This window comes from Enterococcus sp. AMC1086 (genome assembly GCF_058216575.1).
The window spans coordinates 1-57,671 of the sequence record NZ_CM177100.1 but is presented as its reverse complement, the minus strand read 5'-3'; the positions used below and the strand labels follow the sequence as shown (position 1 = coordinate 57,671).

General features: G+C 36.3%; 49 protein-coding genes and 2 pseudogenes (1 of these 51 running past the window's edge). 9 read left to right on the top strand and 42 right to left on the bottom strand.

Going from position 1 to position 57,671, the window contains the following annotated elements:
* The 3 genes from AC4BC4_RS00255 to AC4BC4_RS00245 form a co-directional block, all read right to left on the bottom strand.
* Nucleotides 1–1,094, bottom strand: partial view of an IS1182 family transposase gene (locus AC4BC4_RS00255; protein ID WP_490477345.1) — the 5' portion only. It extends 565 nt beyond the left edge of the window; only the first 1,094 of its 1,659 coding nucleotides appear in the window; the start codon lies at nucleotides 1,092–1,094; its stop codon lies off the left edge, out of view.
* A gap of 182 nt (nucleotides 1,095–1,276) precedes the next feature.
* Complete coding sequence (locus AC4BC4_RS00250) at nucleotides 1,277–3,874, bottom strand: Ig-like domain-containing protein (protein WP_490476364.1); 2,598 nt, start codon at nucleotides 3,872–3,874, stop codon at nucleotides 1,277–1,279.
* 1,093 nt (nucleotides 3,875–4,967) lie between these two features.
* Complete coding sequence (locus AC4BC4_RS00245; RefSeq protein ID WP_490476363.1) at nucleotides 4,968–5,246, bottom strand: hypothetical protein; 279 nt, start codon at nucleotides 5,244–5,246, stop codon at nucleotides 4,968–4,970.
* 251 nt (nucleotides 5,247–5,497) lie between these two features.
* On the opposite strand from AC4BC4_RS00245, the pseudogene AC4BC4_RS00240 reads away from it, so the two are divergent.
* A pseudogene (locus AC4BC4_RS00240) lies at nucleotides 5,498–6,113 on the top strand (transposase).
* 202 nt (nucleotides 6,114–6,315) lie between these two features.
* Here the strand turns inward: AC4BC4_RS00240 and AC4BC4_RS00235 are convergent.
* From AC4BC4_RS00235 to AC4BC4_RS00195, 9 genes and pseudogenes are all read right to left on the bottom strand, one after another.
* Nucleotides 6,316–7,800: pseudogene (locus AC4BC4_RS00235) on the bottom strand (IS1182 family transposase); the annotation flags it as partial.
* 241 nt (nucleotides 7,801–8,041) lie between these two features.
* Entirely contained in the window at nucleotides 8,042–8,443 is a 402-nt protein-coding gene (locus AC4BC4_RS00230) for a hypothetical protein (protein WP_438757742.1), read from the bottom strand.
* A gap of 20 nt (nucleotides 8,444–8,463) precedes the next feature.
* On the bottom strand, nucleotides 8,464–8,991 hold the full coding sequence (locus tag AC4BC4_RS00225; protein WP_490476362.1) for an HdeD family acid-resistance protein: 528 nt from the start codon (nucleotides 8,989–8,991) through the stop codon (nucleotides 8,464–8,466).
* A 262-nt stretch (nucleotides 8,992–9,253) separates the two neighbouring features.
* Nucleotides 9,254–9,631, bottom strand: coding sequence for a DUF956 family protein (locus tag AC4BC4_RS00220; RefSeq protein ID WP_438757744.1), 378 nt, complete (start codon nucleotides 9,629–9,631; stop codon nucleotides 9,254–9,256).
* Between the two features lie 128 nt (nucleotides 9,632–9,759).
* Nucleotides 9,760–10,671: a PTS system mannose/fructose/sorbose family transporter subunit IID gene (locus AC4BC4_RS00215; RefSeq protein ID WP_490476361.1), complete on the bottom strand. Its 912-nt coding sequence runs from the start codon at nucleotides 10,669–10,671 to the stop codon at nucleotides 9,760–9,762.
* A gap of 23 nt (nucleotides 10,672–10,694) precedes the next feature.
* Nucleotides 10,695–11,501, bottom strand: a complete 807-nt coding sequence (locus AC4BC4_RS00210; RefSeq protein WP_438757746.1) for a PTS mannose/fructose/sorbose transporter subunit IIC — start codon at nucleotides 11,499–11,501, stop codon at nucleotides 10,695–10,697.
* A 33-nt stretch (nucleotides 11,502–11,534) separates the two neighbouring features.
* Entirely contained in the window at nucleotides 11,535–12,533 is a 999-nt protein-coding gene (locus tag AC4BC4_RS00205) for a mannose/fructose/sorbose PTS transporter subunit IIA (protein ID WP_438757747.1), read from the bottom strand.
* A 287-nt stretch (nucleotides 12,534–12,820) separates the two neighbouring features.
* Entirely contained in the window at nucleotides 12,821–13,315 is a 495-nt protein-coding gene (locus AC4BC4_RS00200; RefSeq protein WP_490476360.1) for a mannose/fructose/sorbose PTS transporter subunit IIB, read from the bottom strand.
* A 253-nt stretch (nucleotides 13,316–13,568) separates the two neighbouring features.
* Entirely contained in the window at nucleotides 13,569–16,466 is a 2,898-nt protein-coding gene (locus AC4BC4_RS00195) for a sigma-54-dependent transcriptional regulator (protein WP_490476359.1), read from the bottom strand.
* Between the two features lie 260 nt (nucleotides 16,467–16,726).
* Here AC4BC4_RS00195 and AC4BC4_RS00190 point away from each other — a divergent pair, with 260 nt between their 5' ends.
* Complete coding sequence (locus tag AC4BC4_RS00190) at nucleotides 16,727–18,358, top strand: ABC-F family ATP-binding cassette domain-containing protein (RefSeq protein WP_207113624.1); 1,632 nt, start codon at nucleotides 16,727–16,729, stop codon at nucleotides 18,356–18,358.
* A 99-nt stretch (nucleotides 18,359–18,457) separates the two neighbouring features.
* Here AC4BC4_RS00190 and AC4BC4_RS00185 read toward each other — a convergent pair whose 3' ends face one another.
* The 7 genes from AC4BC4_RS00185 to AC4BC4_RS00155 all read right to left on the bottom strand — a co-directional run bounded on the left by AC4BC4_RS00185 (nucleotide 18,458) and on the right by AC4BC4_RS00155 (nucleotide 25,681).
* Nucleotides 18,458–19,099 (bottom strand): DUF421 domain-containing protein, encoded by a 642-nt coding sequence (locus AC4BC4_RS00185; protein ID WP_490476358.1) that lies wholly within the window; start codon nucleotides 19,097–19,099, stop codon nucleotides 18,458–18,460.
* Between the two features lie 21 nt (nucleotides 19,100–19,120).
* Nucleotides 19,121–19,564: a DUF3290 domain-containing protein gene (locus AC4BC4_RS00180; RefSeq protein WP_490476357.1), complete on the bottom strand. Its 444-nt coding sequence runs from the start codon at nucleotides 19,562–19,564 to the stop codon at nucleotides 19,121–19,123.
* A gap of 160 nt (nucleotides 19,565–19,724) precedes the next feature.
* On the bottom strand, nucleotides 19,725–20,591 hold the full coding sequence (locus tag AC4BC4_RS00175; RefSeq protein ID WP_438757752.1) for a DegV family protein: 867 nt from the start codon (nucleotides 20,589–20,591) through the stop codon (nucleotides 19,725–19,727).
* 182 nt (nucleotides 20,592–20,773) lie between these two features.
* Nucleotides 20,774–22,111: a dihydrolipoyl dehydrogenase family protein gene (locus AC4BC4_RS00170; RefSeq protein ID WP_490476356.1), complete on the bottom strand. Its 1,338-nt coding sequence runs from the start codon at nucleotides 22,109–22,111 to the stop codon at nucleotides 20,774–20,776.
* 14 nt (nucleotides 22,112–22,125) lie between these two features.
* On the bottom strand, nucleotides 22,126–22,827 hold the full coding sequence (locus tag AC4BC4_RS00165; RefSeq protein ID WP_490476355.1) for a YoaK family protein: 702 nt from the start codon (nucleotides 22,825–22,827) through the stop codon (nucleotides 22,126–22,128).
* Between the two features lie 78 nt (nucleotides 22,828–22,905).
* Nucleotides 22,906–24,069, bottom strand: coding sequence for a cupin domain-containing protein (locus tag AC4BC4_RS00160; protein ID WP_490476354.1), 1,164 nt, complete (start codon nucleotides 24,067–24,069; stop codon nucleotides 22,906–22,908).
* Between the two features lie 319 nt (nucleotides 24,070–24,388).
* A complete protein-coding gene (locus tag AC4BC4_RS00155) occupies nucleotides 24,389–25,681 on the bottom strand; it encodes an adenylosuccinate synthase (protein WP_490476353.1) in 1,293 nt (430 codons plus the stop codon).
* A gap of 248 nt (nucleotides 25,682–25,929) precedes the next feature.
* Between AC4BC4_RS00155 and AC4BC4_RS00150 the strand changes: the two genes are divergently transcribed.
* Nucleotides 25,930–26,436 (top strand): GNAT family N-acetyltransferase, encoded by a 507-nt coding sequence (locus AC4BC4_RS00150; protein ID WP_490476352.1) that lies wholly within the window; start codon nucleotides 25,930–25,932, stop codon nucleotides 26,434–26,436.
* Between the two features lie 187 nt (nucleotides 26,437–26,623).
* A complete protein-coding gene (locus AC4BC4_RS00145) occupies nucleotides 26,624–27,928 on the top strand; it encodes an ISL3 family transposase (protein ID WP_438755906.1) in 1,305 nt (434 codons plus the stop codon).
* Between the two features lie 81 nt (nucleotides 27,929–28,009).
* Here AC4BC4_RS00145 and dnaB read toward each other — a convergent pair whose 3' ends face one another.
* From dnaB to rpsF, 6 genes are all read right to left on the bottom strand, one after another.
* Nucleotides 28,010–29,380 carry a replicative DNA helicase gene (gene dnaB, locus AC4BC4_RS00140; protein WP_438757758.1) on the bottom strand — a complete coding sequence of 457 codons (1,371 nt, stop codon included), beginning with the start codon at nucleotides 29,378–29,380 and terminating at the stop codon, nucleotides 28,010–28,012.
* Nucleotides 29,381–29,622: 242 nt separating this feature from the next.
* Complete coding sequence (gene rplI, locus AC4BC4_RS00135) at nucleotides 29,623–30,075, bottom strand: 50S ribosomal protein L9 (RefSeq protein ID WP_438757759.1); 453 nt, start codon at nucleotides 30,073–30,075, stop codon at nucleotides 29,623–29,625.
* Between the two features lie 72 nt (nucleotides 30,076–30,147).
* On the bottom strand, nucleotides 30,148–32,130 hold the full coding sequence (locus AC4BC4_RS00130; RefSeq protein ID WP_490476351.1) for a DHH family phosphoesterase: 1,983 nt from the start codon (nucleotides 32,128–32,130) through the stop codon (nucleotides 30,148–30,150).
* A 222-nt stretch (nucleotides 32,131–32,352) separates the two neighbouring features.
* Nucleotides 32,353–32,592, bottom strand: coding sequence for a 30S ribosomal protein S18 (rpsR, locus tag AC4BC4_RS00125; RefSeq protein WP_010762117.1), 240 nt, complete (start codon nucleotides 32,590–32,592; stop codon nucleotides 32,353–32,355).
* A gap of 25 nt (nucleotides 32,593–32,617) precedes the next feature.
* Nucleotides 32,618–33,169, bottom strand: a complete 552-nt coding sequence (gene ssb, locus AC4BC4_RS00120) for a single-stranded DNA-binding protein (protein ID WP_438757761.1) — start codon at nucleotides 33,167–33,169, stop codon at nucleotides 32,618–32,620.
* 47 nt (nucleotides 33,170–33,216) lie between these two features.
* On the bottom strand, nucleotides 33,217–33,519 hold the full coding sequence (gene rpsF / locus AC4BC4_RS00115) for a 30S ribosomal protein S6 (protein ID WP_069663270.1): 303 nt from the start codon (nucleotides 33,517–33,519) through the stop codon (nucleotides 33,217–33,219).
* Nucleotides 33,520–33,827: 308 nt separating this feature from the next.
* On the opposite strand from rpsF, the gene AC4BC4_RS00110 reads away from it, so the two are divergent.
* Complete coding sequence (locus tag AC4BC4_RS00110; protein ID WP_490476350.1) at nucleotides 33,828–35,354, top strand: AMP-binding protein; 1,527 nt, start codon at nucleotides 33,828–33,830, stop codon at nucleotides 35,352–35,354.
* A gap of 50 nt (nucleotides 35,355–35,404) precedes the next feature.
* Here AC4BC4_RS00110 and menC read toward each other — a convergent pair whose 3' ends face one another.
* From menC to AC4BC4_RS00070, 8 genes are all read right to left on the bottom strand, one after another.
* Nucleotides 35,405–36,514, bottom strand: a complete 1,110-nt coding sequence (gene menC, locus AC4BC4_RS00105) for an o-succinylbenzoate synthase (RefSeq protein ID WP_490476349.1) — start codon at nucleotides 36,512–36,514, stop codon at nucleotides 35,405–35,407.
* Nucleotides 36,515–36,618: 104 nt separating this feature from the next.
* The gene (gene menH / locus AC4BC4_RS00100; protein ID WP_490476348.1) at nucleotides 36,619–37,446 is read right to left on the bottom strand and encodes a 2-succinyl-6-hydroxy-2,4-cyclohexadiene-1-carboxylate synthase; all 828 of its coding nucleotides are present in this window, start codon (nucleotides 37,444–37,446) and stop codon (nucleotides 36,619–36,621) included.
* A complete protein-coding gene (gene menD, locus AC4BC4_RS00095; RefSeq protein ID WP_490476347.1) occupies nucleotides 37,443–39,167 on the bottom strand; it encodes a 2-succinyl-5-enolpyruvyl-6-hydroxy-3-cyclohexene-1-carboxylic-acid synthase in 1,725 nt (574 codons plus the stop codon). The genes menH and menD overlap by 4 nt, the downstream gene beginning before the upstream one ends.
* Nucleotides 39,151–40,533 (bottom strand): isochorismate synthase, encoded by a 1,383-nt coding sequence (locus AC4BC4_RS00090; RefSeq protein ID WP_490476346.1) that lies wholly within the window; start codon nucleotides 40,531–40,533, stop codon nucleotides 39,151–39,153. Before AC4BC4_RS00090 ends, menD begins: the two co-directional genes overlap by 17 nt.
* Entirely contained in the window at nucleotides 40,530–41,999 is a 1,470-nt protein-coding gene (locus tag AC4BC4_RS00085) for an o-succinylbenzoate--CoA ligase (protein ID WP_490476345.1), read from the bottom strand. Before AC4BC4_RS00085 ends, AC4BC4_RS00090 begins: the two co-directional genes overlap by 4 nt.
* 18 nt (nucleotides 42,000–42,017) lie before the next feature.
* Entirely contained in the window at nucleotides 42,018–42,833 is an 816-nt protein-coding gene (gene menB / locus AC4BC4_RS00080; RefSeq protein WP_490476344.1) for a 1,4-dihydroxy-2-naphthoyl-CoA synthase, read from the bottom strand.
* Nucleotides 42,834–43,470: 637 nt separating this feature from the next.
* Nucleotides 43,471–44,988: a zinc ABC transporter substrate-binding protein AdcA gene (locus AC4BC4_RS00075; RefSeq protein WP_490476343.1), complete on the bottom strand. Its 1,518-nt coding sequence runs from the start codon at nucleotides 44,986–44,988 to the stop codon at nucleotides 43,471–43,473.
* A 245-nt stretch (nucleotides 44,989–45,233) separates the two neighbouring features.
* Nucleotides 45,234–45,617 carry a YccF domain-containing protein gene (locus AC4BC4_RS00070; RefSeq protein ID WP_490476342.1) on the bottom strand — a complete coding sequence of 128 codons (384 nt, stop codon included), beginning with the start codon at nucleotides 45,615–45,617 and terminating at the stop codon, nucleotides 45,234–45,236.
* A 180-nt stretch (nucleotides 45,618–45,797) separates the two neighbouring features.
* Here AC4BC4_RS00070 and AC4BC4_RS00065 point away from each other — a divergent pair, with 180 nt between their 5' ends.
* A complete protein-coding gene (locus AC4BC4_RS00065; RefSeq protein ID WP_490476341.1) occupies nucleotides 45,798–46,142 on the top strand; it encodes a hypothetical protein in 345 nt (114 codons plus the stop codon).
* Nucleotides 46,143–46,172: 30 nt separating this feature from the next.
* The gene (locus AC4BC4_RS00060; RefSeq protein ID WP_438757772.1) at nucleotides 46,173–46,544 is read left to right on the top strand and encodes a PaaI family thioesterase; all 372 of its coding nucleotides are present in this window, start codon (nucleotides 46,173–46,175) and stop codon (nucleotides 46,542–46,544) included.
* Between the two features lie 50 nt (nucleotides 46,545–46,594).
* Here the strand turns inward: AC4BC4_RS00060 and AC4BC4_RS00055 are convergent, their stop codons facing one another.
* The 7 genes from AC4BC4_RS00055 to yaaA all read right to left on the bottom strand — a co-directional run bounded on the left by AC4BC4_RS00055 (nucleotide 46,595) and on the right by yaaA (nucleotide 53,625).
* Nucleotides 46,595–47,026, bottom strand: coding sequence for a hypothetical protein (locus tag AC4BC4_RS00055; RefSeq protein WP_438757773.1), 432 nt, complete (start codon nucleotides 47,024–47,026; stop codon nucleotides 46,595–46,597).
* 263 nt (nucleotides 47,027–47,289) lie between these two features.
* A complete protein-coding gene (locus AC4BC4_RS00050; protein WP_438757775.1) occupies nucleotides 47,290–47,412 on the bottom strand; it encodes a hypothetical protein in 123 nt (40 codons plus the stop codon).
* Entirely contained in the window at nucleotides 47,396–47,509 is a 114-nt protein-coding gene (locus AC4BC4_RS00045; RefSeq protein ID WP_490477388.1) for a thiocillin family RiPP, read from the bottom strand. The genes AC4BC4_RS00050 and AC4BC4_RS00045 overlap by 17 nt, the downstream gene beginning before the upstream one ends.
* A gap of 274 nt (nucleotides 47,510–47,783) precedes the next feature.
* The gene (gene gyrA / locus AC4BC4_RS00040) at nucleotides 47,784–50,303 is read right to left on the bottom strand and encodes a DNA gyrase subunit A (protein WP_438757776.1); all 2,520 of its coding nucleotides are present in this window, start codon (nucleotides 50,301–50,303) and stop codon (nucleotides 47,784–47,786) included.
* A gap of 20 nt (nucleotides 50,304–50,323) precedes the next feature.
* Nucleotides 50,324–52,273 (bottom strand): DNA topoisomerase (ATP-hydrolyzing) subunit B, encoded by a 1,950-nt coding sequence (gene gyrB, locus AC4BC4_RS00035; RefSeq protein WP_438757777.1) that lies wholly within the window; start codon nucleotides 52,271–52,273, stop codon nucleotides 50,324–50,326.
* Nucleotide 52,274: 1 nt separating this feature from the next.
* A complete protein-coding gene (gene recF, locus AC4BC4_RS00030) occupies nucleotides 52,275–53,396 on the bottom strand; it encodes a DNA replication/repair protein RecF (protein ID WP_438757778.1) in 1,122 nt (373 codons plus the stop codon).
* Complete coding sequence (yaaA, locus tag AC4BC4_RS00025; protein WP_010766628.1) at nucleotides 53,383–53,625, bottom strand: S4 domain-containing protein YaaA; 243 nt, start codon at nucleotides 53,623–53,625, stop codon at nucleotides 53,383–53,385. The genes recF and yaaA overlap by 14 nt, the downstream gene beginning before the upstream one ends.
* A 343-nt stretch (nucleotides 53,626–53,968) precedes the next feature.
* Between yaaA and AC4BC4_RS00020 the strand changes: the two genes are divergently transcribed.
* On the top strand, nucleotides 53,969–54,277 hold the full coding sequence (locus AC4BC4_RS00020; RefSeq protein WP_490476340.1) for a PadR family transcriptional regulator: 309 nt from the start codon (nucleotides 53,969–53,971) through the stop codon (nucleotides 54,275–54,277).
* 9 nt (nucleotides 54,278–54,286) lie between these two features.
* Nucleotides 54,287–54,889 carry a DUF2812 domain-containing protein gene (locus AC4BC4_RS00015; protein ID WP_490476339.1) on the top strand — a complete coding sequence of 201 codons (603 nt, stop codon included), beginning with the start codon at nucleotides 54,287–54,289 and terminating at the stop codon, nucleotides 54,887–54,889.
* A gap of 107 nt (nucleotides 54,890–54,996) precedes the next feature.
* Here AC4BC4_RS00015 and dnaN read toward each other — a convergent pair whose 3' ends face one another.
* Nucleotides 54,997–56,127 (bottom strand): DNA polymerase III subunit beta, encoded by a 1,131-nt coding sequence (gene dnaN, locus AC4BC4_RS00010; RefSeq protein WP_438757781.1) that lies wholly within the window; start codon nucleotides 56,125–56,127, stop codon nucleotides 54,997–54,999.
* Nucleotides 56,128–56,327: 200 nt separating this feature from the next.
* Nucleotides 56,328–57,671, bottom strand: coding sequence for a chromosomal replication initiator protein DnaA (gene dnaA, locus AC4BC4_RS00005; RefSeq protein ID WP_438757782.1), 1,344 nt, complete (start codon nucleotides 57,669–57,671; stop codon nucleotides 56,328–56,330).

Genomic DNA, 57,671 nt, shown 5'->3' with positions numbered 1-57,671 from the left:
TGGTACATGGCATAAGTGATGAGTGGTGTTCGCTCGTGATCCTCTAAAACCGCTTGATAGTTTTCTTCTCCTCCATAGCCGGCATCTGCGACAATATAGTTTGGCAGATCAAAGAAACGCTCTTTTAAAGTGGTTAAAAAAGGGCGCAATGTTCGTGTATCTGTTGGATTTGAGAAAAGATCATAGCCTAAAATATACTGACTGTTCGTGGCGATTTGAAGATTATAACCTGCTTTCAACTGACCATTTTTCATATGATCGTCTTTCATGCGCATAAAAGTGGCATCTAGATCAGTTCTAGAGTAACTGTTTCGTTGCCCTAAAATCTGTCTATGTTTTTGATAAGCGAGTTTTCGCTCTTTAAAGTCCTTGAAAAGTGTCCTTAATTTTTTAGGAATTTTTCGTTTAGAACGGATTGATTTGCGCGTAATTCCATCCTCTGCTTGTTCGATTTTTTCTGTAAACTTTTCGACAACATGCGCGAGATTTTCTTCAATCTTACCTAATTCAGTGACAGATAATTCTTTTGAGGACTCTCGCTCAATTTCAGGAATAATTTGATTCTTTAACAATTCATCGTAGAGAAAATTTGATTTTTCAGTAAGCTTTTTATCAAAGTTATCAATGGATTTTCTCCAAACAAAGGTGTATTTATTGGCGTTGGCTTCAATCTTTGTACCATCGATAAAAATGGCTTCTTCATCGATTAATTGTTCCTTGACTAATTGGCTACGGAACTGGACGAAGCACTCCCGAAGGAGTGCATTCACTAAAGGATTCACTCGAAAACGATTGATGGTTCGATAACTAGGTTGATAACTTTGAGTAAGCCACATCATGCGAATACTGTCTTTCGTCAAGGCTTCAATCTTGCGACCAGAAAATACAGATTGTGTGTAGGCACATAAAATCATCTTCATCATCATTTTCGGATGATAAGAAGAAGGCCCCATTTGATGATGAAAAGGAAGAAAGCGTTCCTCCGGAATACTTTCAACTAATTGATCAATGACAAACGCAATATCGTTTTTTTCTAACTGAAAACTAAAATCTAGAGGAAGAACGACTTGATTTGTGGTATAATTTTTAAACATAAGAACACCTCGCTGACTTATTTGTTTAGTCACTTTTATTTTAGCAAAGGTGTTCTTATTTTTGTACAAAAAAACAATCCAGATGCCAATCAATTTGACTGGTATCTGGATTTTTCGTTAGGACTTATGTCCCAAGCTCTTTTGGTCTTTTTTATGGTATTATATTCATCATTAGTAAGTCATTATAGCGAATACTCATCTTGTTTTTTTCTTAGTTTTACATTCATGAAAACTAAAAAGATTACAAGTAAGCCAATTGCTTGGCTGATAAATGACTGAGCTTCATTTGTTTTAGGATAGTTTTTATTTTCTTTCGAGGAATTGTTCGAATTAGGATTTGCTGGTGCTTGATTTCCAGCTATTGGTTTACCATCCTCAATTTCTTTTACGATGGTCGTTGCAGATGTCCCCGTATTCCCATTCGGATCTGTTGGCGTTGCTGTAATTGGTTCTTTACCGACTAATGGACGTGTTGTTTCTATCGTCCACTTACCATCTTCTCCTACTACTCCACTTCCTAAAATATTTCCATCTTTATCTGTGAGTGTAATTGTATCTCCTGGTACGCCGGTCCCTGTCACTGTTTTCTCCCCGTCTTTTGCAGGATTTATCGTTACCTTGTGTAATTCTTTTACAGTTTCTGTTGCCGGTATTCCGATGTCACCATCTAAATCTGTTGGCGTTGCTGTAATTGGTTCTTTACCGACTAATGGACGTGTTGTTTCTATCGTCCACTTACCATCTTCTCCTACTACTCCACTTCCTAAAATATTTCCATCTTTATCTGTGAGTGTAATTGTATCTCCTGGTACGCCGGTCCCTGTCACTGTTTTCTCCCCGTCTTTTGCAGGATTTATCGTTACCTTGTGTAATTCTTTTACAGTTTCTGTTGCCGGTATTCCGATGTCACCATCTAAATCTGTTGGTGTTGCCGTAATTGGTTCTTTACCAACTAATGGACGTGTTGTTTCTATCGTCCACTTACCATCTTCTCCTACTACTCCACTTCCTAAAATGTTTCCATCTTTATCTGTGAATGTAATTGTATCTCCTGATACGCCGGTTCCTGTCACTGTTTTCTCCCCGTCTTTTGCAGGATCTATCGTTGCCTTGTGTAATTCTTTTACAGTTTCTGTTGCCGGTATTCCGATGTCACCATCTAAATCTGTTGGTGTTGCCGTAATTGGTTCTTTACCAACTAATGGACGTGTTGTTTCTATCGTCCACTTACCATCTTCTCCTACTACTCCACTTCCTAAAATGTTTCCATCTTTATCTGTGAGTGTAATTGTATCTCCTGGTACGCCGGTTCCTGTCACTGTTTTCTCCCCGTCTTTTGCAGGATTTATCGTTACCTTGTGTAATTCTTTTACAGTTTCTGTTGCCGGTATTCCGATGTCACCATCTAAATCTGTTGGTGTTGCCGTAATTGGTTCTTTACCAACTAATGGACGTGTTGTTTCTATCGTCCACTTACCATCTTCTCCTACTACTCCACTTCCTAAAATGTTTCCATCTTTATCTGTGAGTGTAATTGTATCTCCTGGTACGCCGGTTCCTGTCACTGTTTTCTCCCCGTCTTTTGCAGGATTTATCGTTACCTTGTGTAATTCTTTTACAGTTTCTGTTGCTGGTATCCCCGAATTTCCATTCGAATCTATTGGTGTTGCTGTAATTGGTTCTTTACCGACTAATGGACGTGTTGTTTCTATCGTCCACTTGCCGTCTTCTCCTACTACTCCACTTCCTATAGTTTTTCCATCTTTATCTGTGAGTGTAATCGTATCTCCTGGTACGCCGGTTCCTGTCACGATTTGCTCACCTTCTGTTGCAGGATCTATCGTTGGTTTATGTGTCTCTGCATCAAATTTAGTGTAGAAGAAAACCAGTCCTCTTTTATCTTGAGACATTGTATTTGTCCAGGTTGCTCCTTCACCAGTTTCTTCAGAACCATCATCAGTGAACAAGGAATAGTTGTTTGAAAATGTATAACCTGGGATTTGAACTGCTGTTGCCGTCACTTGACCATCAATAGCTTGTCCATTTCCTAAAATTTTCATAGCTGAGATTTCTTCACCAGAGTTGCTGTCAATGTATTTTACTTTCACTACTTGAGGAATAATCTTACCTTGCATAACAAACGATTTCAATGCGTAACTTGCTGGTACATTGTCTACAGTACCTGAAGTATTGGCCGTTAAACTATTAGTTCCTGCAGTATTCGTCATAACTTTTACACGACTCACAGGAGACAATTCTCCTCCATCACCGATGGTAGTATAACTTTCTAAACCAGACCAATACGGAGTAACGGGTGGCACAATGGTTACAAAATCTGGTCCATACGCCTCACTACTATTTTCCCAACTACTAGCAGCTGGATTATTTTTCCAGTTAATTTGAGGACCGCTAATTGTAAATTTAGTGTTTTTTGCCTCTAATATATTTACCCTTGGCATAGCACTACCATCTTCTGCCGTTTTTAAAAAGTGATCTCTTATACGACCAATTCGTTGTTCCCCTATTGTATCTCCAGGCGTAACTTCTACTGTATATGTCGTATCATTATAAAAAGTATTCCCAACAAACGTCGTTGCTTCTCCTGAACTCGTATATGCATTGATTATAGGATCGTTCTGCCAATTACTCCATTCAAAATAAGTAGAAGCCCTACTTCCAATCAATTCACTTGTCTGTTCTTGAGCAAATTCGTTCGAAAAAGAAAATAGATTACACATAATTAATAACGATGCAAAAGCAAATTTTATTTTTTTTCCCATATCCATCCCCCTAGTTTGCATTACTTATGACTAACATTTGTTGTATGCGTCCATCATTCTTTCAATAGATGATCTGTAAAATCAAAAATAGAACGCTCTCAATCCTATCCACGCACCTCTCTCTCAACAATTATTCGTTTCAACCCTTTCTACATTCACTTCCCAACCTTTCTAGCTTTAATGAAGAATACAAATAGTAAATATTTTTTATAATTCCATCAATATAAAAAAATTCAATTAATACTGTAAAAACACTCAAATATTTTTTATTAATTAAAAAATAATTAATAAAATATTCTGCCAAAAATTAATATTAAACAAAAAATAATTACTATTTATTTTTAATTATAGGACAAATTATCGATTTTGTCTAAAAAAAATTAATGTTTTTAATATAAAAAATAATAGAATAAAATTAAAAAAATCCCCCCCCCCCCCTTTTTTAAGGATATGGCGACAACTGAGATCGACACCTCTCTATTCTTTGGCAATGTCAGAGGGGGGGAAGAGACAGTAATATAACTAGTTTTTATTTCTTCTCAAGTACCTCAAAATACATGCTAACTGAAAATAAGTAACGTTTCGAAAATCTATTTTCTGTAAGAAACATCTTCTGCTTCAATATTTTCTAGATGAACATTCAATTCATTTGGCTCAACTAGAAACAAATTATTATCAGCCAATATCCGTTTTAATTATATATATAAATTGAACTATCATCTTCTGATAAAAAAACGTTCCTCCGTTCGAGTAAATGTGCACTCAAAAACCTCTGATACATTTATATAAGAACGCACAAGCAATCCAGTATTCCAAATCTTTTATTTCATAAAGAAAATTTGTATAGACGACATATTCAAATCTATCTTTGTAAGAATATGTTGGTAAACCTAGCAAAATGGAGTTCTACTCTTAGTACTATCTTTGAAAACTATAGAAATATCTCAGTAAACATCAAAGCTACGGTTTAGCGTTGGCGTAATTCTTAGTTTGATTGCTTGTGCTCTCGGCGTAGCTTAATTTTTTTCTTCTGTAGCCGTTGCTGAGGATTTTTCTGTAGCAGCAGTTGTTAGCTCTTTAGATTGAGATTCAGCTAGTTCTGTATCAGATTTTTTTCTTGTAATAATGTACTTCTTTGCTCTTCTTGTTCTTTCTTAGGCAATGTCAGGGGAGTATCCTTTATTTTTCCGTCTGACTGGTTTATTTCAACAACAAAGTGATCGATTGATTCGTCTGTTTCATTTTTCTCGGTGTAGACTTTGATGCATAAGATTTCTGAGTCGAATATATTCTCTTCTTGTTTCTTCAAGCCCTCTGCAAATTCACTAGCGGCAGGTAAAAATTTGGTGATCACAAATGCTGAACGACTCAAAGATATCGGTTTGGAAAATTAGTTTTTTCTCATAGCTGAGGTTTTGGCTTTTTTTCATGGGAATTTGGGTGGATTTCGGGTGAGAATAAAAAAGTTTTTTGTTATTTTATCTTATAATATAAGAGAAATGTTTTTAGCGTTCTTTAATGGGTGGAAATGTCGAATTTCGTTGCAGTGAGTGATGTCTTTGGCTCCTATACTAGAAATACGGACAAGTTGTTCGCTATAATTTATTAAAGGAGCTTTTTATTATGCAGATAAAAAACACCGCAACAAGATATTCAAAAGAGTTTAGAGAATCGATGATTTCATTAAGTCAGACCGGCCGGTCTGCGAACTCATTATCGAAAGAATACAATGTAAGTGTCTCTACGCTTGCTAAATGGATACGTCTGGCAGACCCAAATGATCGAAATGTTCTTTCAATAAAAGAACGAGAGCTACTGAAAGAAAATAAACGGTTAAAAGAGGAAATTGACATTTTAAAGCGAGCGGCGGTGCTTTTGGCAAAGATTTAATGGCCAAAGGCCGAGCGACTGTTTTACGAGTCGTTCGTGTCAATTTAGAAGCAAAGCACCGCATTACTCGTATTTTAACCGTCCTTAAAATACCAAGAACCACTTATTATGCGTATTTAAACTGGACGCCTAGTGACCGAATAATCAGACGTTAAAGAACAAAAAAATGAAGCATTCCTATTCAAGAAAGGGTTGTCCAGGAGACAATGCTAGAATAGAAAGCTTCCACTCAATTTTGAAACGAGAATATGTTAATTTTCAATCATTTAAAACACTTGAAGAAGCCATCGTAGGCATTGATAGTTACATTCGTTGGTACAATAGCGACCGCATTTCTCTCGTTGCATAGCCAATCTGCCCCTCTCTAAAAAAAAAAATTGGACCATTGAAGAGGTTATTTAAGTGCCTCTTCTTTTGATCCATAGACAAATGTACCACCTAAATTATACTCAATGGTCCACCATTTACTCTCATTCATTATTTTTTACGAGTAATTAAGCTATTCGTTCGACTTTTTTTGTTCGGACTCTTGACATAGGAGCCTTATGCGCCTGTTGTTTTCCTCGAACAGAGAACCGAATGAAGCCTAAACAAGCCTTTAAATGTCCGAAAGCAGGTTCGACGTCAATTTTTCGTTGACGATAGAGTTTACCTGTTTCTTCTTCTGAAAGCAGCTGTTGAATCGTCGCTTTAAAGTATTCCCAGTTCATGTTCTTTTGAATCTCACGATTCTTGTCACTCTTCGCTTCTGTACATTGGCTTCGAAGAGGACAATTCGAGCAGTCTTCACATTCATATCGTTTTAAATACCGTTTAAACCCATACTTATCTGTACGAATAGAATAATTTCGAAAATTCATTTTCCGTCCGTCAGGGCAAAGAAACGTATCGTCTAATTCCTGATACGACCAGTTTGCGGGAAGAAATGGATTTTGTTTAAACTTTTTCTTTTGTTCTTTATGGTACATGGCATACGTAATGAGTGGTGTTCGCTCATGGTCTTCTAAAACAGCTTGATAGTTTTCTTCTCCCCCGTAGCCGGCATCTGCGACAATATAAGTTGGTAGCTCAAAGAAACGCTCCTTTAAAGTGGTTAAAAAAGGGCGCAATGTCCTTGTATCTGTTGGATTTGAGAAAAGATCGTAACCTAAAATATATTGACTATTTGTGGCGATTTGAAGATTATAGCTTGCTTTCAACTGACCATTTTTCATGTGATCATCTTTCATGCGCATAAAAGTGGCGTCTGGATCTGTTCTAGAATAGCTGTTTCGTTGTCCTAAAATCTGTCTATGTTTTTGATAAGCGAGTTTTCGCTCTTTAAAGTCCTGGAAAAGTTTCCTTAATTTTTTTGGAACTTTTCGTTTAGAACGAATTGATTTGCGCGTAATTCCATCCTTTGCTTGTTCGATTTTATCTGTAAACTTTTCTACAACATGCGCGAGATTTTCTTCAATCTTGCCTAATTCAGTGACAGATAATTCTTTTTTGGACTCGCGCTCAATTTCAGGAATAATCCTATTTTTCAATAGTTCATCATAAAGAAAGGTTGATTTTTCGGTGAGTTTTTTTGTCAAAGTTATCAATGGATTTTCTCCAAACAAAGGTATATTTATTGGCATTGGCTTCAATCTTTGTGCCATCGATAAAAATGGCATCTTCATCGATTAATTGTTCCTTGACTAATTGACTACGGAATTGGACGAAGCACTCCCGAAGGAGTGCGTTCACTAAGGGATTCACACGGAAACGATTGATCGTTCGATAGCTAGGCTGATAACTTTGAGTGAGCCACATCATCCGGATACAATCTTTCGACCAGAAAACACGGATTGTGTGTAGGCACATAAAATCATCTTCATCCTCATTTTTGGATGATAAGAAGAAGGGCCCATTTGATGATGAAAAGGAAGAAAACGTGCCTCGGGAATACTTTCAACTAATTGATCAATAACAAATGCGATATCATTTTTTTCTAACTGAAAACTAAAATCTAGAGGAAGAATGACTTGATTTGTGGTATAATTTTTAAACATAAGAACACCTCGCTTGTTTATTTGTGTAGTTACTTTTATTCTAGCAAAGATGTTCTTATTTTTATAGAAAAAAATAATCCAGATGCCAATCAAGTTGATTGGTATCTGGATTTTTCGTCAGGACTTATGTCCCAAGCTCTTAAGGAATCCGAATAAGCGGTGGGAGCAGAAGCAACTCCTTCGGAAATAGATATTTCTGTCCCATCCTCCACTTGTATACTATTCAATCAAGAATCAGATATTAGCCTAATTCTTCTGTTTTTTTAACGATTTTTTTAATTTCATGAATAGCTTTCTTTTGTTCCAAGTAGCTTTTCACTTTATTTTCGTCTCCATCGATTTTACCTAAAGTTGTATCTAGTTTGTCGATTTCAGCATTGATTTGATAAACTAATGACTCTTGATCATCAATCCAGTTTTCAGCATTTTTAACTGCTTTATCTTCTGCTTTTTGTTCTTCTTTTTCGATTTTATTTTCTTTACGGATAATTGATTTCACTTCATGCAATGCTTTTTCTTGTTCAAAAAAATGTTTGACTTTGCTATCAGTGTCTTCCATTTTCCCAAGAGTAGTATCTAATTTATCGATTTCTTTACCGATTTTTTCTACTAATTTTACTTCTTTTTCTGCATAATTTGTCATGTTTATTTCCTCCTAATTTTTTATCTAAACGCATAAACGATATGCGTAATACCAAAAAGCATAAAATAAAATCCAACTAAAAAACTTAATGTTAGTGCAGAAGATAAGGGATTCATCAATAACATGATTCCTAAAATGATTCCTAAAACATCCACGACTAATGTAAACCAAAAATAACCAGTACTAACTGATTTCGCCAAATCTAAGGCGAATAGACCAAAAACAGAATCCAAGATAAACCAAATCGCAAATATGAATGGTAACGCTGCAACACCGATATTTAGGTTAAATAAAAAATATACCCCAATAATAATATCAATTACACCTAAAACGATTGGTGCATATGCTTTGTACCCTGTTAATTCCTTCATTCTGTTACGAGCAAAAATTTCAAAAATTCCTTTTAAAATCGCAAAAATGGCAAACACCATCACGATTGCAATTAAGTTTCCGGCTGGATCTTGAAAAGATAATAATGCTGTTAGAACAAATAGAATTCCCAGAATCAAATATCCCCAGTCTATACCTTTTCTGCTTGTTTCATTCATAATATTACACTCCTTTGTCATTCTCTTTACATTTTTATGGTACTCCTAAACTCTAATATAATCAAAAGATAACACTTAAATGTTAAAATTCTAAACATTCTAAAATGATTTTTTAAAAATGTCATACTTAGATTTTTAACAACTATTTCTAAGAATATGCCTTCTGGTCTACTACACCATTGGTTGACCATTTTAGATGTCTATTTTGATAGGTTGAAATAGAAAAAAGCCTGGCAATATAACATGCCAGACTTTTTTATACCTATCCTTTTTTCTTACCCAACGAAAGAAACGCACGCTTGATGACATCAAAAAATCCTAAAGACTGCACCATATGATCGGGTGCTACATATTCCTGTATTTCCCGAAGCACTTTTTTGGGCTTTTTAGAAGAGAACGTAAACGTTCCATTTTTCTTCGTTTGGATTGCGTAGCGTGGAATCCATTTTCCCTTAAACATCACCGAAGCGATCACATAATCGACTTCTTCCCACGGAATTTGAACAAATTTTCGGCTATCACGAGAATTGTAAAATTCAAAACCTTTGTCACCGATCATAATTTTCCCATAATCCGTAAGTCCTGTAAAAGCGGTGGCATCCGTTATGAAATCTACTTTTGTATTTAGTGATTGAACCATTTTATTTGCCTCATTTCTTCAGTGATTTATCTTATTCATTATACGTTTTTTCAAACAATTAAGCTATGTAAAAGAACTTAGGGCAAAACTGGGGAATCTTTTGCCCTAAGTTTAAAATTCAGATTATATTATAGTAAGCCAACGACATGACCAAGTACGCCGACTACGAACAAACCAAGAATAATAATGATTGGTGAAACTTTTTTCTTCAATAACCACATACAAAAGAATGTTAATAGTAATGCTGCTAGACCAGGAATCAATTGATCCAAGTTATCTTGTAAAGTCGTCACTTTCATTGCTGATAGTGCTTTACCTGAGCCAACTTCTTCAAAAGCTTTTTGTAGTCCATCTCCACCAGCCGGAAGTTTGTCCCACTCTATATAGGCACCTTTGTCCAATTTAACGGTAGAAACGATTGGGAGAAACTTGATGGATACCCACCGTTGTACTAATGCTGCCAGTACAAACATCCCCAAAATAGAAGCACCTTTTGTTACATCTTGCAATAATCCACCAGAAAGATCTTCTGTGATTTTAGAACCTGCTTTATAACCAAATTCTTGTGTATACCACATAAATGACCAACGAATAATATTCCAAGCTAGGAAGAAAATGATTGGGCCAAGAATATTACCACCAATTGCAAGGGAAGCACCTAAGGCACCCAACATCGGACGAATCGTAAACCAGAATACTGGATCACCAACACCCGCTAAAGGTCCCATCATCCCAACTTTTACCCCTTGAATCGCTACATCGTCAACAGGAGCCCCATTGGCACGTTCTTCTTCCAAGGCTAAGGTTACACCAAGAATCGGTGACGCAATATATGGGTGCGTATTAAAGAACTCTAAGTGACGTTTTAAAGCTGCTGATTGATCTTCTTTTGATTTGTATAATTTTCGAATCGCTGGGATCATTGAGAAAGCCCAACCACCATTTTGCATACGTTCATAGTTCCAAGAGCCCTGAATGAATGTAGAGCGCCATGCAACGGCTAAACGATCTTTTTTGGATAATTCAATTTTTTCTGCCATGTCTCTTCTCTCCTCCTTCAGGATTAATAATCATTTAAAATATCGCCAAGTGGATCACCCGTATTGCTTCCACCGCCGCTACCATTTGAAGAACCGCCCATTTTAGAAAGATTCAAGTAGATCAACGCCAAAGCTACACCTAAAGCACCTAGTGCGATTAATGTTAATTGAGAAATTGCCGCTACGACAAATCCAATGATAAAGAATGGCCATACTTCTTTTGTTGCCATCATATTGATTACTAAGGCATACCCTACAGCCACAACCATACCACCACCGATAGCCATACCTTCTGTCAACCATGCAGGCATTGATTCTAATGCTGATTGAACCGTTTCTGCTGGAATGAATAAAAGTGCTGCTGCTGGAATCGCAATCCGAATCCCTTGCATACATACAGCTAAAATATGAAGCATTTCGATTTTTCTGATATCACCTTTTTCAGCTGCCGCATCCATCATGTGTACGATTGGGACAGCAAGTGTACGAACGATCATTGTTAAGAAAAGGCCTGCTACTGCAAGTGGTACAGCAATCGCGATTGCTGATGGAACACCTTTAACGCCTTGTCCACCTAATACTAAAATAATTGCTGATGCAACAGATGCTAATGCAGCATCTGGTGCTACTGCGGCTCCAATGTTCGCCCAACCAAGTGCGATCATTTGTAACGTTCCGCCAAGAACGATTCCGGCTTCTAAATTACCTGTTACTAAACCGATCAAGGTACACGCCACTAACGGTTGATGAAACTGGAATTCATCTAGAATCCCTTCCATACCAGCTAGAAAGGCAACTAAGATTACTAAAATAATTGATATAATAGACATGATAAGCCTCCTATTTTCATTTAAGATTTTGTGTTATTTTGAATGTGCTTGTGCTAACTCATGCTTTGCTTTTTTAAGGATTTCATCCATGTTGGCACTAGAATCATTCGGCACTTTACGAACATCAAATTTAATACCCAAATCTTCTAATTTTTCAAATGCCTCAACATCTTCTTGTCCCATTGATAATACTTTACTTACGACTACTTTGCCGACTGAATGCGCCATAGAACCAACGTTCACTTCTTTGATCTCTACGCCTGCTTCAACTACTTTCACCACATCTTCTGGGTTTTCAAACAATAATAAAGCTTTCGTATTTCCAAAGCGTGGATCTTTCGCGATTTCAATCATTTTGCTGATTGGGATAACGTTTGCTTTTACGCCAGGAGGAGCTGCTTGTTCAATCAATTTTTTACGAAGATCATCTTTTGCTACTGCATCTGAAACAACGATGATTCGATTTGGTAAAACGGATTTTGTCCAAGCTGTCGCTACTTGACCATGTAATAGACGAGAATCGACACGTGTTAAAACAAACTTGATTTTGCCATCACCGACAACAGTTCCAGCAGGTAACGCACCTTTTGGTTGTTTGTCTTCAACAACCGCTTTAGGCGCTTCTGTAGGTTCTAGTTCTTCTGGCTTGATTCTCACGCCTTCTTTGGCAGTTTCAAGGATATGTGTAGCGATTTCTTGCGCCGAATTCATTGAGAAACGTGATGCATAAGCTTCAATCAACATTGGTAAATTCAATCCGCTAACAATTGCCCATTTGTCTTTATGTTCTTCAAAAAGGCTATTTGCTTGGTTAAACGGTGTTCCTCCCCATAAATCGACTAAGAATAGTACTTCGTCTTCTTCATCAAACGTTGCGATTGCTGCTTTTAACTTTGCTTTTAAATCATCTGGGCCTTCGCTGGGCATCAATACAACTGCTTGTACTTTTTCCTGTTCACCAAAAATCATGGAACCGGATTGTAAAATGCCTTGCGCAAATTCTCCATGGCTAGCAATAATAATTCCTACCATAATTTGATACCTCCTATATTTTTTTCAATTACTTTGTCATGACTATTATCAACAGATGAAAACACTTATTAAAAAAATAGAAAAAGAAAAAATGCGTTACTCACCTTGTGTTATCAATCACTTCTTGCGATCTGTCAGATAATTTTTGATGACCACCTACTACTCAACGATCATTTCACGCATCAACTTTGATCGATCAGACCACTCCTTCCAATTTCTATGCATAAGATACGACAATCGATATTAAGCTAATTCGTCATGCCATTTATATAGAATCTGAAAAAGAATCATACTAACTGTTCTTTTTTCAGCAATTCCATCAAATCTACTTGGTTGTCTGCAACCACTTTGCGAATTTCTAATGTAATACCTTGGTCGTGTAAGTACTTGAATGCCATGATATCCTCTTCATTTACAGCAACAGCATTTGTGATCATACGCTTGCCGCTGGTAAAACTCATTCCACCAATATTGATAGAACTGAATACTACATTGCCTTCAATCACACGTTTTACATCTTTAGGATTCGTAAACAATAACATTACTTTTAAGCGATCAAAACGTTCATCCGAAAAAATTTCGATCATCTTTTCAACAGTAATGACATTTACTTTTACTCCAGGCGGCGCTGCTTGTACAAGCAATGCTTTTCTTAATGTATCGTGTGCAACAGCATCGCTAATGACTAAGATACGATTTACATTAGTACTTTTGGTCCAGACAGTCGCAACTTGTCCATGGATCAAACGATCATCGATTCGCACTAAACGAATATCCATCATGTATTGTGCTCCTCCTCTTGGTTAGTCGGATCAGTAAATGCTGGACTCATTATTAATAAAATACTATGCCCAGACATTTATTGCCAAAATAACGACTAGCATCATAGCCAAATCATTACAAATGGACTGATTGAATAATAGACAGATTTCGTCTTGTGACTTATTTAAAGCAATTTCCGTGCCAAAAATAGTGTATTGCTAAAATAAATAGAAATCTAAGGGTTTTTTTAAGAAAATACACAAAGAAGATACACTAAAATAGTGTATCTTCTTTGTGTATTGGAGCTAGTGTATCTTCTGTATTTTGCGCTTGATTCAATTGTGTATTTTTGATCAGCTGAATAATATAATAGACTTCTTCCAGAGGTAACTCTAGTTTAAAGAGTTGTTTTAGATAGCGTGCTGCTTTCATTATGATTTCATAACTAGGTTCTATTGTGATTTGTCCTTGCTCTTCTTCCGTGATCGTTAGTGTATCGCGCTGTACTATTCTTTCTAGCATACCGGCTAGATGCATGACTAAATTAACATAAAACGAATAGTCCAACTGCAACTCAAGCTTCGTTCTGATAATGTCCGCAAATTCCCACAGAGGCTCGATCACTTTTTTAGGATTAATAAAGGTAAAACTTTCTTCCATATAATCAATGCAGATTTTTTTGGCAACAGCTTCATCCATTTCTTGTATTTCTATATGAATTTCGCTATCCATCAATAGCTGATTGATCACAGACTCCGCTTCGCCAGAGAAAAATGTTTCCATTGGAATAAATGGTCCTGAAATTTTTGGATCGGTGATCCCAGTTGTCGCGATCACACGATATTCTTCTTGAATCGTAACAAGCTGGTCTTTCATGTCAATAATGGATAACGGTAATACTTCTAATTCTAAGCCTAATTGCGGTGGAACAGCAGCTTCAATCATTTCTTTCATTCGTTTAGCTGTTCCTTCACCAGAGGCACAAATTGCAATGATTGCTCGTTTTTTCCAAGAAGACGAAGAATCAACTTCTCTTTCTTGATGGATATCCGCATATCCTTGAAAGTTTTTCAATGAATCATATAAGGTATCTAGCTGTGTATCGATCAGTGTCGTTTTTCTTGCTGTTTCTAAAACAATAGGGGTCGTGACCATATCGACTGTTCGTACTTCGATTCCTGTTTGGCGTGTGATTTCATCTGAAAAAGTAGCTAATGAACCCATATCTACTAAAAGAATCACGCCACTGTCTTCATTGACTTCTTTCACTGCATTGATGATTTGACGCAGTGCTTCTTTGGGCTGCATTTCCAGCGGCATGTCAATCGCTCTTAAATTGTCGACATTCAACAGCTGAGATACCACTTGTACCATACTTGTGGCTGTACTTTTCCCATGAGCTGCAACGATGATCCCGATCCGTCCTGCGTCTTTGTTTTCTCTCAGTGAGATTAGTAACACAGCTAGATAATACGTTTCAAATTCTGGAATCTTCATTTGATAATTGATTTCTATAATGCGTTTTATTTCTTGCGCTGTCTCGAATTCTACAGGATAATCCAACACCATATTTCGAATATTTTCATTTAATTGATGCTGACGCTCTTCGCCATTTTGGATTCGTTTCAAAAATGAGCTAATGTGTAAGCTCATCGCGTAAATAAAATTGGACTGAAAATTGTAATTTAATTTTTGTTTGGCGAAATTGTAGATCTCTTTAGTGACATCGATAATACGCTGATCTACGATTTCTGCTAATTTGTTTTCAGTATCAAATGTAAAACCGTGATCTTTATAAAAAGATTTTAAATGGACATTGATGTCTGTCGTTATAAAATTATTGATCACTTCTTGTTCCAGCCCGTCTGCTTTTAGTAAGGCTGCTTTATCTCCAATGATTTCATATAAATTATATGGTAGTTCATAGGAATCCGATTGTATCTTGACTAAAGGTTCGTTTGGCGTAACGATCATTTGTGGTTCTAAATATTTTGATAGTTCGGCCAACGCGTCACGATTGCTTGCCAATTGCATCATGCCTTCTTTAATGCTATCCGTCAATTCATCGATCGTGATCGTCAGTTCATCTTGGTCAATATGGTTTAAAAAACCTCTAGCTGTCACTAGCTGAACATTTGACTTCAACTGACCTACATTTCCATATGAAACGCTCCCGATCAAGGCTTTCACTACATCCTCTGATAATGATATTTTTTTCTGGATGCGAGAAGCTTCCATTGAAATCATTACTCTAAGTAAATCGATTTTCTCTTTTGCCGGCCGATCGATAAAATTAGGCAACTGAATGATGATCGGAATTCTACGGACAAATGTGTTCAATAACGAAGATGTTGGATTTTCAGTTGTTGCACAAATGATTCGTACTTCTGCACGGCGATTCTTAACGGTTTCACCTAACCTTGAATAGGTCCCATGATCCATAAAATAAAAGACCATCTCTTGTCCTTCTGGTGGTAAACGATGAACCTCGTCAAGAAATAGAATACTTCCATCTGCTTCATGGATGATCCCTTCTTTGGCTTTGGTTGCACCTGTAAATGCGCCTTCTGCATAGCCGAAAAGGTGAGACATCAATAGTTCTGGATTATGGGCATAATCTGCACAATTAAAAACAATAAGCTTTTTATCTGAGTCGATCACATGGTTAAGTAGCGCAAATTGGAACATCGCATGAGCAAAATAGGTTTTCCCAGAGCCAGTTGGTCCAGTAATCAAACAATTCAAGCCTTTGGGTGGGTATAAGATTGCAGCTTTAGCTTGTTCAACAGGCGTTCTCATACTACCAGTTGAACCGATCATGCCTTTAAAAATATCTTCTCCGGCAAATTTTTTAACTGGTTTATGCATGCGAGTCACGGATGTGGAATGGTCTTCAATTAGGCTATTTTCTCGATAACTTTTTACAGGTTTCGTCAATGGTTGGTATTTGAAAATGGCTTGGTCGACATATTTAACTGGGCGTCCTTCTATCTTCTCCAATAATCCTTCACGAACCAGCTGATTCAAGTCCTTACTGGCATTCGTTCGTTGAATAGTCAAAGCATTGGAGACATCTTCTGTCGTCACACCGCTTCCAAAAGAAACATCATTTGATGTCAGATTTTCTGTCTGCTCTTTCACATAAAGATAAATTCGTTCGATGCGCTTCATCTATACGTCTCCTTTCAATTTTAAAAGCTGAGTAATAATACACTAATTTCATGTGTATCATACAGTGTATCGTTTTAAAAGTACACTAATAACCTTTTATTAAATTGTTTCACATGAAACACTGTTTTCTTAAAAAGCCATCTCATTTTGATAAAATCTATAAGGTATTTCTGAAAAAGTCTGAAATTCCTTGAAATATATAGCTTTCCTCGCTATAATGCAGAGAGGTTTAACTATTCTATATGAAGTGAGGAAATCAATTGATTACTGTAAATGATGTAAGTTTGCTATTTTCAGACCGCAAACTTTTTGATGATGTAAATATTAAATTCACTCCTGGTAACTGTTATGGGTTGATTGGCGCTAATGGTGCAGGTAAATCAACATTCTTAAAGATTTTATCTGGCGATATCCAGCCAACGACGGGTAATGTTGCTTTAGGCCCTGATGAACGTTTAGCTATTTTGAAACAAAATCATTTTGATTTTGAAGATAATACTGTTTTAGAGACAGTTATTATGGGACATAAACGTTTGTATGAAGTAATGAAAGAAAAAGATGCTGTCTACATGAAAGAGGATTTCACTGACGAAGATGGAATCAAAGCGGCAGAACTTGAAGGTGAATTTGCAGAGTTAAACGGTTGGGAAGCTGAACCTGAAGCAGCTGTTTTACTGCAAGGTTTAAACATTCCTGAAAGTTTACATGACCAAAAAATGAGTGAATTAACTGCTGGCCAAAAAGTCAAAGTGTTGCTTGCGCAATCTCTATTTGGTAAACCTGATGTTTTACTACTAGATGAGCCGACCAATGGTTTGGACACTCGTTCGATCAATTGGTTAGAAGAATTCTTGATCAATTTTGAAAACACTGTTATCGTTGTTTCCCATGACCGTCACTTTTTAAACAAAGTATGCACACACATGGCCGATCTTGATTTTGGTAAAATCAAATTATATGTCGGGAACTATGATTTCTGGTTAGAATCAAGCCAATTAGCGGCAAAATTACAATCGAATGCAAACGCGAAAAAAGAAGAGCAAATCAAAGAATTACAAGACTTTATCGCTCGTTTCAGTGCGAATGCATCGAAATCAAAACAAGCGACTTCTCGTAAAAAAATGTTGGATAAAATTACATTAGATGACATTCAACCCTCTTCTCGTCGTTATCCATTTGTTGGGTTTACTCCAGATAGAGAAATCGGAAACGATCTACTTCATGTAGAGAATGTTTCAGTAACGATCGACGGCAAGAAGATTTTGGACAACATCTCATTCTCTTTAAATAACGTTGATAAAGTAGCCTTCATTGCAGATAATGATATCGTTACGACAACTTTATTCAAAGTGATCATGGGTGAAATCACACCGGATACAGGTAGCGTACGCTGGGGTGTTACAACAACTCAAGCTTATCTGCCAAAAGATAACAGCAAAGACTTTGATACTGATCTAACCATTTTAGATTGGTTACGTCAATTTGCAAGTAAAGAAGAAGATGACAATACATTTTTACGTGGTTTCTTAGGAAGAATGTTATTCTCTGGTGAAGACGTACTGAAATCAGTAAACGTACTTTCAGGGGGCGAAAAAGTTCGCGTAATGCTTTCTAAATTGATGCTATCTAAATCAAATGTGCTTGTTTTGGACGATCCAACCAATCACTTAGATTTAGAATCGATCACTGCTTTGAATGATGGATTGATGGCATTTACTGGTGCAATTTTATTTGCTTCACATGACCACCAATTTATTCAAACATTAGCAAACCGGATTATTGCCGTTTCTGACAAAGGTGTTGTTGACCGTGCAGATACAACTTATGATGAATTCTTAGAAAACAAAGACGTTCAAAAACAATTGGATGAATTGTTTTCTGGTGAGTATTAATCACTATTATTGTCTAAAAATAAGAGGGTGAGACAAAAGTACTTTTTACTTTTGTCCCACCCTCTTATTTAGTTTATCCATTTAAATCCTTTTTATCCCCTACATATTTTTTTCATACCCATATAATTTTAATTTTCCTGAAAGATACTCACCTAAATAAATTTCATTGATTCCTTTGTATGTTTCATTTTGAACTTGTTCTGTTAGCCAATCAATATCTTTGTTGATCAATTCCAATACATCATAATTTGCTTGACCATCTACAATGATTGGATATCTAATATTTTCATCGCCAAATTCTATGATCGTCAGTTGACCATTTTGTTCTAAAACAGCTCTCTTCACATTCTCAACTTCGTAAATAGCATTTGCTCTTAATTTAAACATCAATTCATTCGCTGAGATGCCACATCTTAAACACTCGTTCACATCCACTTTTCCATCTTTGATCAATGTGATGGGTCTGCCATCTACAATATACTTCACATAGCGATTGTGCTCTTTTGCAAACTTAACAATCAAGACAAGCAAAGTCCAAATAATCAACACTAAAACAAACTGTAAAACACCAATCGATTCATTATAAATCACGCCGCCGATAATTCCACCAAGTACATAATTTTGAACTTGATCCATTGCTGAAGAAGGTGCTAAATTGCCTTTTCCCATTAAGTTGATTTGAATGATTAAACAAATAATCCCTAAACCAAGTTTGATAATAATTGGACTATAAAGTTGCATGTTATCTTCCTTTCTATTCTATTATTTCGTAATTGAAATATCCGGGTTCATCAAATGAGCTTCTTCTAAAATGTAAGAGTTTTGATCGGCACTTAATGTTGTTTTATAATAATTGCCTTCAATTTTTATAAGTGTTCCGTCAACTAATTGCGTTGAATTTACAAGAATATCCTTTTTATCGACACCTTTTTCTTTTGATATTTGTTTCACAAAATTAACCATTTGAGAGGATTGTGAATTTTTGCTTTGATTCAGTGTGTAATCAGAGTACTGAACGCCAAGTAAAAACAGTAACAGCAAAAAGGTGATAATACTCAAGTCACGATATTTAGTTTGAATGCGATGACGCATATACAAACTAAATGCAATGATCAAAACGATCAAAGCACCAAAAATAAAAAAATATTTGATATAATCATTTAAATTCGATTGTGTCTCTAAATAGTCTATACCGTAAAAATTCAATAAAAACGCCTCCTAAGAATTAGTCCCTAGAATAGGTAGTAGTCTACCTTATTTTAAGAGTTCGATGTAATATAACACTTACTTTCAATTCATTACTGACCTAAGCAAAACATACCTTTTACAAAAAAATGTAAAAGGTTTGTATCAAATACTGTTTTAATTATCTTTTTTTCCCTCTAGAAAATACCGCAATACAGCCGTTTCCTGTATGACTAGTAATGGTTGGTCCAAGTGGATGTAAACGAATCTCTTTGACTTGAATTTTTTCTTCAATCAACGATTTTACTTTCTCAGCACTTTCTAAATCACCCGCATAAGCAATGAATACTGTTTGCTTTGTTGGTTCAATCATTCCTTGAACGGTTTCATCAGCGATCTTTTTCAACGCCTTACCGCGGCCGCGAACTTTACTAATATTTTGTAGTTTTCCTTGTTTATCTACTACAATGATTGGTTTAACATTCATTAGTCCACCGATTGCAGCAGCTGCTTTAGAAATTCTACCTCCACGTTCTAAATGCTTCAAATCATCCACCGTGACCCAAGAATGAACGGTCATTTTATTTTCAGATAACCACAATAAAACATCTTCTAAAGAATGACCATTATCTTTTAATTGAATAACTTCACTGACTAACAGACCTTCACCTAAACTAGCCGCTTTCGTATCGATCACAAAAATTTCGGCGTCCTTATATTCTTCTTTCAATATATCAACAGCTTGCATGGCACTTTGATAAGAGCCGCTTAAACCAGAAGAAAAAGCTAAGTACAATATCGGTATTTTTTTTTCAACAAATGGTTTAAAAAATTCAATATAGCGCCCCACGTTTACCTGAGAGGTGGTCGGCATACCACCTTTTTTTATTTCTTGTAAAAACCAATCATAATCAAATGTTTTCCCTAAATCGTCGACTAATTCTTTCCCATTTAATTGAATGGTCATACTGATAAAATCAACATCATTTGCTTCTAAATATGTATAGGGTAAATCACAGCATGAATCTGTCATTAATTTGAATGTCATTTAAAACCTCTCCTAACTATTTTTCTATTTTAACACATAATCATTTGATACTCATTCTTTATTAGGTAAACCAATGACGGTAAAAAATAAGTTCGATTTTGACACTACTCATCAAAACCGAACTTATTTTTCCACAAAAGACGATTGTCCCAAAATCTATTGATTTTAATGCCTCTTGATCTTTACTTCCAAAACCGAGTCATATCGTTCACTAGAGAAGGATATGCGTAAATTTGTTTTTTCAAATCATCTTTTGTCCACTCTGCATGTAGCGCCATTGTTATATAATTAATAAAAATATCCGCTTCTTGACTCATCACCGCAGCTCCTGCAACCCGATCGTCGCTCCGTCTTGTAACAATTTTAAGTAGTGCAGTGTTCTCACTTTTTCTTTTTGCATCCATCCACTTGCTAATATCCATTTCCTCAACTGCATATTCTTCTGGCTTTGCTAATGCTTGTTCAGTTGAAACACCTACTTGAGCAATCCTTGGTTCGCTGAAGATCGACATAGAAGCCATTGGATAGTGAATCGGAGCCAATTCTTTTTTAAGTAGATAGGAAACAAGATAATCCGCTTGATAAGCAGCAAAGGTAGCTAATTTAGGTACTCTAGCATTAGAGCAATCACCACAAGCAAATATATGTGACTGATTTGTTTGCAAGTATTCATTCGTATCGATCCCATGAGCATCATATAGAACTTGTGCATTCTCAAGTTTTAATGAATCAATCAATGGAACTCGTCCAGCAACATTATATACTTGGTCTACTTCAAATACTTCACCTGATTCTGTCTGCACACGTAATAGGCCCTCTTCTGTCTTTTCTATTTTTTTCACGCTCTCATTAAAATGAAAAGAAACAGCTCGCTTTTTATTGATTTCTATTAATTGACTGACAAATTCTTGATCAAAATTCTTCAAAGCCTGTGAATCATGTTGCAATACAATTACGTTACATCCAAAAGCTGCAGCAATCGTAGTAAAGGCAAATGAAATAATTCCTGCACCAATAAAAAGCGCTGTTTTAGGCAACTCCTTTTGTGTTAAAAATGCAGCACTATCCGATAAATAATGGCTTCCTTCAAAAGTAAACGGACGATCTGCACCACCACTTGCTATAACAAACTGTTCTGCCGAATAAACGATACCATCTACCTTCACTTCATTTGGTGAAACAAATGCGGCTGTTCCAAATATCGTTGTAATACCCGCTTCTTTTAATGCTAATTGATGTTGATTATCTTCGTCTCCTTCAATGCTATCGATCCAGTTCATCGTATCTTGCCAATCCAATTCAACTGGCGTCGTGATACCATGTGCTTCAAAACGTTGATTTTGCAATGCATGCTGTGCAATCGTTACTAATTCTTTTTTTCGAGTACTGCCGATATTATAAACGACACCACCAAAAAAGGTAGACTCAATAATGGCAACTTTTTTACCACCTTTACTAAGGCCAAACGCAGTAGTCAAACCAGCGACACCACTGCCAATCACAATAACATCAAAAATCATGTTTTCTCCCCCTACTAATTTGGATCAATCGTAATTACTTTGTTTTCGACTTTGATCACTTTCGAATAAAACGCGATACAGACTAAAACAACGGCAGTAAACCATAATGATTTTTCTCCATATGCAGACGTCAAAACAGTTCCAATCAAGCCACCACCTGCAAATCCAATCAATACAGAAAAATATAACCAGCTATTTTTCCAGGCATCTTTCGCACCGACGATCGCTTGAATAATATAATTGAACGCCAATTGCACGACTAGCGTAACAGCGACATTTCCATAAAGCATCCCATCAATTTTATGAAAAGCATTTCCTTGCATACCCGCAAGAAATGAAATCAACATACATAAGTGTACAACACTAAAATACCCATTGATTGGGGCAAAACCCAATGCAACTAAAATCAATGCTTCTACGAGTAAGATTTCAAAAGCCCAGATTTTTTTCTTTTTAATTCCTAACACTTCGATAATTCCTGTAACCATGGCTCCTAGGCCAAAACATAAAATAGTCAACGCAACTGTAGCAAAATGGCTCCAATTTTTTGTGGCGATCGTCTGGCCTAACAAAATAATATTCCCAGATTGTACGGTACTAAATGCTTTTCCTACAAAAAACGTATATCCATCCATAGAACCTGCTGCAATTGCTAAAAAGAACGCGATCCATGGCAATTCCATGACGGGATATGTTGGTACTTTCCGATTTTCCATCTATGATCTCTCCCTTTTATCATCATAAAAAAGCCTAGAAAAATTTTTTCTTTTCATTTTCTAGGCAATTACTGAACATTATTCAGGTTTTTTATACCAGACAACTGGCTCAGGTTTTTCAGGGTTTGGTAGTGATTCAGCAAATTGTTTGGTCACATTCAAGTGGTCAGCGACCATTTGAGCTGGAGAAGTCCCTAACCATTTATTTAATGAAATATCTGAATAATCAGCTGTTTTAAACACTTCAACGAAGCGTAATGGTTCGTCTCCAGTATTTTGAACATAGTGTCCTGCTACGATTGGAACAACACCTACATCTCCTGCTTTAAAATCAAAGGTACGTGCCAATCCTGCTGAATTAAAGACTGTCATTTTTGCCTGTCCTTGAATGTAATATTGCCATTCTGCAGCTTTTGGATGCCAATGTAACTCTCTCATCCCACCTGGTTCTACTTCAACAAAAGCTGCTGAAATTGTTTTAGCCACTGGGAACACATTTTGATCCACAATTTTTACTTTACCCGCTTCTGAAATAATAGGATCTAATGTATCGATATGGAAAGTAAATGGTGACGGTACTTCACCATTGTTACTTGGACGATCAACTGCTTCAATTGAATCTGGTACATTTGCTTTAAAAATATATTTTTCAGATTTAGGGAAGCTTTCCAAATCACTAATTTGTTTTTTGAAGTTTGCTGCCACAATGTCTTTTGGTGTATGTGCCAACCAATCTGATAAAAGGAATGTGTTATTTTCAGAAAAATCAGGTTCACTGAATACCAGTAAAAACTCGCACCCTTGATCCAATGCTTGAATAGAATGTGGAATTCCTGCTTCAAAATTCCAGATATCCCCTTCTTTTACGTCATCAATGAAACTACGTCCATGTTCATCGATCGCTGTAACACGCGCATTTCCATAAAGCATTAAGCCCCATTCTGCTTCTTTGTGCCAATGCATTTCACGATAAGCACCAGGTTCTAAACTCATGTTTACCCCTGCAACATCTTCAGAAATTGGTAATTCACGATTCGTGATCTCTCTTGTCCAGCCACCTTCTTCTAATCGTTGATGAGCATCAGAATAACTGAAACGTAAGTTATTCACCGTTCCATGGTCAGTTGCTGGCGGTACTAAAATATCTGGATTTTCTTGATCTCGAGAAAGATTACGAGGACCATGATCTATCCAACCTTTACCGTCTGATTCTCTAAATGGTTCAACTCTGTTTTCCGTCATAAAAAACTCTCCCCTCGCTATTAAGTACACTTTAATAGTAGGACAAAGATTTATAAAAATCAAAAATATATGCTCATCATCTTGTGATTATTCAATTTATATATCTATATTATACAACTTATAAAAAAGGCTTGATCTATTTTTCGAACATCTAGTCATGTTATTTTAAGTTAAAATTACTTTTTAGTACAGAAAGAGGCTATGACATAACTTTACAAGTTATATCCATAGCCTTGAGAAATCTAAATAGACGGTGGGAACTGAAGCAACTCCTTTTAGTTCTCGGAGTTAAACGCTGCTGTCCTAACCTTTTTCATACTTAAATTTGTGCCCAAACGCTTTCCAATACATTTGTTTGGTTACGGTCTGGACCGACTGAAAATGTTGAAATACGCACGCCAACTAATTCAGAAATGCGGTGTACATAGTTTCTTGCATTCGCAGGAAGCTCCGCTAACGTTTTACATCCTGTAATGTCTTGTGACCAGCCTGGTAATTCTTCATAGACTGGTTTACAACGACTCAACTCTTTCAAACTAGCTGGGTAATGATAGATCAATTCGCCATCTAATTCATAAGCTGTACAGATTTTCACTGTGTCTAAGCCACTTAAAACATCGATAGAATTCAATGATAAATTCGTGATTCCTGATACACGTTTAGAATGACGCATCACAACAGTATCAAACCAACCTACACGGCGTGGACGACCTGTTGTTGTACCGTATTCCTTCCCAACTCTGCGAATCGTTTCTCCTGTTTCATCAAACAATTCTGTAGGGAAGGGACCATCACCAACACGTGATGTATAGGCTTTACAAACGCCAACCACTTTATTGATCTTAGAAGGACCAACACCGCTACCGATCGTAACCCCTCCAGCAACTGGATTTGATGACGTAACAAATGGATAAGTTCCTTGGTCGATATCTAGCATAACGCCTTGTGCACCTTCAAATAATACGCGTTTGCCTGCATCTAATGCATCATTTAAAATAACAGAAGTATCTGTCACGTATTGCTTGATTTGTTGGCCATATTCATAATATTCTTCAAAAATATCTTCAAAAGCAATAGGTTCACTGTCGAACATTTTGACAAATTGACGATTTTTTTCTTCTAAATTGATTTTTAAACGTTCTTCAAAAATTTCTTTATCTAATAAATCTGCTATACGAATCCCTACACGAGCAGCTTTATCCATGTACGCAGGTCCAATTCCTTTGATTGTTGTACCGATTTTATTCTCACCTTTTGCATCTTCTTGCAATTGATCCAATTGGATATGGTACGGTAAAATCACATGAGCGCGATCTGAGATACGTAAATTATCTGTTGTGACATTATTCTCTTTTAAATAAGCGAGTTCTTTTACTAAAGATTTTGGATTAACTACAACGCCATTTCCAATCACACTAATTTTGTCTTTGTAAAAGATACCTGAAGGAATCAAGTGTAGTTTATAAGTAACACCATCAAATTTAATGGTATGACCTGCATTATCTCCGCCTTGATAACGTGCGATGACCTCTGCATTCTCACTTAAAAAATCTGTGATCTTTCCTTTTCCTTCATCGCCCCACTGGGTTCCGACTACTACAACTGATGACATTCGAACACCTCGTTCTAAATTATTTTGTCCTGATTCATTGTACCAAGAAAGCAGAATGTGTACAAGGAAAAATCGAATGTTGTTTTTTTTGAAAATAAAAAAAAGAGCAAAACACGAACATTATTTTGGAAATCATTTTATATCAGATAAAAAAAGCGAAAATTTATTTATTCTCTGGTAAAGAAATTTCATTTTGTTATAATCTTAAACAATACATTATGAACCTTAATAGGAGGTATATACGGGATATGAAACATTCTTTTAGTTTAGAAATTGACGACTCTTTATCTTTAGTCCAGCCAACACTTGAGATGGCACATGATCTTTTTGAAGTTGTTGATTCAGATCGGGATCATTTAAGGAAGTACCTTGATTTTGTGGATTCTTCAATATCTTTTGAATCGCAAGAACAATATATCAAGATGAAATTAGAGGGTTATGTGAATGGAACAGATCGTTTATTTTTAATAGCTTTTGATCAGAAAATAATCGGCTGTATTGATTTACATTTTATTGATACTGATCATAAAAAAGCCGAACTTGGTTACTGGCTTCATTCGTCCCAAACCAATAAAGGCATTATGACAAAAGTAGTTAAAAATGTTTGTGTAATTGCGTTTGAAAATATGGCGAGTAATACGGTTGCGGTTAAAAATGGTTTCTCCTTTGTTGGAACGGATAAATCCGAAATTCTTATGTATGACGAATTTAGGGACCTAAATAAATATTCTCTGCTAAAAGCGGATTTTAACTAAAAAGATAGCTCAAGTAAGTTTTTAGTAGACACTTACTTGAGCTATCCTTTCACAATTAAAGGCTCTATACTTTCTGATGTTGGTGAGAAATCACCGGCATCTTTTTTTAATGCAAAATAATAGAAAAGACATCCCGATATCCTTTAGAATTAAGTCGACTAAAACCAATTAAAAGGAGGAAATCAAGATGTCTTACACCAATCTTATCAAAAATACCTTAGATATTCTAGACTTAAACATTACTTTTACTGAAAATTCTTTAGAAAAAGAACGCATTAAGGGACGAATTTGTCAGGTATTTTCTGGTACATTAGACTATTTAGCCCACTCCTGTCTTCATTGTGGAGAGAAAGAAAAAGGAAAGATTATTCGTTGGGGCTATACGACTTGTCTTATTTTAATGAACGATGTGTCTGAGTATCAAACGTATTTACGCTTGAAGAAACGCCGTTTCTTCTGTTATTCCTGTGAAAGAACGTTCGTCGCTGAAACAAGTCTGATCCAAAAAGGGTGTTCGATTTCTAAGAAAGTGAAGCTATCCATTGCCGATCGATTAAGAAAGGTCACGTCTATGAGTGAGATTGCGCGTCAAAAGAAGGTCTCTGTTTCTTCTGTCTATCGCGTCTTGAAACAATTTTATGAACCGAAAAAAATCAATCGCCTGACCTTGCCTGAAGTCCTTTGTTTTGATGAATTTAAATCGGTTAAACAGGTCGCTGCTTCTATGAGTTTTATCATGATGGATGGTCAAACAAAGCAGTTAATTGATGTCATTGAAAACCGTCAATTGTCCTTTTTACAACGTTATTTTTCACGATTCTCTTTGTCTGTTCGTGAACGTGTAAAATATATCGTTTGTGATATGTACGCTCCTTATTTTTCTCTCGTCAAAAAATTGTTTCCTATGGCTCAGATTATTCTCGATCGCTTTCACATTGTCCAACACATTGGACGAACCTTTTTAAAACACCGCATTCAACGAATGAATCTGTTTCTCCAGAAAGGAACTGTAGAGGCAAAAAAATATCGACACTTGAAGAAGTACTGGAAACTTCTTCAAAAGAACCAATCGAAGCTCGATTTTGAAAAACGCCAATGGCGTCCTTCTTTCCGCACCTATTTAACAGAAACAGAACTCGTTGATCGACTCCTTGCATATGATGAGGAGTTAAAATCTGGTTACACCTGTTATCAGAACGTTCTTTATGCGGTACAAACACGAGACTACACAAGATTCCACTCGCTATTAGAACAAGATTGTTCTGGACTTCCCGTCTATTACCAAACAGTTTTTTCTACCTTTAAGAAAGTTCAAAATGAAATTAAGCATGCTCTAGAATTATCCTATTCCAATGGCCCATTGGAATGCTTGAACAACCATATCAAAGTGTTAAAGAGAAATGCGTATGGGTTTCGTAACTTTTATAACTTTAAATTGAGAATTGCTTTATGCTTTGGTAACGTTCTTTTTCAGCCAAATAGAAAAACCTAGAGGTATTTTCCTCTAGGCCTTACAATAATTGATTTAATTCTTTGGATTTTCTTCACCAACATTAGTTGACAAAGAGCCCAATTAAAACTCTTCTCTTGTTGATAGTGAAGCGAATTTATTGAACTCTTTAATAAACAACAGTTCCACAGTTCCACGAGCACCACTACGGTTTTTCTCAATAATAACTTCAATCACGTTGTCGATTTCCGGCTCCTCACGAGCACCATCTTCGCCTTCCTCACCACGATCATAATAATCATCACGATAAAGGAAAGCCACGATATCCGCATCTTGCTCAATAGATCCAGACTCACGGATATCACTTAGGACAGGACGTTTATCCTGACGCTGCTCTACACCACGAGATAACTGAGACAATGCAATTACTGGTACTTTTAATTCTTTCGCTAATTTTTTTAATTGACGGGAAATTTCAGATACTTCTTGTTGACGACTTTCACGCCCAGTCCCTTCAATCAGTTGTAGATAATCGATCAATATCAATCCAAGATTTCCACGTTCTTGTGCTAGTTTACGACATTTTGCCCGAATTTCTGTGATTTTAATACCAGGTGTATCATCGATATAGATTTGCGCTCTGGATAAACTTCCCATCGCAATAATCAAATTTTGCCACTCTTCTTCTGACAACTGACCTGTCCGTAAGTGTCCAGCTTCAATTGAACCTTCCGCACAAAGCATCCGATTAACTAAGGATTCTGCTCCCATTTCCAAACTGAAAATAGCCACAGAACGATCTGTCTTAGTCCCAATATTCTGCGCAATATTTAAGGCAAAGGCTGTTTTCCCTACGGCTGGACGAGCCGCTAAGATGATCAACTCTTCTGCTTGTAGTCCCGCTGTCATTTTATCTAATGCTGGATAACCAGTAGGTAAACCAGTAATTTCCTCATCATTTTGATAAAGTTGGTCTATATTTGCAATCGACGTGTTCAATACATCTGCGATCGATAAAAAACCACTTCGATTTCTTTTTTCTGAAACCTCTAAAATGCTGCGCTCTGCATCGTCTAGTATTGTTTCAACATCTTCACCTTGCTCAAATCCTTTGGTAACGATCTCTGTAGCCGTTTGAATCAGGTTACGAAGCAACGATTTTTGCTCAACGATTTTCGCATAGTACACAATGTTAGCGGCTGTCGGTACAGCTAACGCCAAGTCTGACAGGTAGCTTAAACCACCCACATCCTCCAGTAAATTTTCTTGCTCCAAACGATCTTTGATCGTAATAACATCAATTGCTTCATTTCGATCATTCAAGGTAAGCATAGTCTGAAAAATCAATTGATGATTACGGCGATAAAAATCTTTTGGTTCTATGTATTCTAAAGCATCGATAATAACCTCAGCATCTAAAAAAACCGACCCTAAAACGGCTTGTTCTGCTTCCATACTTTGGGGCGGTACTCGATCTTGCCATACTTCATTCATTTTTTTCTCTCCTATAGCTATAGTTACGCTTTTCAGTCTTTCTATTTTAACAAGAAACAACCGAAATGTACAATGACAATATTAAGTCATTTTCCTTCTTATTTGATAAGCAAGAAGAGGCTAGTACATCACTCTACGAGTGATGTACTAGCCTTGAGGAATTCGAATAAACTATGGAAGCAGAAGCAATTCCCTCTTATTTCTCAGAGTTAAACGCTTCTATCCCAACCTCTCTTACTACTTTATTCTTCCACAACATGAACGTTGATGGTTGCTGTTACTTCATGATGTAATTTCACTGGAACTTTTGTAAATCCTAATGAACGAATCGGTTGAGATAGTTCTAGCTTACGTTTGTCTAATTTGACCTTATATTGCTTGTTTAAGGCTTCTGCGATTTGTTTTGAAGGAATAGACCCAAATAGACGTCCGTCTTCACCAGCCTTCGCTTTAAGCTCTACAACCGTATCTTCTTTTTCTAAGAACTCCTGCATCTTTTTCGCTTCTGCTAAAATTTCAGCTTCGTGCTTATCTTGGGCTTTTTTTTGGCCAGCAAGCGCACTGATACTTCCTTTATTTGCTTCTTGTGCGTAGCCATTTTTGATTAAAAAATTTTGTGCATATCCTGTAGGTACTTCTTTTACTTCCCCTTTTTTTCCTTTACCTTTAACATCTTGTAAAAAAATGACTTTCATACTATAATTCCTCCTCGATTATTACTTAATATAATAAACATAGATAGACAAACTTTCAATTCCTCTGAAAAACTAGCCTAATGAATCTGAATCATACATCACATCTATATTTTGATGAATCACTTTTAGCAACTGCTCTTTTACCTCAGCTACTGTTACATTAGATAATTGTACCGCAGCGTTCGTAAAATGACCACCTCCGCCCAAGTTTTCCATGATCAGTTGGACGTTTATCGACCCGTTGCTTCGCGCGCTAATGCCGATCTGTTTATCTGTACGCTTCGTTATCACAAAGGCTGCATTGATTCCAACCATCGATAATAAAGTATCTGCTGTTTTAGCCGCTGTCACACTATCATATTCTTTCTCTTCACTACCTGTCACGATGACCGTATCTGGTGTCACATATTCACTTTGAGCAATCAAACTATTCATTTCCAGATAACTGGTTAAATCAGAACTTAATAAATATTGTACTAAAGATGAATCTGCGCCACAAGTCCTTAAATAACTAGCTACATCAAAGGTACGTGCGGTTGTGCGAACACTGAAACTTTTAGTGTCAACAACAATTCCTGCAAGTAATAAGGTGGCATCAAATTTATCTAGCTGTTTTTGTGCATTACTTTGATATTCAATTAATTCTGTCACCAGCTCTGAAGCTGATGAAGCTGAAGATTCAATATATGAAAGTAATGGTTTAGCTGGAAACTCATCACCACGGCGATGATGGTCAATGATCACAACTTTATCAAATTGTTCATATAACTCCTGTGAAATAGACAATGATGGCTTATGGTAATCTACCATGATCAATAAACTGCTATCCGTTTTTCTTTTCATTGCTTCTTTAGGTGTAATGATTTTTTTAGCAAATTCTGGATATTTTTCCAATGCTGACATCACTCGTTCAACATCTGGTATACTTTCATTTTTCTCTAACACAACCCAGGCATCTTTATTATGAAACTTGGCTAACCTTGCCATACCAAATGCCGAACCAATCGCATCCATATCAGGAAAGCGATGTCCCATGATATAAACATCTGAGGACTCAGAAAAAATCCCTTGAATAGCTGTGCTCATCGCACGAGAGCGAACGCGCGTTCTTTTTGCTACAGATGCCGTTCTACCACCATAAAAAATAGGCTTAGCATTATCTTTCGCTTCTTTTACAACGACTTGGTCACCACCTCTAACCAACGCTGTATCTAAATTCGTTTGTGCTGTGTTACCTGTCTGACTCAATGTTTCACCGCCATAAGAGATCCCCATACTTAATGTAATCGCTATCTCTCTTGTATGAGATTCTTTTCTGATTTTATCTAAAATTTGAAATTTAGACTCCATCATCTTTTTTACATCCTCTAATTGAGCAATGAAAAAATAACGCTCGGCGTTTAATCTTTTGTAAAAAACTTGATACTCATCCATCCAATCAGAAACCATTGTTGTAATAAAACTATTTAAGTAAGATATTTCTTTTTCGTCCATACTATCAGTAATATCATCATAATTATCAACGGAAACAATCCCGATAGCTGTTTGCATTTCTACTTTTTCATGATATAGATTACTTTCTTCTGTAATATCTCTAAAGGTAATTGTATTTTGTTTTATATCAACATTGAAACGATAAACATGATCCCCAACTTTAAAAATATCTTTACCCTTTTCAGCTAATGTTACATAGGTTTCTATTAATTCTGAACTAATAAGCGTTTGACCATCTTTATGAAAAATATCTTCTGCAAACGGATTTAACCACTTGGCTTCTTTTGTATCTGGATCGTAATTTATGATTCCAACAGATACTTCATTAAAAGCATAATCCAATGATTTTTCTGCAATCGTACTTGCTTCTCTAATTTTTTCTGTATTAGATATCTCAATTTTTTTGATCAAGTAAACTATTCGATTGATCAATAAAAGATTGAGTATCAGTAATGCAGCTATAAATATATATTTATTAGATATGTAGAAAAATAACATTACTTCTACTAAAAAGAGAACGAATACAGAACTCAAAATCCGTTTCATTCCATTCTTTTTCATTATAAAGACTCCTCCATGTTCTATAGATAAAGATATTTTAGCATAAAAAAAGGTTTTCTGCGAATCACAAAATGTTTCACGTGAAACATCTGAAAAATGATTCTATGTTTAAGCGATGAGTAAAAACACTTGATTTTTATTATTCTATTTTAAAAAAAACAATGATAATATCAAAAAAGAGATCAAAGAAACTAGTCCTTTGATCTCTAAACAAACTTTATATTATTGCTCTTCACCAACAAATGGTAATAAGCCCATGATACGCGCGCGTTTGATTGCAATTGTTAATTTGCGTTGGTTCTTAGCGCCAGTACCTGTTACACGACGTGGTAAAATTTTTCCACGTTCAGAAATGAATTTTTTTAGTAATTCGATATCTTTATAGTCAATATATTCAATATGGTTTGCTGCAATATAATCAACTTTACGACGTTTACGTCCGCCTCTTCTTTGTTGTGCCATTCTTATTCCCTCCTATCAAATTCGTTTAGAATGGTAAATCATCATCTGAAATGTCAATAGTAGAACCTGTTCCACCGAATGGATCAGAATCTCTATCAAAATCAGGCATACCGTTATTGTTAGACTGAGAGGATGATTGATTAAAATTGTTTTGTCCTGAAAAATTATTATTCTGTGGTTGGAAACTTCCGCCGCCAGCATTATTATAGGTCGGAGTTGAATCTGATCCTTCTGTCGTTTGTCTTTGTTCTGAAGCAGAACGAGACTCTAACAACTGGAAATTCTCACATACAACTTCAGTTACGTATACACGTTGACCTTGTTGATTTTCATAATTTCTAGTTTGAATACGACCAGTAACGCCTAATAATGTACCTTTACGCGCATAGTTAGCCATTGTTTCAGCAGGTTTACGCCAAATCACACAGTTAATAAAATCTGCTTCACGATTTCCATTTGCATTCGTAAAGTTACGGTTTACCGCTAAGGTAAATGTCGCAACTGCTGAACCACTAGATGTATATCGTAAATCCGGATCTTTTGTTAGTCTTCCAACTAATACAACGTTGTTAATCATTTGAACATCTCCTTTCGTCAATCAAATGTTTCACGTGAAACATTTGGTTATGCTTCTTCCTTGATAATCATGTGACGAATAATATCATCATTGATTTTAGCAAGACGATCAAATTCATTGATTGCTCCTGCAGTTGATGGAGAAGATACTTTAACGATATGATAGATGCCTTCACGGAATCCGTTCATTTCATATGCTAAGCGGCGTTTTTCCCAATCTTTTGATTCGATAACTTCTGCTCCGTTATCTTTCAAGATTGTGTCGAAACGTTCTACTAAAGCAGTTTTTGCTTCTTCATCAATGTTCGGACGAATAATGTACATAATTTCATAATTCGTAGCTTGACTCATTGACTTTCACCTCCCTATGGACTTTAGGCTCTTAGATTGCTAAGAGCAAGGAGAGTTATCTAAAATATATAGACTACTCACAAGTTTTCATTATACAGCTAAAAGCTGATAAAATCAAGCGTTCTTCACAATTTTTGATCATCTTTTTAATCAATACCATTTTCTCTCATGTCTTACTTTAATATACGTATAAATCGACGCTTTTCATTTTTTTACTATTTATTTAGGTTATTTATTTTTCATGGTATACTATTCCTTGTTCGATATTACACAAATACTTAAACATAGTTTGAAAGGATGCTGTCACATTGAATCAATTGTTAGAATACAAACCACTTAACTTGTACACTAATTATCTTGAAGCTGCACTTACCAACCCTGAAACGGCCATTATTCATGACGAATCTTTACCAGCTTTTCCTGAACTTGGAACGAATCATACGTATCAACTAAGTCATGAGGCGATTTTAAATCGTGCCTATCAATTGGCAAGCCTCGGGGTACAAGCAGAAGACAAAATCATTATTTTCAAAAGTTCAAAATTTGATACGTATTTGTTAGCAGTTGCTGCTTCTTATTTAGGCGCTGTTCCAGCAATGATTTCTTATCATTTTCCAGCTGAAACAATTGAGGTTTTTGTTAATCGTTTGGAAAATCCATTTATTTTATTTGATGATGAAACTGCTGAAAAAATTGCGACCGTTAAAAATAGTTCCCCAGAAAAACAAATTTCCGTGACAAAACTTTTACAAGCTCCAGCTAAAAAAGTACCACAAGTAGAATTACCTAAAGATACTATTGCTTACATGACACATACCTCTGGAACGACTGGCATCCCTAAATTGATTTGTCACTCAGCTAATTCGATGGGCTGGCGTACAAAGTGGCAAAAAACAATTTTTACAAAAATTGCCGAGAAAAAACTGGTAGGATTCCACATTTCGCCTGTTCACTCTCGCTTTAATATCGGGATTTCTTCATTGATGGCTATGGGTTTTCCGATGATGCCATTATCGATTTCAACGAGTGATTCTGTTTCAAAAATGCTTATCAGCCACCAACCAATTGCACTTGAAACACATCCAAATAATTTTGTTCAATGGACAACTTTGGCAAAAAAAGAGCCTGAAGCTTTCGCAAGCATCCGTTATTACCATTCTACGTTTGATGCGATCAACAATGCAACGATGGCTAGTTTCTTAAACGCATCAAAGAAGAACGACCCGATTTTCCTTCAAGTCTACGGTCAAAGTGAATGTGGTCCAATGATCTTAAAAGCTCATACTTTAGCGTCTCTTAAAACGTCCGATGCTCGTGATATGGGGGTTGGTTTGGAAGGATTGACTGAAGCACGTATCGCAGATAAAGAAGGCCATGTTTTACCGCCTATGACAGATGGACATATCCAATTCTTATCTAAAGGACGCGCGCTAACATATTACAAAGAGGACGTTCGTTTTCAAGAAACAGTCTTTGGCCCTTGGTGGGATAGCGGTGATTATGGTTTTATGGATGAGAATGGTCATTTATTCCTTAAAGATCGTCAGGTTGATCTGATTGATAAAATCGATAGCAATTTGGCCATCGAGGACCATTTGTTGGATGCCCTTGATTTCCTTCAAGAAGTAATCGTTGTTAGAGCAAAAGATAATTCTCCTCAACCAATCCTGGCAGTTGATCCAAAGCAGGGGATGAACTGGGATGCTTGGTGGGAGCAAGTCGCTGATTTACCTCATCTAAACAAACCGATTATTATGGATTGGGACGAGATTCCTCGCACAGCTACTATGAAAGTACAACGATTACAGATTGAAAAAGCATTAAAAGAAGATTAATGAGCTGATACAAAAAGAATCAAAGGCTAGAAAATAGTCTTTGATTCTTTTTATTTAATAAATAGTGTGTCATAAAGACCATATTTTAATAACGTTTCTTGAGATAAAGAAACACCGATCCCAAAACCATTGGGTACACTGATTTTACCTTTTTGAATTTCAATAGTATCCGTCAAGATATCTTCATAATAATAACGATCAGAAGCTGAAATATCTCCAGGAAATTTGAAGACTTTTTGAGAAGCAAACTGCAGATTCAAAGCCCGTCCTACACCAGATTCAAACATTCCACCCAGCCAAACAAGTAAATCTTTTTCTTTACAGAAATCCACTATTTTCATTGCTTCTGTGATTCCACCCACTCTAGGAATCTTTAAATTGATGCTTCTGCAACTCCCCAAAGAAAATGCTAACTCACAATCTTTAAGTGTTCGAATATTTTCATCTAAACAAATATCTGTTTGCATTTCTTTTTGTAATTGCGCATGATCCAGAAAATCATTCGCTGCAAAAGGTTGTTCGATCATTGCTAAATCATAGCGATCTAATTGTTTTAAGTGGGATATATCTTTAATCGTATATGCTGAATTGGCATCGACCATCAGCAGAATATCTGGGAATTTATTACGAATCGCGTCAATTGGTTTTAAATCGTAGCCTGGACGAATTTTTAATTTGATTCTTTGGTAACCTTGAACTACATATTCATTAATTTGATCTATTAGTTTGGCTAAATCAGTCTGAATACCAACACTGACGCCAACTGGAATTTTAGTTCTAGTTTCATTAAAGTAAGTTTTTAGACTGGTGCCATTACGTTTGGCATATAAGTCCCAAATTGCTGTCTCAAGACTAGATTTAGCCATTTGATTGCCTTTTACTTCGTTGAAAAGCAGGGATACTTCTTTAGGATGGTGGATATCTGCATCTTTTATTAAAGGAATCAAATGCTCTTCTATGATAATTCGGGCTGTAGCGATTGTTTCCTCTATGTAATCGGGCTGTTCAAAAGGTACTAGTTCCCCTATCCCTTGATTACCTAATTCATCTGTTACTAACAAAATATCAAAGGCTTTCTCTGTTAGGCGACCATAACTTGTTTCAAAAGGAATCCTTAGAGGCAACCGAACACGGTAACGATCGATGCGGTGAATTTTCAATGTGGTTTCCTCCTTTTTAAAAGCGAATCTAGATACCATTTTAAGCAAAATAATTCACGTAATTTTTTAGAAAATTAGCATCAAAATTCTTGTTCTTCGATAATTTATCTATTTGGGTAGCTAAATAAAAATGTATGAACAAGATTCGAAAATATTTCTGGTTTTTCCAAATGAACACAATGCCCTGTATCACAAACGATTTTAATAGATACATCTGGTTGATTATTCTTCATTTTTTTTGCAATTTTTTGAAATTTAACATCTAGTTCTCCCACTATCAAAAGTATAGGAACTTCTATATCGGACAACGCTTGCCAAAAACTAGGCTGAACGCCTGTCCCCATAAACCATAAACTACAAGCAAGGCCAAAAGAGCTTTGGGATAACCGTTCATTACGAAGCGTTTCTTTGATTTTAGTTGATAATCTTTTTTGGCTATCAAAAAGAGACAAGTTCTCCCACTTATCAACAAAGGCTTCAAGCGGATGGCTCATGATAAAACCGGCTAAATGCTCATCAGAATTTTTCCGTCTCATTCGCTCTGCCTTACTCTCTAAGCCAGGCGAACCACTCTCTAAGATTAAATACTGCACTTTCTTAGGAAATAGACAGGCGAAAGCTAAAGCTGCTCTAGCACCCATTGAATAGCCTAGTAAAGAAAAATCAACTATCCCCAATCGTTCGGTCAACAATGCTATATCATGACATAAACACTCTATCTGATAACGATATGGATGGACATAACAATCCGTTTTACCATGGCCAAGTAAATCGATTGCTAAAATATTGATATCATTTTCTTTTTGGAAAACTGGTGCAAAAGTCTGACTAGTACCAGTAAATCCATGAAAACAAACCAACGTCTGACGATTTGGTTCATAGTCTGAAAGCCATTCATAATAATAATTTACACCGTTTATGTTTGAATTCATTTATTTTTTCCTAACTTTTCTTTTAAACCAGCCATTAGTTGTTCATACAATAAAACATTTTCCTGACGATCACCGACTACTTCAATTATTTGAAATCTCGGTTCCCTTTGTGTCGCTTCCAACAATAATTCTAATTGTTCTAAACTTTCAGCTTTTGCGTATTCTGCCTCATATAATTGAGCAACCAAAGAAAAATCTAAATCGATTGGTGTACCAAAAAGAGGTTCGAAATCCTCTACCTCCAATTGACGTTGTGAGAGAAAAGAAAAAATACCGCCACCATTATTGTTTAGTAAAACAATCGTCAAGGGTAAGTTATATCGTTTTGCTAACAGTAAACCATTCATATCATGGTACATAGCCAAATCACCGATCAACAATATATTTTGACAAGCTGGATGAGTCGCACACATTCCTAATGCTGTTGAAACAATACCATCAATTCCGTTAATACCACGATTGCCAAATAACTGATAGTGATTATTTTCAGGTGTTGAAAATCGGTCTAAAAAACGAATCGCATTACTGTTCGAGACAAATAATTGGCCATTTTTTGTCATTTTTTTATGAACAAGAATGCTTGCGGACGTTTCACATAGTGTATTCATTTCGCTAAGTTTCATTAAATGTTGGTCCGTTGTTTCTTGCCAGTCCATCCACTGACTACACCACAAGTCTGAGGTTTGTACTGTAGCTCTCTTTATGATTGCCTTAGCAAAAGTTTGTTCTTCTGCCTGAATAGCTACTTGCGTTTGTTTTAATTGATCTTGCCATTCACCTGTCTCATCAACGAAATAAATTTTTGTCATTTCATTAAGCGAGTGTAGCCAGAACATCGTATTTTTTGAAATTGGCAACATTCCAAACCGTACCACGACTTCAGGGTATTGGATCATTTCGACTTCTTGGATAAACAAGTCAGCATAACTCATGATCAAAGGACTATTTTTACTGCACGAAGTAATATTTGCTAATGGATCACTAAGGACCGGCCAATTTAGTGTTTCTGCCAATTCAATAAATACTTCAGCTTCTTCTGGCGTATGGCTTCCACCAACAATTAAAACGCCTTTTTTTCCTTGCCATGCATCGACGCACTTGATTAATTGTTCTTCTGATAATTGCTGTTTACCTGAGATAATTTCTGTTGTTTTTTCAGTAGTCAATGATCGGTTTAAATCAGGCAATAATGGTTCACGTAATGGAAAATTCAAGTGAACAGGACCTTTCGGTGTTTGACAAGCAGTATCCGTTGCACGCATTCCTTGCCAATAGGCATAGTCTAACATCATCTTCGTTCCTTCTGGAATTGCCATCTCTATGAATTCTTTTACATGGTTTTGGAATAAATGTAATTGATCCATTGCTTGAGGCGCACCTACTTGCCGCAATTCAGGTGGTCGATCCGTTGTTAAAATGATCAATGGAATGTAACTCGCTTTGGCTTCGCAAATCGCTGGATAATAATTTGCGGCGGCAGTTCCTGATGTGCACAACAATACAACTGGTTTAAGACTGGCTTTACTTAATCCTAGGGCAAAAAAAGCTGCCGAACGTTCATCTACTTCAATAAATGTATCGATTTTTTCTTGTCGATGCAACAATAATGCTAGTGGCGTAGAACGAGAACCAGGGCTTATCACAGCTTGTTCGACTCCACTGCTGATCATTCCTTCAACAAAGGTTTGTAAATAATTAGTCATTTCACTTTGATTTGTCATGAGCATCCCCGCCTATTCCTCTTAACATCGGTTGAAATTTTATTTTTGTCTCGATTCTTTCTTGTTCTGCTTGAGAATCTTTAACGATCCCACATCCTGCATATAAATAGCCTACATTTCCAGAAAGTACAGCTGACCGAATTCCTACTGCAAATTCGCCAATATCTTCTTTGATAGCGATCCAGCCAATAGGAGCGCCGTATAAACCTCGATCTAACTTTTCATGCTCTCTAAGCCAGTTCAATGCTAAATCCTTTGGTTCTCCGCCTAATGCTGGCGTTGGATGAAGTTGCTGAATTCCTTTTAAGAAACGATATTCTTTTTGTCGTCGTCCTTCTATAGGTAGATATAAATGTTGAATATCGCGATTTTTTAATAGTTTGGGGGTTTGAGCTTGTATAGATGTTCCTGTCATCTTTTCTAATTCTTTGATGATTCTGTCTACAACAATTTTATGCTCTTGCTTGTTTTTCATATCATTCAATAAATAATTACCAAGCTCATCATCCTCAATTTCAGTTGTTCCACGTGAAACAGAACCTGCAATACTTGCTGTTGAAAAAGTCTCTGTAGAAGCTTTCAATAAACGCTCCGGTGTAGCCCCGATAAAGATATGTTCATGAGACTCTAACACGAAAAAGTACGTATTTGTTTGTTGTTGTTGAAGATTTTTTAAAATAGTGTCAGCGTTAAATAGATGTTCACTTCTCACTTCCATTCGTCTTGCTAAAACAACTTTTTCTAATGGTCCTGCTTCTCTTAGTTTTGCTACAGTTTCTTCAACTACCATCATCCATTCTGAAACAGCGATTTCTTCCGCTTTGATCTGTGCAATGTCTTTCTTTTCTATCACTTGAGTATTTATCACTTCTACGAATCGTGCTGTAAGTTTTTGCCACTTGGACTGTAAAATTTCTTTATTTTCTGCACTGAAATTGATCGTAAGGTATTGTTTGCCATCGGTTTCTGTAAGCAAAAAGGTCGGCAAATGAAACAAACCTTGTTCCATAGCGCCCCAGTCATTTTGTTTCGTTTGTTTGCTATCAAAAGCAAATCCACCAAATAAAATTGCACCTGTTCCTGGAATCGATTGGTTTTGATAAATTTTTTCTTTTTCCTCTATTATAAATTCATCCACCTGCTCAAACGAAGCCCGTTCATAGGCTAATTCTGCTTCTTTACCGAAACCTACTAAAGTAAAATCATTTTCAGGTGTTTGCCAATAAAAGCGCTCACTGCTGTATTTTTTTTGCCCCTTCTCAAATAAAGTACGCAAAGAATCTAGATTTTCATTTATTTCTTTAACCCAGCTAAATTGACGATAGCCGTTTTCGTAAGCTTGCTCTAATTTTTTAGGAATGCTCATTTGCTTAAAAAAGCCTCCCTTTCTATTGATGTTAAGCGGTGTTTCGCTAATTTTCCATTAGCTGTTTTGGGTAGAGAGTGGCATAAATAAATCCGTTTAGGTAATTTGTATCTTGCTAAATATTTTTTTGCAAATTTATTTATGTTTTCTACCGTGATCTTCGTTTCTCCAACGATATATGCTACTGGAACAGCGCCCCATTTTTCATCAGACTCACCAACGACTGCAACTTCTTTTACACCGGGAAACTCTTGGAGTACGTGCTCGATTTCTGTAGGATAGATATTTTCGCCACCTGATATGATCAACTCACTTAAACGGCTGACTAAATACAGATATCCGTCTTCGTCCAGATACCCCATATCACCCGTTTTAAACCAACCATCTGTCGTCCATTTCACCGCTCGCCATTGCTCGCCGTTCAAATATTGGCGAATGACATTTTTACCTTTTAACAGAATTTCTCCAACTTCATTTGGCAGTCTATTTTTCTCTTCCTCATCCACGATTTTAAGTGTCATTCCCAGCAATGGTCTACCCGCCGAACCCATTTTTTTCGCAGCATCCTCAAAGCTTAACGCCACGACTTGAGAACAGGTTTCAGTCATTCCATACGATTGAATCACAGGAATACCATAACTTTCGCATTTTTCCAATGCTTTAGGAGAAATTGGTCCACCACCAAGCAACATCGCTTTAAACTTTTCACTGTAGCCTTTATTAGGATAGTTCTCCAGTAATTCTTGCAGCATGATCGCCACAACAGAAATCACCGTTCCTCGATTTTCAGCTAAATCATTTGTCACTATTTCTGCATCAAATTTATTGTATAGACGTAAACTACATCCCAATGCTAATTGACGAATAATGATCGATAAACCACTAATATGAAATAATGGTACCGGACAGAGCCAGCAATCTTCCTCTGTGATAGCCATATTTTCTTGTGTTGCCAATGCACTAGCCAAATGATTACTGAAACACTGTACAACGCCTTTAGGGTTTCCTGTTGTACCTGATGTGTACATGATGGAAGCTGTGGCATCTAGTTGGTATCCAGACAGGTGTTCAAATGAGCTTGATCCTGTTATATTCGGCTGTGTCATTTCGATCAGCGTTATCTGATTCAATTCAGAAAGACGGGATATATTTTCAGTAGAAACTACTACCATATTTACCTTAGCATCTGTCAATTGATAGTGAAGTTCTTGCAAGCTCAAATGCGTATTTAATAAAACTAACTCTTTTTCTAATTCCCACAAAGCTAGAATTGAAAAATACATTTCTTTTGAATTGCGGCTGAATAGACCGACTCGTTTTTCTTTACTTGGAATCTCTAAAGAAAATAAGGATGTCCACCGTTTGATTTCTTGTGCTACTTCAGCAAACGACCAAACTTCATCCTCCCAGTAAAAGGCAGGCTGATCGGGCTTTTCATTCACTTGTTTTTGTAGCCAACTACTCATGTTCTTCACCCTTTTATTTTATGGAAATTTAGGAAATTGATCAAAATCAGGATCACGTTTTTCTTTAAATGAATCGCGTCCTTCTTTAGCTTCATCCATTGTGTAATATAGTAATGTTGCATCCCCTGCTAATTGCTGAATTCCAGCCAGTCCATCTGTGTCAGCATTTAAAGACGCTTTGATCATACGCAATGCAAGTGGGCTTTTCTTCAACATCTCTTCAGCCCATTCCATTGTCACATCTTCTACTTCGTCTAAAGGGACAACCGTATTGATCCAGCCCATGTCCAGTGCTTCTTCCGCTGAATACTGTTTACATAAGAACCACACTTCTTTGGCTTTTTTATGACCGACCACACGTGCTAAATAACCAGATCCATAGCCACCATCAAAACTACCAACATTCGGTCCAGTTTGACCAAATTTAGCATTGTCCGCTGCAATTGTTAAGTCACACACAAGTTGAAGTACATTGCCGCCACCGATCGAATATCCTTTGACCATTGCAATAACAGGTTTTGGAATCACACGAATCAAACGTTGTAAATCTAATACATTTAAACGAGGAACACTATCTTCCCCAACATAACCACCATGTCCGCGGACTTTTTGATCTCCGCCAGAACAAAATGCTTTGTCTCCTGCACCTGTTAAAATAATTACGCCAACATCTTGTTTATCACGACTAATGTTGAATGCATCGATCATTTCCATGACTGTTTTTGGTGTAAAGGCATTATGCACCTGCGGGCGATTAATCGTGATTTTTGCCACTTTACCTTCTTGTTCAAATAAAATTTCTTCGTATTCTTTGATCGTTGTCCAGTTTCTCATGAGGAAACCTCCTTATAATTTTAAAAGCTGAGCAGGCTCGTCTAACCTCGACAGAAAAATAGGAAATGATGACTGAGGAGCTTTTTGCCTCATTCTTCATTTTTCTTTTTACCGAGAGGTTAGCCTGCAAAGCTAGATAATTTTAAAAGCTGCGCAGGCTCGTCCAACCTCGACAGGAAAATAGGAAATGATGACTGAGGAGCTTTTTGCCTCATTCTTCATTTTTCTTTTTACCGAGAGGGGGCCTGTTAAAGTTAAATTAGTTTTCAATGTTTCTATTATACACAAATATACTGATTTTAGAATGATAGACGTTTTAGAGTGTGGTGAAAGATTATGCGAAAAAAATCTAGAAAATATAGCCGCAATTCATTTTTCTTACTTACCTATTTAGCATGTAGTGCAACTAGCAACACTTTTTTTCTTTTGATCATCTGCTGACTACATTTGTACAATATCCAAACAGAAGTGTTTGATTCTCTCCCTAAAGGTTCAAACGTAATTTTGCTGCACGTTTAAAATCCTATCATTGTGCGACTTTACATCTAAATTTAATTAAACATATACGCATAAACCCATCAAAAATCTCAACTAGCAGATTTTTGATGGGTTTTATATTTAATCATTTAGATTGTTATCAATGTGCTAACATCTCTTGTGCAATATCAAATCCAGTCATCTCAACAGGATAGTAAGTTGGCCAATTATCCATTTCATCCAATAATTTTTGTTGACTTTCATTACCAAAATAGATATGGAAGTGTGCTGTTTTTGAAGGTGCGATTCCATGATCTGAAAATTGAACATACTTATAAGGCGTGTCTTCTGTAGCTTCAAATAAATAGCGAACCCCACGATTTCCTGCTTTGTAGGTTAGAATTTCTTTTCCTGCATATTTATATTTCGACGTGTACTTTTTATCACCTACTATAAAAGTCATAGCATCACTGCTAATGTTAATTCGATCCACATCCGTTTGATACCCTTTTTGATAATAGTCCTTGTATTCTTCAGCAGTCATTTTTTTCGTTAATTTCTCTTTGTAATCAAATACTTGATCAAACGTGCCATCTTCTAAATAAGGAAATACCGATTGCCACTCACCTGAATAATCAGAAAGGTCACGATCTTTAATATCCTTATCATCAAAATAGCCATTTGAGATAGTCTTATTTACTGCTGGCTCAGCTACTTCTTTTTTAGGTGTAACCTCGGTTGATTTTTCTAATGCTTCTAAATTTTCTTTCATCACACTAATATACGTTTTACCTGCTTTCATGTCTTCTTTAGTAAGACCTTCTAACGGATTTAAAACAAGTAATTCTACGCCTGTTTCGTTTGCCAAGGTTTTCGCTACTCGATCATTAGCATTTTCTTCAAAATAAATATAGTTGATTCCTGTTTCTTCAACCAATTTTTTCAGTTCCGCAATTCGAGAAGGCTTTGGTTCTTGATCTGGAGAAATCCCAGCAATCGGCACTTGTTTTAGGTCGTAATCTAAAGCTAGATAAGAAAAAGCTGTGTGTTGGGTAATAAAATTCTTTTGTTTGGCATTCATTAACGTTGTTTCATATAGTTCGTTAAGCTCTGTTAATTGTTCAATATAATCCGCCGCATTTTTAGTAAAAGTTGTTTTTTGCTCTGGAAAATTCTCAATCAATCCATCTCTGATTATTTCAACTTCTTTGATTGCTCGAAAAGGGCTTAACCATAAATGGGGATCATAGTCATGAGAATGCCCATCATGATTTTCCTCTGCTGAATGATCATGATCTTCACTCCCAGGTAAAAGAACCAGTCCGTCACTTGCTTTGATACTCGTGATATTCTTTAGTGATTTTTCCATTTTAGGAACCCAGGTTTCCATATATTCACTATTATAAACAAAGGCATCCGCATCTTGTAATTTGGCAATTTCCTTTGCTGAAGGTTCATAATCATGTGCTTCAGTTCCAGCTGGCACCATCAAGGTAACCTCACCAACGTTACCAACAATATTTCTTGTAAATTCATACATTGGATAAAAAGAAGTGACAATCGTTAGCTGTTTTTTATCTTCATTCGTTTTTGTTTCAGTTTTTGGCTTAGTACAAGCCGTTAAAATAGCTGTTAGTAAAAATAAACCTGTAATCATTAGTGTGATCTTCTTCTTCATCCCTAATCTCCTCAATCGTTATAGTTATGTGCTCATTATCAGTATGAAAAATGCATTCTTTTCCATCGTTTATTTGTTTATCTGAATACTCCTTTCCGATTCATGGTAAACAAAACGTAATGATTACGTTTTAACCACATGAGAATATACCAATTTTTTTTATCGTTGTCAAGAGACAAATAAAAGACCAAGAAAAAAACAATTACGTTTTTCTTGGTCTTTCTATTTTTCTAATTTTTTTACTATTATTCCATATAAACACTATTCGATGGCACCACTTGCGCTCCAAACGGCATCAACGCCAACTTAGCCAACTTAAATGACTGCATCCCAAATGGAATTCCAATAATCGTCACACACAGAATAATTCCGCTAAAACAATGTCCAATTGCTAGCCAAAAACCACTGAAAACCAGCCAAAGAATATTCACTAAAAATGAAGTTGTACTTGTACTATGAACAACTCTTTTACCGAACGGCCAAAAACTCAATCCTGCAAGTTTGAAACATTGCAAACCAATCGGGATCCCAACAATCGTGATACACCAAAGAACTCCAGCCAAAAGCCAAGCCAAACCACCAACGAAACCACCAAAAATAAACCAAATAATATTTCCTAGACAACCCATCTTTGAACCCTCTACTTTCTTCCTGATCATATGAAAATAAATTATACTACAAAAGGAGAAAACAAACTATTTCTCATACTATAAATTTACTAAATCATATAGATTTCCTTGTGCATCTCTTAAAACTTAGTTACTATAATTATCTAAAGTCTTATTATGAATAGTAAAGGAGATTATTTTATGAGTACTGCAATTGTAGTCTATCAAAGTACACCTATGCTTGGGAAAAGTATCCTTCTAGATGGAAACATTCTAGGTATGTTTAATCAAAACAAGCTAATAACAAAACTAAATCAAGCACTGGAAAAAAGAAATAGTCACTGGCTTGCTGTTTTAGATGATTCAATAGCGGACATTGACGTTATTGCTCAAGAGGCGGATACTATTATTTGTGTCCCTGGGTTGCAAAAACAGTTTGATATAAAAAATTTTCCCAAAGAAAAAGTATTCTACTTTGATTCTTTAAGCTATCATGAACTGAAACTGGATAATGTAATCAATTTTCTTGAGACGATTCAACAATGATTTTTCAGTAACATGAAAGGATTGATTTTCATGCATTTATTAGATTATTTAAAAATCGAAACAACAGAACTATCTAAAGAAAAAGTTATTTTAACGATGAAAGTGGAAGATTTCCACAAACAACCTTATGGTATTTTACACGGAGGAATGAATGGTATTTTGATTGAGACCGCCTGCAGTTTAGGTGCTAATGAGCAACTTGCTAAGGATTCTTATGCTGTTGGAGTAGATCTTCAAATCAATCATCTGAAAAGCGTTGCTGGCGGAATAGTGACGGTTATAGCGACTGCCGATCGTGTAGGGCAAGCAATCCAAGTTTGGGAAGGCCGTATAATTAATAATACTGGTGAACTCACAGCTGTTGGCCGTTGTACGTTAATGAATCAAACCATAAAAAAATAAAGAAAAACGCACGAGCTTAGTTTTCTGTTCGTGCGTTTTCAGTGTTCTATCTAGAGTATTTCACCTGTAATAACTTTTAAATTCATCAATAAAGAAGATATTACATCTAACTGTCTTTGATCCACCTCTGAGTATTTCTGATTCATTATTTTTTCTCTTTCCTTTTTGACAAGCAAATACATTAAATTCAATTCTTCTGCTGTTAATTTCGATAAATAAACATGATTGGGTTCAGAATATGCAGATGCTTCTATTTCAAATGTTTCTGGATTTCTTTTCAGGCTTGTTCTGATTTGAAAACCATTTGAAAAAGTAATCATCTCGACATAAAGATATTCTGAAAAAGTAATCGGTCTACGTTCATAAACAGTTGTTTTTCCACCGAATATTTCCAGTATATTTTCAATAAAGTTGGATAATGCCGTTCCAATATTTAATTGTTTTGAAAAAGTTTTAGATAGTAACAATTTCTCTTGTGTCATCATTTTTACCTCTCACTTCTTATTACTCTTATTATAATCATACTTTTTTCCAAAACAAAGCAAAATGATATTATAATTTTTTTGAATTTAAAATCAATAAAAAAAAACATCTCAGCATTTTGCCGAAATGTTCTTTTTAATTTATTGAGGACTCACGACTGCATCTATTTTTTTGCTGAATTGAACAGTCTAGTTTATGCATCTGATAAGCTCAAACCACTTTATCTGGATTTATTACTTTCATTGAGCTAACCTCTCCACACTTAGTACAAAAATCTTACTTCTAGAGCAGACCCATGTAATGAACTCTTTTTTTTCTTTATCTGCATAAATTGTACACCTTTTTCAAATGTATCATTGCCGCAGTTTTTACATTTTTCTGTCATTGTTATATCCTCCTTTATACAATGTTGACGCTGAACCAAAACATGATACAGAGCCCCATGTACCAGCAATTTCATTCATTTTCATTTGTTCTTCAATTAGAATTGATTTCGAAGTAGATAACGAATATTTATAAAATTTATATTGTCTTATTTATAACACATAAAAAATAGTTAATAGCTATACAAATGTGAAAAATATTTTTTTATTTGATTTATTCAGAAGGGTAATTAGGTCTATAAATAACCACATAGTATCCAAATGTTAGCTTTGCTAAAAAAGTGGCTTGACTATTCAATAAGGTTCCACTATCTTCTTATTATTAAAAAACCCTCGATTCAGTCCATTGTTAGACTGAATCGAGGGTTTACTCTTATTCTTCTGTTGTTGGGTCAGTTTCAGTTATTTCCGTTTCAATAACTGTTTCTTCTACACTTTCAACTTCTTCAACAATTTCATCTGGTTCTGGCTCTACAACGGCCATCGTCACAACTTTCGCATCCTCTTCCATTCTCATTAAACGAACACCTAATGTCGCGCGCCCTGTTTGAGAAACGGAATCGACATTGAAACGAATAATGACCCCTTTATTGGTGATCACTAGAATATCTTCATCCCCACGAACAGTCGTAAGTCCTGCTAATGGACCATTTTTTGCTGTAATATTCGCAGTCTTGATTCCTTTACCGCCACGGCCCTTCACAGGGTACTCAGAAGCTTTTGTACGCTTCCCGTAACCATTTTCCGTCAACACTAGAACTTCCGTGTCAGCGTCCAGTAAAGAGGCTCCTACGACGTAATCTTCTTCTCGTAGACGAATACCGCGCACACCTGATGCTGTACGGCCCATATCACGGACTGCCGTTTCAGCAAATGTCACAGAATAACCATTGTGCGTTCCAATGATCATGTTTTGTTCGCCATTGGTCAAGACAACATTGACTAGCTCATCTTCTTCTTTTAGACCGATTGCGATCAAACCATTACTTCTAATGTTAGAGAATGCTTTGACAGCTGTACGTTTAACGGTACCTTTACGAGTCGTAAAGAATAGATAATGTCCTTCTTCAGCTTGACCTTCAACAGCAATGATTGCCTGGATCTTCTCACTAGAGTCGATACCCAGCATGTTGATTACAGGAATTCCTTTAGCTGTTCTGCCATATTCAGGAATTTCATATCCTTTGGCACGATAGACTTTTCCGTTATTCGTAAAGAATAATAGCGTATCATGGGTTGAACAAGAAACTAGATTTTTCACGAAGTCATCATCATGAACACCCATTCCTTGCACACCACGGCCACCTCGGCGCTGTGCTCTAAATTCACTGTTGGCTAAACGTTTGATATAGCCATTATTTGTTAGTGTAATAACAACTTCAGCTTCTTCGATCAAGTCTTCATCTTCTAAACTTAGGACTTCACCCACTAATAATTCTGTGCGGCGAGCATCGCCATATTTATCATGAATCTCACCTAACTCTGTTTTGATGATCTCAACGACACGTTCTGGTCGAGCTAAAATATCATTCAAATCAGCAATGAATTTCAATAATTCTTGGTACTCATTTTCGATCTTATCGCGTTCCAAACCTGTTAAACGGCGTAAACGCATATCCAAAATCGCTTGTGCTTGACGATCTGAAAATTCAAAACGTTCGATCAAAGAAGCTTTTGCTTCATCATCTGCTTTTGAATTTCGAATAATTGCGATGATCTCATCAATGTGATCTAGAGCAATTCGCAAACCTTCTAAGATATGTGCACGTGATTCAGCCTTTTTCTTATCAAATTCTGTACGACGTGTAATAACTTCTTTTTGATGCTCGATATAATTTTCAAGAATTTCTTTCAAGCTTAAAATCTTAGGAATCCCTTTTTCGATTGCCAACATATTAAAACCAAAAGAGGTTTGCAATGCCGTCATTTTATAAAGGTTATTCAAAATAACAGAGGCACTGACATCGCGGCGAACATCGATGACGATACGCATACCTTCACGAGAAGATTCATCACGTAAATCAGTGATTCCTTCGATTCTTTTTTCGCGATGCAATTCTGAAATTCGTTCGATCAAGCGCGCTTTATTAACCATATAAGGCAACTCAGATACTAAGATACGTTCTTTACCATTTGGCATATCAACGATTTCAACTTTCGCACGAATCGTAATGGATCCTCTACCTGTTTCATAGGCACGGCGAATACCTGATTTCCCCATAACTAAACCACCAGTTGGAAAGTCTGGTCCAGGCAATACTTCCATCAATTCATTAGTCGTTGCATCGGGATTTTCCATCAATAAGCTTGCAGCTTCAATTACTTCCGCTAAATTGTGTGGTGGAATATTTGTTGCCATCCCAACAGCGATCCCTGTTGTTCCATTCACTAAAAGGTTAGGAAAACGTGCAGGAAGTACATCTGGTTCTTGTTCTGAGTCATCATAGTTTCCATGGAAATCGACTGTATTTTTATTGATATCACGAAGCATTTCAAGAGCAATCTTACTCATTCTAGCTTCGGTATAACGCATGGCAGCAGCGCCATCACCATCGACAGAACCAAAGTTTCCGTGCCCATCGACTAACATACTACGGTAACTAAAGGGTTGAGCCATCCGCACCATTGCTTCATAAATGGAGGAATCTCCATGTGGATGGTACTTACCCATAACATCCCCAACGATACGAGCTGATTTTTTATGTGGTTTATCAGGTGTTACACCTAACTCATTCATCCCATATAAAATACGACGGTGAACTGGCTTTAACCCATCACGAACATCTGGCAACGCACGCGCTACAATAACGCTCATCGCATAATCAATGAAGGATTCTTTCATTTCACTGGTCAGATTGACGTCTTGAATGTTCTCTTTCATTTCTTCACTCATGAACTTTTCTCCTTCTTATGTTAAATATCTAGATTTTTTACGTAATGGGCATTCTCTTCAATAAATGCTCGGCGTGGTTCAACACGGTCTCCCATCAACATTTCAAAAATTTGATCGGCTTCGATCGCATCATCGACACTGACACGTGACATTAAACGTTTTTCAGGATCCATTGTTGTTTCCCATAATTGATGATCATCCATTTCCCCAAGACCTTTATAGCGCTGAACGCTTGGTTTCGGACTAGCTGGTAATGACGCTAGGACTTGCGCTAGTTCTTCCTCAGCATTTTTACCTGGTTGAACGTACGTAATATTTTTCCCTTGTTTGACCCCATATAAAGGTGGTTGAGCGATATATACGTAACCCGCCTCAACAACTGGGCGCATGAAACGATAAAACAACGTCAACAACAGTGTACGAATATGTGCGCCATCGACATCGGCATCGGTCATGATCACTAGTTTGTGGTAACGAGCTTTAGCTACATCGAAATCAGCCCCGAATCCTGTGCCCATCGCTGTAAATAGTGAACGGATTTCTTCATTTGCCAAAATTTTGTCCATGCTGGCTTTTTCAACATTCAAAATTTTCCCACGAATCGGTAAAATCGCTTGGAATTCACGACTACGGCCTTGTTTTGCTGAACCGCCGGCTGAATCTCCTTCGACGATGAAGATTTCGCATTTTTCAGGATCTTTACTTGAACAATCGGCTAATTTACCAGGTAAATTACTGATTTCAAGTGCTCCTTTACGACGAGTCACTTCACGCGCTCTTTTAGCAGCCATACGGGCTTTTGAAGCAAGTAGGCCTTTTTCGACGATTTGTTTCCCTACAGTTGGGTTTTCCATCAAAAATTTATTGAAATACTCAGAGAATAGACGGTCTGTAACAGTCCGAACTTCTGAATTTCCTAATTTCGTTTTAGTTTGTCCTTCAAATTGTGGCTCTGGATGTTTGATAGAGATGACCGCAGTTAAGCCTTCACGAACATCTTCTCCTGTTAGGTTTTCGTCATTTTCTTTCATGATCTTTTGTTTACGGGCATAATCATTGATCACACGCGTTAATGACGTTTTAAAACCTGATTCATGGGTTCCGCCCTCATACGTATGAATATTATTGGCGAAACTTAATAGATTAGTGTGATAGCCATCTGTATATTGCATAGATACTTCCACAATGATCTCTTGTTGTTCCCCTTCAATAAAAATTGGTTCAGGGAATAACACATCCTTATTCGCATTCAAATGTTCAACGTAACTCTTGATCCCACCTTCGTAGTGATACTCTTTCAAGACAGGTTTTTCTTCACGTTTATCTTCAATAGAAATTTTTAACCCTTTATTCAAAAAAGCTAATTCTCTAACACGTGTTGCTAATTTATCAAAGTTAAATACAGTTGTTTCTGTAAAAATTTCTGGATCTGGAACAAAGTGAACAGCCGTTCCATGACGGTCAGTGTCACCAATCACTTTTAAATCATCTCTAACAGCGCCTTGGTGAAACTCTTGATAATAAATTTTGCCTTCTTTATAGACTTTTACATCCAATGTCGTTGATAAAGCATTAACAACAGAGGAACCTACCCCGTGAAGCCCGCCGGAAACTTTGTATCCGCCGCCGCCAAACTTTCCTCCGGCATGGAGAACGGTAAAGACTGTTTCTACTGCTGGACGTCCAGTTTTAGCTTGAATACCAACTGGGATTCCGCGTCCGTCATCAATAACAGTGATACTGTTATCTTCTTCAATAGTCACTTGAATCGTTGAAGCAAATCCTGCCAAAGCCTCATCGATCGAATTATCCACGATCTCCCAAACTAAGTGATGCAATCCTTCTGAACTTGTTGATCCTATGTACATACCAGGACGTTTACGAACTGCTTCAAGACCTTCTAATACCTGAATCTGACTGGCATCATATTCTTGTGCACGTTCTTTCATATTTTTTTCTTCTTCTGTCATATTATGCTTCCCTCTCTATTTCTCCCTGATGAACATAAAATATATCGGGTTCAACAGTTAATTTATTGTTTAAATGATCCAAACTTGTCGTTGTTAAAAAAGTCTGAACTTTTCCTTCAATCGTTTCTAACAAGTGCAATTGTCGTTCATTATCTAACTCACTCATGACATCATCCAATAACAACACAGGATATTCTCCTGTTTCTGAGTACATTAAATCTATTTCCGCAAGCTTTACACTGAGTGCCGTGGTTCTTTGTTGACCTTGTGAGCCATATGTTTGGACGTTTTGCCCGTTGACATTAAAAATCAAATCATCTCGATGAGGACCTAAAAAGGTATTTGCTTTGAACAACTCTCGTTTTCGGTTGTCAAGTAGGCTCTGCAGCAATTGCTTTTGGATCTCTTCTAGTGAAAAATGCTCTTTATCTAATGGGATACTTGAAAAATACTCGATCGCTAGTTCTTCTTTTTCATGGCTGATTTTCTTATGAAGTAAATTCGCCCAGTGCTCTAATTTTTTGATAAATTCTAGACGAGCAAATAAGACTTTACCGCCAAATTCTGCCAATTGTTCAGTCAAAATATCTAAATAGATATGATCGGACTGTTTTTTTTCAGCCAACTGTTTTAAATATTGATTGCGTTGTTTTAAAACAGATTGGTATTGAACCAAATCATACAAATAAATTGGATTGACTTGGCCTAATTCCATGTCGATAAATTTACGACGTAATTGCGGTGACCCTTTGACCAAAGATAGATCTTCTGGTGCAAATAATATGACGTTCAGCTGACCGATATATGAACTCAAACGCTTTTGTTCAATATGATTCACTTTTGTCTTACGGCCTTTATTAGAAATAATGATTTCAAGTGGTATCGTGCCTGTCTTCTTTTCGATGACACCACTAATTTTTGCCGAATCAGAATCCCAATGGACCAATTCTTTTTCATTGCTGGTTCTGTGACTGCGGGTCATCGCTAAAACATAAATACTTTCTAAAAGATTCGTCTTGCCTTGCGCGTTTTCTCCTAGAAAAATATTTAAAGTTTTAGGAAAATCTAAGGTCAGCCCATCATAATTACGATAATGCTGTACCTCGATTTCATTCAGTCTCATCGACTACCTCGCCTTTTTTGACCATAAAAAAAGTACCTTCTTCAGGTATCTCGAGCATCATACCAGCATATAATTTTCTGCCGCGGCGATTCTCTAATTCCCCATCTACGAAAACACTATTTTCGGCTAAGTACCATTTGGCAGCACCGCCACTGCTGATAACGTCGACTTCTTTTAAGACTTGACCTAGTGTCATGTAATCAGTTTCTAAAACAATCGTCTTTTTCAAAATGCATCCCTCTTTTTTGTTTTCACTTTTACTCTAATATTATACTCTTTTTTACATCAAAAAACAAATTTATCCGTCTAATTTTCTTTCTAAGCAATTTTGAAGGCAATCGACAAAAAATATTCTAACGATTAAAAAAGGCTTAAAATGCATTTTAAGAAGAAATTTACAAGTTTTGCCTCTTGAAAATCTTTTCAGTATTTTTCATTTTACTGAACTGATAAATCGAAAGAGCTAAAAAAACTTCTTTTTTCTTTACACTAGTTGAATTATACAGTTTGACGATATATTATAAAACTGTACAGTTAAACTGTATAAATTAACGATGTAAGGTGTAGGATAAATGAATATTAATAAGTTTTTACCTCTAACAGAAACAACTTTTTATATTATGATGTCGCTAATAGAACCTTCGCACGGATACGCCATTATGCAAAAAGTAGAGGATATCAGTAATGGTCGTGTACGTATTGCGGCCGGTACAATGTATGGCGCAACAGAAAATCTTTTAAAACAAAAGCTCATTTGTGAGGTTCCAGGGGAAGATAAACGTCGGCGTGTCTATCAATTAACAACGACTGGTAAAAAAGTTTTAATGCTTGAAGTTGAACGATTAAAAGAATTAGTGACACTTGCTGATCATTTATTATAGGAGGGACATATGAAAAAAGTCAGGATGTTTGTTGATCTAAAAAAAGAAGAGCAGTATTTAAAAAAGATGGCCGAACAAGGTTGGGGCTTAGTCAAATATAGTTCATGGAATGTCTATACGTTTGAAAAAATAGCGCCGAAAACATTAAATTACAGGATTGATTATCAGATATTCAAAAAGAAAGCTGATTATATTGCTTATCTGACTTTATTTGAGGATAGTGGTTGGCAGCATATCAGTGGGACAAAAAGTAGTGGATTTCAATTTTTTGCACCACTGAACAGTAAAAATCAAGATTTAGATATATTTTCAGATGCTTCTTCAAGCAATGAACGCTATAAGCGTTTATATGATCAAGCTATTATGTGGGCGGCATTAATGATTCTTTATTTCATGATCTTGCAACCTTCTTTTAAAAATATCTCTTCCTGGTACTTAACACCAAGTATTTGGGCATACACTGGTCCGCAGTTGTTTGGAATGATTATTATGCAAACCTTCTTTTTGATCATCCAGATAATGCCGATGATGTTTTTTATGTTTGTCGCTGTCTATTTTACAATTATGGGGATCAAAACAAAAAAACTTATCAAGAAGTATGAGACTGGATAAGTAATTCAGTTTTAGTCGCAGTACAATAAATACAAAAAAGAATGTGCGAAAAACCAATTCAGGTTTTTCATACATTCTTTTTTAACTACTCACTACTTCTTGATTTTTTAATTCGTACGAACTGGTGTAATCAACTGAATGAAGTCTAAATCCGTTTCTGTCGGTTCTAATGTAAATGGACGAATCGCAGAAATAAATTTAACAGTAATGCTCATATCACCAAATGCTCGTAATGCATCTTTCATGTAATCCGGATTGAACGAAATTTCCAATGGATCGCCGGTTACTTTTTCATAATTTAGTGGTTCTTCCACTTTACCGATTTCTGGAGAGTTTCCATAAAGAACAACAGAATCAGAAGCAATTGCTAAACGAACGATATTATTGCGGCCTTCATGTGACAATAACGAAGCACGATCGATAGCCGATAATAATTCTGGTACATAAAAATCAATTTCAGTATTAAAGCTTGTTGGAATCAAACGATTCGTATCAGGATAATTTCCTTCTAACAAACGAGAATAGAAATACATATTTTGTGTTTTAAACAGTACTTGGTTTTCCATAATGCTGATCTCGACCATTTCTTCTTCATTTGTAAATGAACGAGAAAGCTCAGTCAAACTTTTTCCTGGAATGACAATATTGAAATTTTCAGCAGCTTGTTCGATTGGAATGATTCGTTGGCTCAAACGATGTGAATCTGTCGCAACAGCCAATAATTTTTGATCTTCCAAAATAAAATGAACCCCAGTTAAAATTGGACGACTTTCATGAAGAGAAACAGCAAATCCTGTTTCATTGATAATTTTTGTCAATAGGTGAACTGGTAGCTGAATTTGATTCTTAGCATCAATAACGGGTAGATGGGGATAATTATCTGCATCCAGTCCGTTGACCGTAAAGTCGGCTTTTCCTGAAGTAATCGCAACTTGATTATTTTCTAACACTTCTAATGTGAACATATCTTCTGGCAATTTACGAATGATTTCACCAAAGAAACGTGCTTGTAAAACAATACTACCCGTTGAATCAATAGTCATTTGAGCTTTTTCGTCTTCTTTACTTAAAAAACTTTCAATAGAAATATCCGCGTTACTACCTGTTAAAGATAAGCCTTCATCCGTTAAAACGATTTTTACACCTGTTAAAATTGGAATAGTTGTTTTGGAAGAAATCGCTCGTTGAACGGTTTGTAATTCTTGTAAGAATATATTTCTTTTCACAGTTAATTTCATAATAGTTGAACTCCTTTTTTAATTGATATTGAACGTAGAAATCTTGCTAAGATCGTTTTGTATTTATATATAAATAAATAATAAAAGTAGTAGGTCTTGTTAATTCTGTGGAAAAGTCAGGAAACGAAATAGAAACTAAGTTTTCCACCTGTGTATAACTTGTGGAAAACTTTTTACTTTTACGTTTTTTTATCCACAGGCTATGAATTAAGCAAGTTTTTGATTTCACCAACTTCTTTTTGAATTGTTGGATCTTTTTCCATTAATTGTTGAATTTTTTCATGAGCATGGATGACTGTCGTGTGATCTTTTCCGCCGAATTCGGCACCGATTTTTGGTAGAGAATTTTCCGTCATCTCTCTAGATAGATACATTGAAATTTGTCTAGGAACAACGATCGACTTCACACGTTTCTTGCCTTTTAGATCTTTTAATTGGATATGGTAATACTTTGCCACTTCTTCTTGAATTTGTAAAATCGACAGATGATTTTGACTGCCGACAGATTTTAAAGATTTCAACGCATCGGCGGCTAGACTAGTAGTAATATCTTCCCCATTGATAGTAGCAAATGCTTGAACTCTGACTAAGGCACCCTCTAATTCACGAATATTGGAATCAATTTGGCCTGCGATGTAGCTGAGCGTGTCATCAGGAATTTCTAGCCGTTCTGCATCGGCTTTTTTTCGTAAAATAGCAATTCGCGTCTCTAAATCTGGTGGTGTAATATCGACAGAGAGACCCCAAGCAAAACGAGAAACCAAACGCTCAGGTAGTTTTGGAATATCATTAGGCGGTCGATCACTTGTCAACACGATTTGTTTGTTTTCATTATACAAATCATTAAAGGTATGGAAAAATTCTTCTAATGTTGCTTCTTTCTCCGCCAAAAATTGAATATCATCAACTAAAAGTAAATCGACATTACGGTATTCTTTTCTAAATTGTTCTGAATTTTTCGTTTGGATCGAATTAATGAATTCATTTGTAAATGTTTCACTGCTGACATATTTTACTTTTGCATCGGGTCGGTTTTGTAGCATTTGATGGCCGATAGCATGCATCAAATGGGTTTTTCCTAGACCAACACCACCATAAAAGAATAGTGGATTGTAAATTGAACCAGGGTCCTCTGCTACAACTAAAGCTGCAGCATGAGCCATTTGGTTTCCTTTTCCGATAACAAATGTGTCAAAAGAATACTTTGGATTCAATAAAGCTTTTTTCCCATGCTCGGCAATTTTTTCCTGCGTCACAGGGGCTTTTTTTTCTTCTTGAACCGGCATCATCTCTTTCTCACCAGTTACAACAAAATGAGGCATCACTTCAGCACCTGTCAATTTAAAGCCAGTCTCGACAATTTTTGCGGCTAAATTCTTTTCCCAATAGTCTTTATGCACTGCGGATGGAACCTCTAACCACAGTTGGTTATTCTCCAACTTTAGCGGTTGCGTTGTTTTTATCCAAGCATCAAAACTTGGTGCAGACAAAACAGATTGGTAAGTATCTTCTAGATCGTTCCAGAAACTTTCCATATCGGGCAT

Coding starts and splice junctions, on each gene's coding strand:
- AC4BC4_RS00250 (WP_490476364.1), bottom strand. CDS start 3,874: ATGGGAAAAAAAATAAAATTTGCTTTTGCATCGTTATTAATTATGTGT.
- AC4BC4_RS00230 (WP_438757742.1), bottom strand. CDS start 8,443: ATGACAAATTATGCAGAAAAAGAAGTAAAATTAGTAGAAAAAATCGGT.
- AC4BC4_RS00225 (WP_490476362.1), bottom strand. CDS start 8,991: ATGAATGAAACAAGCAGAAAAGGTATAGACTGGGGATATTTGATTCTG.
- AC4BC4_RS00220 (WP_438757744.1), bottom strand. CDS start 9,631: ATGGTTCAATCACTAAATACAAAAGTAGATTTCATAACGGATGCCACC.
- AC4BC4_RS00215 (WP_490476361.1), bottom strand. CDS start 10,671: ATGGCAGAAAAAATTGAATTATCCAAAAAAGATCGTTTAGCCGTTGCA.
- AC4BC4_RS00210 (WP_438757746.1), bottom strand. CDS start 11,501: ATGTCTATTATATCAATTATTTTAGTAATCTTAGTTGCCTTTCTAGCT.
- AC4BC4_RS00205 (WP_438757747.1), bottom strand. CDS start 12,533: ATGGTAGGAATTATTATTGCTAGCCATGGAGAATTTGCGCAAGGCATT.
- AC4BC4_RS00200 (WP_490476360.1), bottom strand. CDS start 13,315: ATGATGGATATTCGTTTAGTGCGAATCGATGATCGTTTGATCCATGGA.
- AC4BC4_RS00195 (WP_490476359.1), bottom strand. CDS start 16,466: ATGAAGCGCATCGAACGAATTTATCTTTATGTGAAAGAGCAGACAGAA.
- AC4BC4_RS00185 (WP_490476358.1), bottom strand. CDS start 19,099: ATGCAACTTTATAGTCCAATTATTATCAAACTTGGTTTAGGGATTATT.
- AC4BC4_RS00175 (WP_438757752.1), bottom strand. CDS start 20,591: ATGACATTCAAATTAATGACAGATTCATGCTGTGATTTACCCTATACA.
- AC4BC4_RS00170 (WP_490476356.1), bottom strand. CDS start 22,111: ATGATTTTTGATGTTATTGTGATTGGCAGTGGTGTCGCTGGTTTGACT.
- AC4BC4_RS00165 (WP_490476355.1), bottom strand. CDS start 22,827: ATGGAAAATCGGAAAGTACCAACATATCCCGTCATGGAATTGCCATGG.
- AC4BC4_RS00160 (WP_490476354.1), bottom strand. CDS start 24,069: ATGACGGAAAACAGAGTTGAACCATTTAGAGAATCAGACGGTAAAGGT.
- AC4BC4_RS00155 (WP_490476353.1), bottom strand. CDS start 25,681: ATGTCATCAGTTGTAGTAGTCGGAACCCAGTGGGGCGATGAAGGAAAA.
- AC4BC4_RS00150 (WP_490476352.1), top strand. CDS start 25,930: ATGAAACATTCTTTTAGTTTAGAAATTGACGACTCTTTATCTTTAGTC.
- AC4BC4_RS00145 (WP_438755906.1), top strand. CDS start 26,624: ATGTCTTACACCAATCTTATCAAAAATACCTTAGATATTCTAGACTTA.
- dnaB (WP_438757758.1), bottom strand. CDS start 29,380: ATGAATGAAGTATGGCAAGATCGAGTACCGCCCCAAAGTATGGAAGCA.
- rplI (WP_438757759.1), bottom strand. CDS start 30,075: ATGAAAGTCATTTTTTTACAAGATGTTAAAGGTAAAGGAAAAAAAGGG.
- AC4BC4_RS00130 (WP_490476351.1), bottom strand. CDS start 32,130: ATGAAAAAGAATGGAATGAAACGGATTTTGAGTTCTGTATTCGTTCTC.
- rpsR (WP_010762117.1), bottom strand. CDS start 32,592: ATGGCACAACAAAGAAGAGGCGGACGTAAACGTCGTAAAGTTGATTAT.
- ssb (WP_438757761.1), bottom strand. CDS start 33,169: ATGATTAACAACGTTGTATTAGTTGGAAGACTAACAAAAGATCCGGAT.
- rpsF (WP_069663270.1), bottom strand. CDS start 33,519: ATGAGTCAAGCTACGAATTATGAAATTATGTACATTATTCGTCCGAAC.
- menH (WP_490476348.1), bottom strand. CDS start 37,446: ATGAATTCAAACATAAACGGTGTAAATTATTATTATGAATGGCTTTCA.
- menD (WP_490476347.1), bottom strand. CDS start 39,167: ATGACAAATCAAAGTGAAATGACTAATTATTTACAAACCTTTGTTGAA.
- AC4BC4_RS00090 (WP_490476346.1), bottom strand. CDS start 40,533: ATGAGCATTCCTAAAAAATTAGAGCAAGCTTACGAAAACGGCTATCGT.
- AC4BC4_RS00085 (WP_490476345.1), bottom strand. CDS start 41,999: ATGAGTAGTTGGCTACAAAAACAAGTGAATGAAAAGCCCGATCAGCCT.
- menB (WP_490476344.1), bottom strand. CDS start 42,833: ATGAGAAACTGGACAACGATCAAAGAATACGAAGAAATTTTATTTGAA.
- AC4BC4_RS00075 (WP_490476343.1), bottom strand. CDS start 44,988: ATGAAGAAGAAGATCACACTAATGATTACAGGTTTATTTTTACTAACA.
- AC4BC4_RS00070 (WP_490476342.1), bottom strand. CDS start 45,617: ATGGGTTGTCTAGGAAATATTATTTGGTTTATTTTTGGTGGTTTCGTT.
- AC4BC4_RS00065 (WP_490476341.1), top strand. CDS start 45,798: ATGAGTACTGCAATTGTAGTCTATCAAAGTACACCTATGCTTGGGAAA.
- AC4BC4_RS00060 (WP_438757772.1), top strand. CDS start 46,173: ATGCATTTATTAGATTATTTAAAAATCGAAACAACAGAACTATCTAAA.
- AC4BC4_RS00055 (WP_438757773.1), bottom strand. CDS start 47,026: ATGACACAAGAGAAATTGTTACTATCTAAAACTTTTTCAAAACAATTA.
- AC4BC4_RS00050 (WP_438757775.1), bottom strand. CDS start 47,412: ATGACAGAAAAATGTAAAAACTGCGGCAATGATACATTTGAAAAAGGT.
- gyrA (WP_438757776.1), bottom strand. CDS start 50,303: ATGAGTGAAGAAATGAAAGAGAACATTCAAGACGTCAATCTGACCAGT.
- gyrB (WP_438757777.1), bottom strand. CDS start 52,273: ATGACAGAAGAAGAAAAAAATATGAAAGAACGTGCACAAGAATATGAT.
- recF (WP_438757778.1), bottom strand. CDS start 53,396: ATGAGACTGAATGAAATCGAGGTACAGCATTATCGTAATTATGATGGG.
- AC4BC4_RS00020 (WP_490476340.1), top strand. CDS start 53,969: ATGAATATTAATAAGTTTTTACCTCTAACAGAAACAACTTTTTATATT.
- AC4BC4_RS00015 (WP_490476339.1), top strand. CDS start 54,287: ATGAAAAAAGTCAGGATGTTTGTTGATCTAAAAAAAGAAGAGCAGTAT.
- dnaN (WP_438757781.1), bottom strand. CDS start 56,127: ATGAAATTAACTGTGAAAAGAAATATATTCTTACAAGAATTACAAACC.
- dnaA (WP_438757782.1), bottom strand. CDS start 57,671: ATGCCCGATATGGAAAGTTTCTGGAACGATCTAGAAGATACTTACCAA.